The organism is Anabaenopsis sp. FSS-46 (assembly GCF_029891665.1).
In the GTDB taxonomy this organism is placed as follows: domain Bacteria; phylum Cyanobacteriota; class Cyanobacteriia; order Cyanobacteriales; family Nostocaceae; genus Anabaenopsis; species Anabaenopsis arnoldii.
On record NZ_JANQDG010000151.1, the window covers coordinates 1 to 47,876 of the forward strand.

A 47,876-nucleotide genomic window follows, 5' to 3' on the forward strand; every position below is an offset into this window, starting at 1 on the left:
CTGTGGATAATTGATGACCACCCAGGGAAAATATACCATATCCTTCTTGCCAGATAAATTTTTGTGGTAAGTTTGGCAATGAATGATTGTAATAATAAGCGCTACTTCCCTTTAAACTTTTCACACATTCGGCAATAGATAATTTAGGGGGTATAGAAATTACCAAATGAATATGGTCTTCAATTCCACCAATAGCATGAATAATACAACCCAGATGATCAGCTTTACCAATTAAATAACCATATACCTCATTTTCTATCTCATGACTAATTAAAGGCTCACGTTTTTTAGTCGCCCAAACAATATGATAATATAACCGCCATAAAGCCATAATTAAATTGATAAATTTAAGAGGTTGTTTCAAAAGTTTTTTATTGTCATCAATGACAATTGATCCCCCCAACCCCCCTTAAAAAGGGGGGCTAAATTCTTTAAAGTCCTCCTTGAAAAGCGTGATTTAGGGAGATTTGAAAATATTTGATACATCATGAGAGACTTCTAAAACATCCTCTAATCAAAATAACCTCAACCCTCTTCCTAGTCGGTTTTTAACCGACTTGAGCTTTGAGACGGGGAATTCATTCCCCGGCTCCCCCGTGTGGATAATTATCGACTATACCTAATGTGTGGAAACCCATGGACCCGCTGTGGTGTGTGGATAATTATCGACTATACCTAAGGTGTGGAAACCCATGGACTCGCTGTGGTGTATGGATAACGATCGCCCCTGGCTGTGGTGTATGGATAACTATCGCCCCGGGATCCCCTGTCCCTGAATATCCTGATAAACCGCCGCCATTTTAGCGGCGATCCTATCCCATGTATAATTATCCAGGATAAATTCCCTAGCGCGATCGCCCATTTGTCTCATCTTCTGGGGATGACTGAGAATCTGTTCTATGGTGGAGGCGATCGCATTTACATTCAGTTCTGTAACGTAGCCTAGTTGTTGCTGTGTAATCATATCAGCCAAGGCTACCCCAGGAGTAACCAGAGCTGGAATACCCCCAGCTAGGGCTTCTAAAACTGCTACCCCAAAGTTTTCCGAGTGGGAGGTGAGGGTAAATAAATCAGCACCCTGGATTAATAAATCTTTGAAATCACCCTTGACAAAACCAGTAAAATATGATTTGGTTTCTATACCATGGGTAACAACCAGGGATTTTAAGTAATTTTCATATTCTGGAGTACCGCCACCTGCTAACACAAAGGTAAAGCGGTAATCAGATAATTTACCCAAAGCTGGGATGAGGTAATCTAAACCTTTTTTAGGATGTAAGCGGGACAAAAATAAAATAATTGGCTCATCTGCTGGTAAATTAAGGTGTTGCCGCAGATGTTGACGAGCATCGGCAATTTTTGGGGTAATAGAAGTACCCAGGGGTAAAACAAAGCTAGGACAAGTTAACTTTAAATGTGCAGCTTCCTGTTGTTCAGCATTAGTAGTAAAGTGAATTTTGTGGCTATGATTAAGATTAGTTTTTTCAATAATTTTTAGATATAGTTGCTTTTTGAAGGCGCGTTGTTGTAAAGACCATGTACATAGTTGACCTATAGGGCGAATAATATAGGGGACTTTTTGTAAGCGAGCGATCGCCATAGCTGCTGTGGAAGCATAAGAGAAAATAGCATGAATATGTAACAAATCGTAACGTTTAATATTGTGCCATAACCAATTAGTCAAATCTGGGGAAAATGCAAACTCCCGCAAGGAGTTAATAGGGGGAGAAAAGCGAGGGAAAAACCTGACGGGAACCTGTTGGTAATCTACACATTTCCCCAGGGGTACATGGAGTAATTGACTACCATTATCGTTAGTCGTAGCAATTTCTGCCTCAACACCGACATGATTCAATGCTTGCACCATTTTTAACACTGCTTCACTCGGTCCACCGCGCACAAGCGCAACGGAAGGAATCACATGGAGGACTTTCATTTTTTTATCTGCTAAATTCAGTTAATTAAATTCTGACATCCATATTATGAATAAAATAAGCGGGACTTTGAGCCAATTTTGCCTGAACAAATTTTTGATTTCTAATGTATATATTATTTACTGGCTTTAATGAAGCGCTAGGATGACTCAAAATTTCTCTAGTATATGGATTATAGAAAACTTTGATAAATCCCGAATGGGTAAGTTTATCATGCAGGGCGGCCGATACTCCCTCTATAACAATCAACGATAATATTTGATTATTGAGTGTTTCTAATGCTCCTGCAAAAGCATATTCCTCATATCCTTCTACATCAATTTTCATGGCTGAAGGAAAACCATAAGTTTTAGATAATTCATCAATTGTTGTGATATTAACTAACTCTGTATTATTTTTATTAGTTGTGGAATCTGATAAGATTTTATTTTGACAGCCTGCATCCGTGGTTATAACTCCCTGAGAAATTGATGATCCCACAGCATACTGAAGACATTTAACTTGATCATGTAAGTTATTAATGCCGATATTTTCAATTAGCTTATCAAAGGTGTTACTCACTGGTTCTAATGCAATCACAGCAGCATTACTGACACCTCCAGCTAGCAAAGAATAAGATCCAATATTTGCACCAATATCAAAAAACAAATCATCTTTTGATAAGAAATGAAGAATTAGACACATATCCACAAACTCATGAAGACCAACATAAATATTACCTGTAGCACCTGTTTCCCCCCCCCTAATAATAATATTTGTATTTTCCACAAACCGAAAAACAAAAGCGGATAATGATTGGTTAGCTAACCTAGAATGTAATTGCCAATGAATAAGATTGATTAATGCTTTCCATGGTTTTGAAGAAGAAAGCGGATGAGAAAATAAAAATTTTAATGTGTTAGTTAAAAAGAACATTTTGACTAAAATTGTAGATTGTAATTTGTTTGTGGAAGTCGGAAAATATGATCAAAACCAGTCGGTTTTCAACCGACTTAAGCTTTCAGACGGGGAATTCATTCCCCGGCTACCCGTGGGACTGGTTACCCCGTGAATGGGCTACCGTGGGACTACAGCGTAACTGGTTACCCGGTGACTACTTCCCCCAACCAATACCTTAATATCGCTAAACTCCAACGCCGATACCAGGGTTTGAGGCCGATGTTATCCGGTATGTTGAGATTTTGAAAATAATCTCCAAACTCATCATCCATCCAACTCTCAAAAGGAAAATGAAAGCCTTTCTTGGGACGATTTACCACCCAGTCAGGTAGTTGACCCACCCCATCTACTAACAGTTTTTTCCCTGCTTGGAGTCGGATGTGGCTGGGAATTTGTGCTACTGCTTCTATGAGAGCTTGATCTACTAAGGGTACTCGTAATTCTAAACCCCAATTCATACTCATTACATCGCTGTCCCGCAGTAATTGATTACGCATATAACCAGTAATTTCTAAAACACTTACTTGATCCTCCGGGGTAAAATAATCATGAGCTAAATAATTATCTAAATTATTAGCTAAATTATCTAACTGCTCTTGATAATTAAACTTTGTTCCCAGGAGATGCTCAATAATTCTACAAGATTCAGTGTGAGAAAAAATTCCTCGGAAACTGCGATAAGCACTAGCAAAGCTGGGAGTGTGACTCAAAAAGTCTCCTAAGCGTTTGACTTTGGGTGAATTTCCCCAACGTGCTAAACCAACACCTAAGCTTGTGGTCAACAAAGGTAAGGCGTGTAACTTTTTACCCCATGCTACCATCTGGGGGATTTTTTGAAATGATTGGTATCCGCCAAAAATTTCATCTCCACCCAACCCGGATAATACCACCTTCATCCCCTGTTCATGGGCTACTTGAGAAACACAAAAGGTATTAAAACCATCAATACTGGGCTGATCAATGGCTCTGAGAAACTTTGGTAAGATATTTTTGGCAAAGGATGCCGTAACTTGGAATTCTGTATGATTAGCGCCAAAGTGATGGGCAATTTTTTGGGCTAATTCCCCTTCATTGTATGCCGATTCCGCAAAAGCGATGGAATAGGTAGATATTTGTGAGGTTTGGGTTTGGGTAGCTAAAGCCAGGACACTAGTAGAGTCAATACCCCCACTAAGGAAAATCCCCACGGGGACATCACTGATAAAATGATGGTTGATGGAATCTAGTAAAGCTGTATATAGGATTTCTTGGGCTTCCCCTGGGGAAATTTTTTGGGGAGTAAAGTTAAGTTGCCAATACTGTTTTTTAGTGGTGTTCCCCCCTTGCCAATATAGCCAATTACCGGCTGCTAAACAATGGATATCAGTAATTAATGTATATGGTTCCGGCACAGAACCGGTGGTTAAATAACCATATAATCCTGGTAATGATATGTTAACTTGAGGTAAACCAGATGCTAAAACTGCCCTGAGTTCCGATGCAAATACTAAGGTGTAACCAGATTGATAATAATAAAGGGGTTTTATCCCCAAGGGATCACGAGCTAAAAAGCAAGTTTTTTCTACATCATCCCAAATGGCAAAGGCGAACATCCCCCGGAGGTGATGCACACAGTCTACACCTAATTTTTGATAAAGTTTGAGAATTACTTCTGTATCAGTTTGGGAATGGAATGTTTCCCCCTGGGAAATCAGGTTTTTTCGTAATTGCTGAAAGTTATAAATTTCCCCATTAAATGTAATATGATAGCGGTGATCTGGGGTGGACATGGGTTGATGTCCAGCAGCTGTGAGGTCAATAATTGACAGTCGGGTATGAGCTAAAGCGGCTTGTTGAGAAGGTGCAATATAGATACCTGTATCATCGGGTCCGCGGTGTTGCAATGCTGCTTGCATCCGGTTGATTTGGGTTTCTAGGTTTTGATGGTCAGGTTGAAAGTTGAGAATACCAGCAATACCACACATAATATTCAGCTATAAATGAATTAGCCAAGCAGCCAGGGAATAAATTAAAAGTCTAAAAGCGCAAGTTATGAGTTGAAAAGCCAGTGGTTTTGATTCATCAGGGCGATCGCTCTGGAAAAAGTAGCCACATGGGTAGCCAGGGAATGAGTAAGTTATGGGGTTGGTAGCCACACGGGTAGCCAGGGAATAAATTCCCTGTCTAAAAGCGCAAGTCGGTTGAAAACCGACTATTGTTTTGGGGTTTATAATGGTTGATTGTATCAAAATTATTTTGTTTCGCGAGTCCTCTAGGATGATGATTTATCTTTACAAGACTTGATATATAAACTATCAGCAAAATATTTTAAGAAAGGTAATAAAAAACTTATGGTTCTTAAACTTTCAGATGCTAGGACGACTAATTTATATTTCAAGGGTAATAAATCAACATCAGATTTTTGGATACCTAAACCAAAAAATCCATCTATTAAAAGTTCAGATTTCCCAATAGAATTGCCAAAGCAATTTAATAATTCGCCTACTCCCCAGTATCTGACATCAAAATTTTCTCCTTCGGCAAATCCTCGTTTGATTTGATGCTGTAAAGACCTGATTCCTAAACGATTGGGCATTTGGATGAGACTGTTACCATTAGGCTTCAAAACCCGCGAAATTTCCTGAATGGCTAATTGGGCATCTGATTTACTGAAATGTTGAATTACACTGTAAGAAAATACTTGGTCAAATTGACATGAATTAAATGGTAAATAGCGAGCATCTCCCACTACAAATTTAATATCTAACCCTAGCTGATCGGCGGTTCTTTTTCCAGCTAAAACTGCACCCAGTGACGGATCTATCCCAACACACTGATATTTTTTGTACGTACCACTAATACACCATCTACCCCAACTACACCCAATATCTAATAATAACTGTTTTTCAGTTGCAACTGGCAGATTGATATCAGGTATTGGTAGTCTTTTTAAATTACCGATATTTTGACTATAGAGTATTCCATTAGTGGCTCCTATGAGAAATTGAATTATAGGGTCAATTGGAGTATTAATAATTCCTTCTTGGACTTGCAGGGTTGATGTATATTTTTTAACTTGTTTTTTTCATACTCACTAATACCAAGAGTATTAATGAAGTAGGGATCACTATCATTTTTGAGCTTAGAATCAGTCAGAGATGTATTAGCTAAATCAATAGTTTGTGGTACATTATCAATAAGCATTATGGGAATACCATTGACTATGGGATAGGTATTACCTGATTGGGAAACCAGATCATTCCCTAATAAATTTAGTTTTGTATGATCCCGCGGACATCTTAGGTTTTCTAAATACCAATCATCAATTATTGTCATAAACAATCTCCTATGGTGTTACTTTTAAACTCCAAGTTTCTCCAGAGCGATCGCCCTGATGAATCAAAACCAGTCGGTTTTTAACCGACTTTAGCTTTCAGACGGGGAATTCATTCCCCGGCTACCTGTGGGGTTAATTACAGATAAATATTGATTTTGTCTACCCATGGGGTATGGAACTGCTACCCAGCTACTGCAAATACCCAGCCAGGGTTTTCTGAAACCGTTCAAAACCAAAAGTATCAATAGTGGCTTGCCGTAAAGCCAAGGGTTGATACATTAAATCATGGGCATATGTGCGTTGGAGAATTTGAATGATAGTCTGTGCAATGTCATCTATATCATCGGGGTTAACCAGCGCCCCTAGTTTACCATGACACAAGGCATCAATGGCAGCATCTTGATTACCCCCCACTACGGGTTTACCGCAGGCTAAAGCCTCTAGGTAAACTATGCCAAAACCTTCACCTTTACTAGGCATGGCAAACACATCACAAAGATTATAATAATCACACAGTTCGTCGTCGGGAACAAAACCCCCTAAGGTGACATAGTTTTGTAATTGCAATTGGGTGATTAACTGCTCAATTCTGGGTTGATCATCTCCCTTACCCACAATTATGTAATGAACATTGGGAATTACCGAGCGAATTTTCACCATGGCTCGGATCATCTGGTCATAGCCCTTATACTGTTCTGAGGCTGATAATCTCCCCACTGTTAATATTACCGGTTGCTCTGGTGTGAGGTGATGGCGGGTTAATAAATAGGCTGGTTTGGCTGCTGGTTGAAATTGACTAGGGTTAAATGTGTTATGGAGGATAGAGACTTTTTCAGGATTCAGGTTTTGTTCTTTTATTAAACGATCGCCTGTGTAGCGACTCACTGCTAAAATGCGATCGCCATGGTGTAGAGCTTGCTGTAACTTAGGGTTGTCAATATTCCAAGCATCCACACCATGGGCGACAGTCCAATAGGGAATACCGAAAAGGCCTTTGAGTTGATGGGCAACGGGGGTAAAATTTAGATGGGTAGAAATAATTAAATCAGGACGGTTGAATATAGCCCCTACCAGCAACTGGGCAGCAAAAGCCGGCGTTCTCAGGGATAATGGGACTATGCCACTACAGTGGAACTTGGTTTTACCTACAGTGGTAGAATCTGGATGGGGTTTTGTGTCATGTTTGATAAATATCTCATAGTTAGCATCAGGGTAAATATTTTGCAGAGCTTCCAGGAAGAAAGCCGAATAAGTTTGGATACCGCCCTTAAACTCAAATAAATTGGGTATCCACAGATGTATTTTCATCCGTGTTGTCATATTTTCAGTATTAGTGTATCAACTATTGTTTGACCCCACTCTAACCCTCACCTTGTAAGGGGGGGACTGGATTTTATTGTTTTTTGTGTGTTCCCCAATCCTTCTCAATCCTTCCCAATCCCTGTTCCCTAAGATAAAAATTACCTGTTTAATACTTTCCAAACATCCTCTAAACAGGAAATCGCTGCTGGAGTACATCTAAACTCCTGCGGACTAAAAATCTTCTAATTATGATCACCAACACCGACGCAGCAGCAACGGAAGCAGTCACCTCTGCTAATGCACCTCCAGGTTGAAGCAAGCCTAACCCCGGTAAAAACCAGGAAACAAATCCTAACCAATTGCCACAAAATAACTTATGACTTGCTGTAATATCAATGACTCTGATAATTATCCCCAAAACCACAAAGCCCAGGAACACACCTATAGAGCCAAAATTAAGGTAAAGTTCTAGAACTTGCCCCACACCGACACTAGTACCCTGGGCAAATTCTTGTCCTGTATATAAGGACACTATATCACCGCTACCACCAAAAGCAGGTTTACCAGGCCATAAAAGACGAGGGATGGGAGCGATCGCAGCCTGTAAAATGGTTGTACCATAGGCAAAGGTTGTATTTCCCCCATTGATATACTGCACCCCTTTACCTACTAATCCATTTTGATTCAGCCTGCCATCAATGGCTTCTAAATGGGATTGATTAGTAAAGTCAATAATTTCAAAGTTAGTAAAGGTTTCTAGGGTAGTTCCATATCTTGATTCTATACTTTGTCCTCCCCACACAGTGGCTCGAATGTCTCCCCTGTCCCTCATATAGGTGACATACACAGATAACCCCAAAACCAATACTAAAAAACCAATCAGTAAGGTGTGCCAATAGGGGCGGTAAAAACTTGATATAAAAATTAAAATTACTAAAGTGGCGGCGGCACCGTAACCAATAAAGCCTAGAGTAGTGATTGTAATCACTGGAATCATACAACTAACAGCAATCCACAAGAAAAAAGTTTTTCTATCTTGCTGATACCAACCCCGCCAACAAGCCAAACACAGACCCACCACGAATAAGTATACTCCTGATGCAGAAATACCCTGGAAACCGGGAATCCTGCCGATGGTGGGGGAAATCAGAAGGAAGAAGAATAAGCCCAATAGCAGCACCCTGGTTGGTAACTTGATATCAGGATTTTGGGGAACTTCCCGAATCCAACTGGGTTGCCAAAACCGTAGTATCCAATAAGCTAGGATGGTGCTACCCACTGCAAAGCCCATCACACCATAGACACTTTCAATGAAACCCAGAGTAACTTCAGTATAGTTAGTCCCTGATTGCAGTAAATATGCAGCTTGTGGATTATACCAAGGTAAAGCCCAAATCAGCGCCCCGGTAAAATGAATCACTGATAAATTCAGCAGGTAAGTAAGGGGTAACCCCACGCTGGGAATTTTGCGACTCCACTGGTTGCGGAGTACCAAGGCGAATACAACTACCCAAATTACTAGCCAAGTAATTAACTCTGAGCGATTTTCCATCAAGTTAGTTTTCTGCTTGCTGTAAATAATCTCTCACAATTTTAGTAAAATCTTGGGCGACTTCAGTCCAATCTCGCGGTTGAAAATCTTGGTATACTCTGCGTGCCATAGCTGCTAATTCTTCCCGGTGTTCATGACACCATTGCAGTTTTTCCACAAAAGCATCGGGACGGCGAATGGGTACTACCCAACCGGTTTGATTCTCAACTATGATATCTGGGGCGGAACAGTTAGTCGTGGCGATGATGGGTAGCCCAGAGGCATGAGCTTGAGCTAACACGGCTGGGTAACCATCTTCAATGGTAGGAAAAATGAAAACATCCCCCCACGCATAAAACATGGGCAATTTAAAATGGGGTTGTCTATTGATGAACTCCAAGTGACTGTATTTTTGAGCGGTTATTCTAGATAAAAGGTTTTTTGTTTCGTCAGAGATACTACCGATAAATCTAAATTGAAAATTGTTTCCCGCTGCGGAAATAATTTTTTCCAGGTCACTTGCACCTTTACGATAGGAAAATGTGCCTACCATCAAAACTCTTAGTGGTTGATTAGTAATAATACGCTCAACTCGCTCATTAATAACACGTAAGGATTCAGGTCGAAACTTTTCTGTTTGATTTCCAGAAAGCATCAATCGCAATTTGTGATGGTTAAATCCCTGTTCCAGAAAAGATTGGTACGCAAAAGACGAAAGGACAAAAACTAAGTCTGCTAGTTGATATTCTCTTTCTTCTTTAGAGATTATCCATGGACTGGGCTTGTCTATTTTTATGCTAACCCTTTCCTCCTCTTCCTTGAGAATTTGGAATTGAGTTTTGATATGGGATGAACCTCTGGCTAATATTTTTAGGAATGGTTTGTGAGCATTTTTGTGGAAAATTTCCTCAGCGATACCACTAAACACATAAGTTACATCAAATTCTTCTTTTAGCAATTTTTTGGCAGCCCAGTTTGAAAAGATAGCATGGTCAACCTGCTCAAAATCTAAGTCTAGTTTTAATTGACTAAATATAGACCTCAATTTATTGAAAATGCGCGTAATAATTCCGTGTAACACAAATGATCTGACGCTTTTTTTGGGAATGCCAAATTTCTCTACTATATATTTGGGATAGTTAGTGAATAAGGTGACATCATGCCCTTGGTTGATTAACTCTCTGGCTAGATCAAAAGCATGAAAGCGTCCGTGGACAACGATAGCAATTTTTAAGGGGGTAATTTTTCGGTTATTCATACTTGTTAAATAGATAACATGGCTTTTAGGCGATCGCCATAAGTGTTTTGACCTTGAGTAATCAGTAAATGGGCTTGCTGTGCTAATCGTTGCCGTTCTTGGTCATGGTTTAACAGCCAGTGGGTTTTTTCTACCATTTCAGTAACACTCTTAAAATACACCACCGCTTCACCTTCTTGACCAAAAATTTCTCGGTGTTCTGGGGTGTCTTCTGTTAACATACAGGAACCAACAGCAGGAACTTCAAAGGTGCGCATACAGTTACCATCGCGATTTGCCCTCCTGACTAAACACAAAGAGATTTTAGCCGCCTTAATCACCCTTCTCAGGGTAGGAACATCAGCCTGTCCCCTGGTGTAAGCTTTAGTTTGTGGGTATTTTTCCCAATAACTGCCATATAAGCCTAGGTTGATTCCTGATTGGATTAAAGCATACATATAAGGGACGCGATCGCGATCGGCGCCCCCAGCAAATACCACATCCGCAGCTGGGGTACTGGGGTTAAGTGAGTCTGGGGGATAGAATAAATCCTCATCATAACCAAAGGGGAGATATTCTACCCGGGGACAACCCGCCTGGAGTAAGTCCCCGATATTCCCCCGGCGGGGAGAAAAAACAATGTCATAATAGGGTAGTGCCTGAAAAAACCAAGGTGCATAGTGGGCTTGATTCCAAGGGTCATCAGTGAGGAAATTTAATCTTTTAATACCCATAGCGCCAATTTCCCCTAGGGCTTGACTATCAATGGGGGCTATACCGGTGGTTAATAGCCATTGGGGGGAGAAGCTGCGACAATGTTGGATGACTTCCTGGCTAAATCCCCTGAGGTTAGAGGGATATCTACCCCGGAAATGCCAATTAAAGGTTTTTACCCATTTCGGGGCTTGGTAGGCTAAATCTGTGTTGATAAGTTGAGGATCTAAATTCAGGTTTTTGGCAACTTTGAAAAAAGTACCACCCAGGTGAGTTGTACCCGATAAACCAACAATCACTAATCTCATTTTAAGTTGAGCAAACCAAATTATAAGCCTTTGCTATCCCTGCAGCTGCCGCATCCACAGAATAATGACTAACCTGTAGCTGACACTGCTCGCTGAATTTTGGCTCCTGACACAAACATAAGCTGTTCTCTATGGTTTGAGCTAAACTGCTTACATCATCTGTGACGAAGATGTCACCAGTTACCCCGGGTTTAACTAAATCTGGCGCGCATCCCACAGCTTGGGAGACAATACAGGGCAATCCATGATGTAATGCCTCATTCACTACTAGTCCCCAGGTTTCCGAGTAGCGACTAGGTAATATTAGCATATCTGCTGCATGATAATAATTACTCAGTTGCCTTTGATTCTGAAAACCGAGAAAATGCACTTGAGTATGAAGTAAACTGTCAGCCTGTTGTTGCAGTTGTGATTTTAATTCGCCGTCCCCTAAAAACAAGACTACTAGCTGTTTTTGAATTTCTGGGGATAGCTGTTGAATTGCTGGTAAGATTAAATCTACACCTTTTCTATAACTCAGTTTCCCTGAAAATAATAATGCCCTGGCGGTGTCTGTAATATTTAATTGTTTACGGGTAGTATTTCTTAATAATCTGCCAGCGGGTGCTTCTAGTTCAAATGGCTGGGTGTTAATACAGTAAGGGGAAAATACCAGTTTACTGTCTGGAACTCCTAATCTCTGGAAATGTTTTTGGGAATTTTCACCAATATAAAGTAAATGAGAGCAACTCTGATAAATTAAGGATAAAGTGCGATCACGTAACCAAGATTTAATTTTACTTCGTTGAATGGCATGATCTGTTGTTTCTGCGCGCAATAAAATAGAAACTCGCGATTTCCAGGCTTGATAAAAAGCGGCTTGGTATAAACGGTGATTATAACCTGTAGTTAACACAGCCTTTGGCTGTACTTCCCTTAAGGCTACTGCTAAACCTTGAGCAGAAACCTGCTCAAAACACTGCGCTCCTCCGGTTTTGACACTGGATAAAAACTTTGATGAATATCCTGAGAGCAAATCTGTATCCCAGGCAAATTTTGCGCCAAATTCTTGATCTTTATACCCCACTACACTAAAATCCGAACCATAGATTACAGTGATGGGTATGTCCAGTTCTTTGCTTAATTGACGATAAACAGGCGCACGATACTGAATAGGATGTGTTTCTATAACAGCTAACATTTCATTTATTTATTAGTTTTTTTGGTTTTTATGCACCCTGGAAAATTGTTTAATGTCTGCTGTGCAAAAACTTTACAGGTTTCAATCAAAAATGAAGTGCGATTATACTGAGGAATACAGACAGAGAAAAACGGATTTTCTATATATTCATTTCTAATTTCCATGTTTAGTTTTTAATCTCCATGTTTAACTGCTACTAACATATCAAACCCTTGAACTAAAACACAGTCCAAAGGTTTACCCCCCCCCGCAAGATAATCTTTCAGTCTATATATTTTATACCCAAAATCAATTAAAATCCTTTGAGCATCACCAATTTTACCATCAGGTTTCCTAGCTTCTGCCCAATCACAAAATTCAAACAAAATAATAGGTGCATTAGGCGAACTTAACAATTCTTTCGCACCCGCAAATACAGAGGCTTCATATCCTTCTACATCAACCTTGACCAAATCAACTTTATTTATTTGCTCATTTTTGATAATACTGTCTATAGTTTTTGTTTTCACCTGGATAGGATCATTATTAAATTGTGCGCCGAGGGAACCCATACCAAAATGGTCTATGGGGGCTTCATAAAAGTTAATGTTTGATTCGTCTTTTTCATCAGCCGCTAAGTTGAAAGCCTTGACATTAGTTAATAAATTAGCCTCTATGTTATCTTGTAGATACCTAAATATTGTGGGTGATGCTTCAATTGCAATTACTGAAATATTTTGTTTCTCCAATAATTTGGCGGTAGTAATTGAAAAACAACCGATGTTGGCTCCAATATCCAAAAAAACTGCATTTTTGGTTAACTTTTTCAAGCTCAATTCCAAAGAATTCGGTTCATAAACTCCATCTATGAGTAAACTAAAACTTATAGGTTCTCTCGGGCTCGGTAAAAAAAATTGGCAACCATCAGGGGTTTTAATTACTCTATTTTTTACATTTAAAGAATTGCCTAAAATCAATCTCGCTAATCTGTATTTACCCTTAAACCTAGGTAATCGGGCAAATACAGGAGCGATAATATCCAGCCTAATCTTAGTCAAGTAATCCATAATGCTTAAATAAATTGATTAAAGTTGATTCTTACACAAAAATTAAATAACAATTTTTTCTGCTACTAGCAATACTATACCACCTGTACTTGAACAAACTTTCTCATTTGGAAACTTTTCCCAACCATCAAAAAATCCTAAAATTTTTAGTCCATATTTCGGGAGATTGCGCTGAAAAAAATCGCTACAAAAGCCCATAGGATGTACCGCGCCAATTATAGGTAGTACAGAGTTTCCATCGGCAAAGAAATCAAAATTAGGAACTTCTATGACTAATTTACCACCAACTTTTAAATGATCAGAAATATCAACAAATATGCTAGAAAGATCAGTAAAATGTTCCAGTGTGTGAGCAGTATAAATGATGTCAAACTTCCTTGATTTTAATTCAGAAATATGTTTTAACATCCTCACACCTAAATTTTCCTTGCCGAATTCCCTGCGGGTATCACTTATCTCTATACCAGTAGCATTAAAACCCTGCAATTGAGCCTGATAAATAAAATATCCCCAAGAAGAACCAATCTCCAATAAATTAAGACCTTTTGAAAAGGCTACAAGAGACGTTATCCTATTTCCAAAATATTTATCTGAACCTCGAAATTCTTGCTTTATCAGTTCAGACAACTTTTCAGATGTAGGTATATCTGTTGTTAGACCTTGTCCACCTATATAAGCTTTGTTATAGAAATCAGAAATCAACCAGGATTTATAGATAGGACTAGTGAAAAATAATCCACAATCATCGCAATGCTGAATTTTAATAACTCGATACTTTTTAGCAACCGTCTTCAATTTATGTGATTTACAATGTGGACAAAATTCTTGTTGAACAAAAAGGGATTGCATGAAAAATTCTATTTTAGGTATGATTTTATTCATTTATTTTTATTTTCGTGACTTTAAATGGAAAAAGAATAACGCGAATAATCAACAATTAATCAATGCTTAAAGTTGATTTTTCACCACCTGAAACTGAGCCTGATAATTCCACTCATCTAAAATCCGCTGTCTTCCCCGTTCTCCCATCGCCCTCATTTCTGTAGGATGCTCTAAATACCAGCGTAAAGCATCAGCGATACTATCAGCATCTTCAGGATTACAGGCTAACCCATAACCCGGTTCTACATACATCTGTTCCCAGTCGGGTAAATTTGACACCAGCAAGGGTAAGGCACAAGCTAGGTAGTCAAAAGGCTTATTAGAAGCACCTGTCATAGGTTCTCTGGTGGGCTTCATGAATAATGACAACCCAACATCACACTGACTACACCATTGGAGTAACTCAGAGCGCTTAGGTAATGTTCCCACATATTCAATACTGTCACCTATACCAAGATTATGAGCAAATGTTTTTAGTTCTTGAATATAACCCCGATGTCCAATAGTTTCATACCCTGCAAGTTTCAGTTTGACTTTACAGGGGAACGTAGCCAAAGCTTGAACCACTGTAAGAGGAATTTGAGGGGGGACTATTGAGCCATGATACCAAAGCCAAACTTCATCTTGTTTTTTGAGTGGCTGATTATGATATACTTCCTCCTGATAGGGACAATTCCAAACGCAAAAAACCGGTTTATCAGTCCCAGTTTGGCTCACAAACTTCTCTACCCTTGCTTGATTAGGTAAAATCGAGAAATTAGCAGCACTAGCTAACTTAATTCGCCCCTGTGAACACCAACGCATAAACAAACTATCGGGGGTGGTTGTGGGTGAATCATGCTCATGGTAAATCACCTTGACTTGGGGCAAAAAAGTTAATATATAAGCCAGGGGACAAATTAAAATATCTGAAGCATAGACCCATTGGGGTTGCCAACGCAACACCCACATCACCACCCACAGGCAAAACCGGATATAATGTAATTTCTGTCGCCAACCAGGACGACAAAAGGGAACTTGATATACAGTAATCTGAGGGTGGGGGGGGAATTTCAAAGCATTTGCTCCCGCTGCTCCCGTACCCAAAAACAGGACTTCCCAACCATCATTTCCCAAAATCCGCGAACTATGTTCTAAAGGAGGATAGCCTGCGGGGTTGGTGTATTGGATGTATAAAATGCGTTTTAATGGCTGTTTTTTGCTGTAAGTCATCTTATCCGCTAATAGTCTCGATAGATACCGGACTTGTTAAAGAACTCCGGTAACTGGGCGTTTTTTGTACAAGGACGATTAAATCTGCTCCTAAAGCTGATGTGTAAAACCTATTATTAATATACAGAGATTAAGCCAGATGAGTTACATCTAATTCACGTCTTCACGTCGTACAAAATAAATAAGGTGGTTAATCAGCCTTTCTCTTACAGAATATTTCCATATATGGGATATCAGTGGTTTGGAGAAAATTTAAAAAATATCTATAATCCTTATACTCATCTAGCACGAACTGTGATAAGTCAGAAGTGACATAATTGAATACATATCTGTTATCTAAACCATAGATATAAGAAACTGATTGAATAGTCTCCCGGATAAAAGACGGCAAATTAGCTTCAAAACTTATAAGTGGTATTGCTTTTGATAAGCCACTTATAGCCTCTATCTCACAACCTTCTACATCTATTTTGATATAGTCGGGAGAACCAAATTCATATATTAAATCATCAATGGTTACAACATTAACAGTATATGATCCTTTATATAAAGTGTTCTGAATTGCTTCTAATTCTTGTTTATGCTTAACACTAAGTGTATTAAATGCTGAACCTGGAGATGTTACATAGAATTTTTCTATACCTGCTTTACTGCCTATGGCTTTATCAACCAAAGTAAAATTTCTATTTTTTGAGAATCTTCTTTTAAGAATCTTAACGCATCTCTTATCAGGCTCTACAGCAATAACTGAACAGCCAAGTGATAAATAAACATCAGTTTTGTTCCCAACATTAGCACCAATATCGAAAATTAAACTCTGGGAAGGTAATCTCGATTGAGATATATCGAAAAATTGTTTTTGATGTTTGAAAAATAAAGGATTATTAAATTTTGCATATTCAAGATGTACTTTTGAGTATTCCCATGATTCATAAAGTCCAGTTATTGTTAATAATTTCTTAAGTACTGATTTAACTTTTTCCATTACTGACAACATATTCATACTTTTTTTACTTATTTCTGTGCAATTACCCAAACAACGTATGAGTAAGACTTCCTATCATACATGGCCAGTTTATGTAAAGGATGCCAAGGTGCATGGGGAATTGGTTTATGTACAAGTCCTAAACCTCCGAGAATAGGCATCAAAGGATTTCCCCAGCCATCAGCTGAGATGACTTTTGAGAATTTTTGACATAGAAACTGTAGCCCATGAGGTGTATATCGCCAATAATCTTGATCTCCAGAAACTCCAAACTTGGGATCTCCATGAAAAGGAGTCATAAAACAGGTTGTGTGAACCATAATTCCTCCAGGTTTAAGAACTCTATAAGATTCATTAAAGGCTTGATTAGGATAACATTCAATATGTTCTAAGACTTGATCGCTAACCACCGCATCAAATGTCTCATCAGGAAAATTCAGATCACAAATATTATACTCAGGGTAAGCTGCGGAAATAATTTGTTCTTCCCTTGCTCCCACTAATTTACATAGATAATCAGAATGGCTAATGGACAAAACTTTTCCCTGATATTCAAATCCTAGGCTTGCTTTTTGTATGCGGTGATACATTGCATATCTGACAATGTGTTCACCTTTACTCATACCAAATATAGATATATCCCAAAGTGATTGAGCAATTTTAATTAAAGGTTTTGACAAAAACATTTTAATTGTCCTATAACTAATGATTTTGTTATTTAAGATAATAGTTTCTAACTATCCCAATTACAGTTAAGTGTTAGAGCATATAATCCTATATAAGCCCCCACATCTACAAATAAATCACCCACCTTAATATTACCCATAATATGATGCCACACATCAGGCTCATACACCTCTGGAACACCTCTAAATTCCGGTAATACCAAAATGGTATCAGAACCATTTATTTTACGTTTTAACCCATTTTTACCCACCACGGAAATCAAAGTATTATAAATAGGGCGGACAAAATTCCATAACCCGTTATAGTTATTTAACCATCGGCTATGTCGTAACTGAGTGGCTAGTATTTCTAATAAATTCATACTGATATAAGATCCCCGATTGATTAAAAAGCCTTTTGAACCCCTGCCTGGCGATAAATTAACTTCATCCTCTCAGCTACCATCTCCATGGTTGGCGGCGGCGTAATCCCGGACTGGAGTCGATCTAACTGCTCCCTATTCTCACAGAGAAATTGTAATTCCTCACCCCAAGCCTTTATACAACCAGCTTCAACAAGTATACCATTAACATGATGCTCCACTAACTCCTTAATGCCCCCCAAATTGGAACCAATTACCGGAACACCCGCAGCAAAGGCTTCTAACACCACCATTGGCCCTGTTTCCAACCATTGGGAAGGAACAGCGAGTAAGTCGTAATTTTTCATAGTATTTACGACTTGTGCCGCTGATACGGGAGTTTTCCAGTTAATGCGGTGATCATTGCGGGATAAATGTTGAATTTTTGCTTGGTAAGAATCACCAGGGGTAGATTGGCAAATGCCGTAAATATCTAAGGTAGCATTGAGTTGGGGGTAGGCGACAAAAGCTTGAATGAGAATATCAATTCCCTTGGTGGGATCAAGACGACCAAAAAAGACTAGCCGCAAGGGTGGGTTAGATCCCTTATCCCCAGAGGTGGGGGAGGAAAGGGGAGAAAATTCCCTCGGTTCTGGGGGAAGTTCTTGACATAAACCCTGACGAATAACCGTAATTTTTCCTTGGGAAACCTGGTTCAGGATTAAAACATCTTTGACCCAATTACACACAGCGATAATATGATCAACCTCTAACATTAAAGATTGAAAGGCTTGGGTACGACAATTGACTAATTCCCCCATTTGTAATGCAGTCCAAATACCTCCACTCAGATTAATTTGTGTGAGAGTTGCGCCGACTATAGGCGGTAAGTTGCTAATTGTCTGAGCAATGCTTTTACTTATCCCCAAGCTTTGGAGAGTACAAGCAGTACATTGAGATAATTGAATTTGACCATCACACACTTGATTTCCCCACCGTAATAAAGTACCCCGTTGACAGCTAACGGTGGGGGTATGATAAGTGAAAATAACTGGTATTCCCCTGGATTTAGCCAACCTGACTAGGCGTAGAGATACACCACGGGTGAAAGCATGGAGATGAATTAAATCTGGTTGTTCTGCATCCAGGACTTTACTAAACTCCATAGCACCTAATTCATCCCCCTGGCCATAGATTTCTTTGAGATGTTTCACCTGGGGGGATATGGCGAAGCGCCTCACGGGGATTTGGTTATAGATGTAAGATTGATTAGCTGGTGCTGGTGCTGTGATGATGTTGGTAATTCCCTGTTTGGTTAATTCTCTGGCTAATGCTTCGACATAAATTTCTGTCCCTCCCATGGGATCTGGGTGAAAGCAAAAGGGAAGATGAATAATTTTCATTGTTCATTAACTAACAGTTTTATCCTTTATTAACCCCCTAACATTTTGATTATTTAGCTTTTATAAGCATTAACATATAAGCTTTCATGAAGTCTCCACCAATCATCACCATCTATATTGTATGCTTCTTCTAATGCACCATAAGTGGATTCTTCTATACGGTTAAATCCTATCTCTCTCAAATACAATTCTAGCGTTTGATAATCCCATCCAAATTTATGATCTCCTCCCATCCTAAACATTTGGTTAATTATTTCCATTTCTGTCTTCATGGGTTTTACGGTTCCGCCAAGATTAACTAATTTGGCGAAAAAATCTTGATCATTTCTACAATAAGCAGATATATACTTGCCGGCATCAGGTACAATTATTCTGATTGACCCGTTATCTTTGAGTGTTCTATAACACTCGCTTAAAAAATATAGGCTATCATTAAATTCTAAGTGTTCAAGAAAATGCTCACAGTGAATGTGAGCAACTTGACCATCTTCAAAAGGCAGACTATCTCTTAAATCATAATAATAAACATCCCGAAGATGACAAGCAGTATCTATATTAACCCAATTTGGTATTATGTTTTTTCCACATGCAAAATTAACTAATAAATCTTTACCCTCGATTTTTTTTGTTTTTTGGCTATAAAATGTATCTAGGATAATTTTCTGATATATTTTTTGTAGTCGATTACGAATATCCCGCAAATCAGCTATGGTGCTTTGCGTAATTAGATTATTGATAATAAGTTTGATCATATGTTTCATAATTATAAACCTTTTTTCAGAAAATCTTTCAAGTTAAACATCAAGAAATTATCCTTTTGAATTGCCGATAAATTAAAGCGATCGCTGTGATTACCTCACTTTCAATACCTGTTTAGCAACAATTTTTAGTTGTTCATATACTTTTTGACCTACGAGAGTCCCAAACAAATGAATTAAAATATCCGAGTGTAACCCAAAATGGAGTTGATATTGAATTGCTTTTATGTAACAGCGACGTGCATCATCTAGCATTTCAGCACCAAAGTATTGATCAGCTAATGTGAGATAATTAATCCCATAAACCCTTGACTTAGCTTTGCTTTTTTCATCTTGACGTTCAGTTTCACTAAACACTTGTTTTAGCACTTGAAATATAATTGACTCTCCTGTTTTATCAAGAATAATAGATCGGTGATGATTTTGAGGATGAACACGATAATCTGCCAAAACTTGATCGCAGTAATAAAAATCCCATTTTTTAGCAATGCTAGTTGAAAGATACCAATCACAAAAGTCAAATCCAGGTGGCACAGGTAAACCTTCTGCCCATGCCTCTTTTCTAGCGATTGTAGTTGGTGCTGGTAAATAATTTTTTTCTAACAGCGGAATCAATTCATTTCCCGGTGTTGGTAGATTTTGACGCTGTACATTCCCACTAGGAGCAGTGATTTTTCCTTGGGGATCAATCATGGCTATATCACCATATACTAATCCTACTTGAGGATACTTTTGTAAGATAGGAACAACAGTTAATAAGAAATCAGATCGATAGCGATCATCTGAGTCAATTCTTGTCACAAATTGACCTCTAGCTTCTTGAAAACCTCGATTGACGGTTGCAAAAGCTCCTTTATTCTGAGGGTGTCGGATATACCGGAGTCGATAATCAGTATAAGAACGGACTATTTGTTCAGTGCCATCTGTAGAGGCATCATCAACAACTACAACTTCAAAATCATAATTGCCTTGTTGGGTAAATATACTATCAAGGCATTCAGCAATATATTTTTCAGTGTTATATGCTGTTACGGTGAAGCTGACTAAGGGAGTTGATGAAATATGAGTTGACATGACCACTTTCTTCTAGTTTAGAGATAATATCTTGACTGTTTATTAAGATCAACTTCATCAATTGACAAATAGATTCTATCATTCCTGGATTTATTGTTTGACCAGTAGGTAATAAAAATACTCGGTCAGCAACTTTTTCTGTATGGGGTAATAGTAAACCAGCATGAGGAAAATAAGAACGATAAGGTTCCATTCTGTGGCAGCCAGGATGGAAGTAACGCCTAGCCAAAATATTTTCTGCCCATAATATTTCAATAAATTGATCGCGGGTAAATTCTACTATCTCTGTATTTAACTCACAAACAATATATTGATAATTAAATTTCTCAGATTCGTCATAAGCTAAAAAACGCAGAGCGGAAATTGACTCTAGTCCTTGTTTATAAAGATGGTAGTTTCTTTGATTAATTTCTATTGTCTGTGCCATATTTTTTAGAGAAGTTAATCCCATAGCGGCACTGACCTCATTCATTTTGCCATTAGTACCGATATAAATGACATTTTCATAGCCTGAAAAGCCAAAGTTTTTCATCAACCTAATTTTAGATGCTAATTCGTCATCATTGGTAACAATTGCTCCCCCTTCTAAGGTATTAAAAAATTTCGTGGCATGAAAACTAAAAACTTCTGCGTTGCCAAATCCACCTATCATTTGACCACGATAAGAACAAGCAAAAGCATGAGAAGCATCAAATAATAGTTTTAAGTTATGACGTTGAGCGATATCTGTAAGTGCTTCAACATTACAAGGTTGTCCCCAAAGATGAACTGCTAAAATTCCAGTTGTGCGGGGTGTGATCAAAGCCTCTACTTTTTCTGGATCAATTAGATGAGTTTCTGGGTCAATATCACAGAAAACGGGTGTAATTTCTTGCCACTGTAAAGCATGGGGAGTAGCTATAAAGGTAAATGAAGGAACAATTACCTCTCCACTCAGTCCAGAAGCTCTAATGGCAATTTCTAAGGCAACAGTGCCATTACAAGCCGCAATACAATGTTTAACACCTAATACTTGAGCTATTTCTTGTTCTAATTGCTGGACAAAAGGTCCATTATTAGATAGCCAACGGTTATCTAAAATTGTATTGACATATTGAAGAAATAAATCGCGATCGCCAATATTAGGACGACCAACGTGTAGTTTTTCTGCAAAAGTGGGGTCTGCACCAAAGATTGCTAAATCTTCTAATTTGGTTTTTAACATTGATTAATAGTCTCCAAAATAATTTTCCTAGTGATTTTTTGAGAATTTTTGGTGAATAGAAACATGCCTTCGGCACGCTGGTGCGTAGCTTTCTTTTTAAAGAGTACGCTACTACACAAGCAAAATTCCCCTGTGCAGACTAACGGGAAATTAAGATTTACAAACCCATGAATCTGGTGTTTTGTCTGTGTAACCGTGAATTATAATTGCTCAACCTGATATTAATTCAGACTTTACAAATACTCTCTCAGATCATTAAAAACGGTTCTTGCGTAGATTTTATGGTAATCGAGGATTGATAACAACAAAACCCTTACGAGGTAAGGATTATAAACAATTATGCCCAATATTTTCAATGAAATGCCGACACAATAAGGCTTTCAATGATTTTGAACTGGGTTCTCCATAAAAAGTACCGAAGAACCTTAAAAACAAACTTCATGGGTTATTTCTGACGATACAAATTAACACTTATACGAGTTTACTCGAATATAACCTGACCCTAATCTCTGCTCTTTAGAAAGAACAATAAACTTCTCAGGAATTAAACCCACATTTCGGGTAAGAGTATCTATATCATCCAATGAAAATAATAGTCCTTCAAATCCTCTGTTTTTATCAGATAAAGAATTAAAAGACTTCATGGGAGAATAATAGCCTATACGAAATAAAAACTTTGCCAAATTTCCACCTAAGCTATCACTGAATGAAATATATGGATTCCTGTATCGCACATTGAAGCGGAATTGACCATTTGGTTTCAGAATACGATATACCTCCCGAATATAGTTTTGAATTACCTCAATCTCTAAGATATGAATAAAAACACCACTGCAAATAACTAAATCCACTGATTCACTATTAATTTCACTTAAATTATCTCCATCAGTTAGTTTAAGGTGACATCGAGGATTATTACCAACTAACTTTTGCGCTTCCGAAATCATTGCTTCTGAAATATCAAATCCCCATATTTCTGCGTCTTCATATTTGAGCAAAAATCGCTCAACTACAGCACCAATACCACAACCAATTTCAACAATTTTTGGTTTATGAGGTAAATCCAAATCAGACACAAGCCAAGATACCCGTTCATCTAATAATTCATCGAATCTTTGATCTGTACGATCTTCTCCATAAAGGGTATCTACCCGGTTGAATTTTAGCTCTGTAAAGTCATTGACTTCCCAAAACTGTTTTAGGCTACGCAAATAATTTTTTCGATTTACGGACATAGATTTTATACCTTAACTAAAATTGCCAATGTACGGGAACATCAGGAACGGAATCCTGAATTTTTTCGATGATTATTGGATCTAATGCACCCAGTTCCACTGCTTGTAAATTAGTTGTAACTTGACTAGGGTTTCTCATACCGGGAATAACTACCTCAACTTGAGGATGGTGCAAAACATATCTCAATGCTGAAACAGTAATTCCACCAGGTAATTTATCCAAAAAATCTAATTTTCTTGAACTGTTTAATAACCATTGTTGATCGCGTGCAGGTAAATACCTACGCCAATCATTATCAGCAAAATTTGGTTGTTGATGAAGGTATTTATGACTTAAGAATCCTGATGCCAAAGGAACTCTAGCGATAAATTGATATGCAGGATTTAGGTGGTTAAACAAAAACTCCTCGGCTCGGCGATCTAAAATATTAAAAATCGCTTCAATTACATTACCAAAAGAATATTCTACAACTTTTAAAGCCCCTTTTACAGTTTTGGAGCTAACGCCATATTGCTTAATATATCCTTTCTGAATTAATCCTGTGAGTATAGAGACATCATAACCATTCCAGTCGAAGTCATCAGGAGGGCTGTGGAATAGCAAAATATCAATGCAATCTACCTTTAAGCGTTTTAAGCTATTAGTAACAGATTGCTCTAACCATGGTGATGAAAAATCTTGATAACTACAACCTTGATGATCTTGGCGATTTCCAAATTTTGTACAGATTCGCAACTTGTCTTTGGGATAATGCTTAATAGCTTTACCTAAAATTTCTTCTGCTCGTCCCCATCCATAAGCATCAGCAGTATCAAAAAATTGTATTCCTGAATCTATAGCTAATGTCAATCCAGCGGTTGCCAGTTTTTTTACCAGTCTCCTTATCTTCATCCATATCAATTACCCATCCTAAATAATTACTGAGATCAGTATAAAATTCATGGGTAGATAGTTGAAGATTGGCAACAACTAAATGAATAAGTTTATAATCCTCTAAGGCTGATTCAATCGCTTTTTTGGTTGATTCGGGTGTTGTATACTCGATTTTTTTGTAAAAATTCATGGCCAATCAATATTGTACGGATAAATCAATATTTCTAATCACTTTTGCCGGGACTCCGTAGGCTACTACACCAGGGGGGATATCTCGCACTACAACTGCTCCAGCACCAATAATGGAATTTGCACCGATGGTAATGCGATCGCTTACCGTCGCTCCAATTCCTATCCATGCTCCTTGTTTGATGGTTGTTCTACCACCAATATGAACCCCCGGACCAATATGGACACCATCTTCAATCACACATTCATGATCTACACTAGCAGCAGTGTTAATTATGACGTTATTACCAACTTTGGCACCGGGATTAATTACTGCTCCGGCACAAATAACTGTACCCATTCCAATAGAGACATCACTTGCTATGATAGCTTGAGGATGAATAGCAGTTACTAAATTAAAACTATTCTGTTGAATCAATTCGGACAATTCTAGTCTCGCTTGACAGTTACCTATAGCAATTAGAGAGTATTCAATGCCATCTCTATGAAGAGTTTCAAATTGTTCTCTACCGCCTAAAATAGTTGAGCTACAAAAATTTTTGCCATGCAAATATAAGTTTATATCATCCAAAAATCCGACAATTTTGTATTCATTTTTTCGCCTTATAATATCAGCTACTACTAAAGCGTGTCCTGAAGCTCCCCAGATAAAGATTTTTTTTTCATTGTTAGTTTGGCAATATCGCTTTTAGTTAAAAAAAACCAATAATCTTATTGTAATCGTAATCAAAAAGGACTGATCATTATCCTTCGGAAATTTTAGTAAAGTTTTATTACAAACTCTTATTCTAAAATTTCAGAAAATAAAAACCATTTTAGGAAGAGGGTTTGATTATTTTTAATAAAAATTGTGATTAGGAGGCACTCCTGTAAGCAATTGAAATGGCGCAAACTGGTTTCAAAATGAGAGAGAATTGCTCTAGACTTATTTACTGGCTTCAGCAATCAATAAAGAATCTGGGCGAGTTTCCAAATTCATTAGTTCAGGTATATTACTGCTTCCATAATCGAAATATTTGATATGCACGAATCCAGCTTCATTTAAGCGACGAGATAATTCCTCTCTATCGTAGAGCCATCGGTGTCCCCACCAACGAAAAGCAATATTAATCATTTCTCCTCGCGTTTTTATTTGCTGATATTCATCTAGTTGTAACCAAGCCTGATCTCGCCATTCTTCTGAACTATACTTGTGAACAATATTTTCCAGGGAAGGCATTGCTATTCTAACAATACCTCCAGTTTTAAGTATCCGGAAAGATTCAGATAGAAACTTTGATGCTTCTAAAATATCTAAATGTTCTAAAAAATGCTCATTGTAAATTAAATTACAAGAATTATCCTTGATGAAAGGAAATCCTTGAGATGCATCCCATATAATATCTACAAGATCTGGAATGTTCGCTATATCTATATTTATCCAGCCGGGAAATGCAACTTTCCCACAACCAATATTTAATTTATATGGTTCTGAAAATTTATTCAGTGCTTTCCGAGCTTTTAATTCTTGCCAATAATTCAAAAGATTTTTCCGCATAAAAAACAAATATTTTTTTTACTTCTTTAACTATTCTAGCATTTTTATGCTTTTATTGTTAGTTTTTACTCTTAAAAAAGAATATGGTTAATATTTTTGAGGAATATCTACAAATTTAAAATCCCATTGAAAAGAAGGACGCACAGCGCCAATCCAATCTCCATACCAATTAAACGGCCTCTCAATGTCACTTACCTCAAACATTAAGGCTTCATCCATATGAAACAGGATACTAGAAGTATCTTTTACAATTAAAAGTCTAATTGTATACATTCCATTATTCAAAAAATTTCCAGGAATATGGCAAATTGAACAAACTAAACCTACTGGAGCTATTTCAGGCTCTGATATAGCATTAAAAACACAAACATCCTGTTGATTATATAGAAAAAAGCTTATATTTAGCTGTGCATTGGGCAAAAAGTTCCAATATTCAAATGTTATTTGAATTGGGGTAGAAACATTTATTATGTCCAGGCCATTATCTTTTTCTGAAGCTACTTTGACATAATGTAAGCGTATATATTCATTTCCTGGTGCCAATTCAGGATCATCCCAACTCTGGGCTGTTTTATTGGAGAAACTGTTGGAACAATAATTAGAGATAATTTCTTCCGGCATTCCTGTTGCTATTAGCTCCCCACTATTGAGCCAGATAACCCTATTACAAAGACTTTGGATAGCTGTGATATTATGACTAACAAACAAAACTGTTCTCCCTTCTGAACTTGCTACATCCTCCATCTTCCCCAAACACTTCTTTTGAAACTGAGCATCCCCCACCGCCAAAACTTCATCCACAATCAAAATCTCCGGTTCTAAGTGCGCCGCCACCGCAAACGCCAACCGCACATACATCCCCGAAGAATATCGCTTTACAGGCGTATCCAGAAACTTCTCCACCTCAGCAAAGGCCACAATCTCATCAAACTTCCGCTTAATCTCCTCCTTAGCCATCCCCAAAATCGCACCATTGAGAAATATATTCTCCCTACCAGTTAATTCTGGATGAAACCCAGTTCCCACCTCCAATAAACTCGCCACCCTACCCTTAATTTTAATACTGCCAGTAGTAGGTTCAGTAATGCGGCTTAAAACCTTCAATAAAGTTGATTTTCCCGCCCCATTGCGCCCAATAATCCCAACTCGATCGCCTTGTTTAATCTCAAAAGAAACATCCTTTAAAGCCCAAAATTCCTCAAAAGCTGGATTTTCATTTTTAGCTTGAGGATTTAGTAACCTACCAATAGATTTCACCTTATTAGTAATCACATCTCGCAGTGCTGTATAACGTTCCTGCTTCTGATGTCCAATAATGTATTTTTTACCTAGATTTTCAACGCGAATAACTGTATCTGACATTTGCTTTACCATTTAATTATAGTATTCTTAAATTACATCTGCAAACATCCTTTCCATTTTGCGGAAGTACCAGATTCCACTTGCTAATAGTAAAGCTACTAATGCCATAGAAAGAATAAACCCTGGTAAATATAACTGCGATTTACCTCCTAGAATTGCCCAACGGAAACCGTCAATTACCCCTACCATAGGATTTAATGAGTAAAGAAATCGCCATTGCGGTGGAACAACTGTACTACTAAATCCCACAGGAGAAATATATAAACCAAACTGGACAATAAAAGGGACAATAAACCGGAAATCTCGATACTGCACATTTAAAGAAGCTAACCATAACCCCGCACCCATTGAGGCGGCAAAGGCTACAGCAATAAATAACGGTAAAGTCAAAATTCGCCAACTAGGAACGAAATTATACCATGCCATTAAAGCCAATAAAATTATTCCCGAAATCATAAAGTCTACAAAGCTCACCACCACAGCACTGGTTGGTACTACCAGCCGAGGAAAATAGACTTTAGAAAGTAAATTAGCATTGCTAATTAAACTATTGCTGCATTCTGAGAGGGAATTAGCAAAAAACTGCCAAGGTAACATGGCTGAAAATACGAGAATTGGATAAGGCGCACCTTCGGAAGGCAAATTTGCTAACCGTCCAAAAACAATAGTAAACACAACCATTGTTAAAAAGGGACGAATTAAAGCCCAAACAATACCAATAGCAGTTTGTTTGTACCTAACTAATATATCTCGCCAGGCGAGAAAGTAAAATAACTCTCGATACCGCCACAAATCTTGCCAATATTGCTTTTCTGTGCGCCCAGCTTCAATTATTAATTCTTGCTGTCCAACACTTTTTTCATTTCTGTTAGAAAATGCACTAGTTTTTTTCACACTAAACTTACCTCAATTAAAAGTTAGCCGTGAGTTATCCGCACGGGGGGGAGCCGGGGAATGAATTAAGAGGCTCAAAGCTTAAGTCGGTTTTTAACCGAATGGTTTGGCTGTATCTAATAGGGGAGGCGATCGCTACGCAGTGCTGCAAGGCGATCGCGCTAGCGCTGCTGCAAGCAGATCGCACCTATTTTTTTCCTGAGACATGACTTTCAGCTTATTATTATTCCATTTCTTCAGGCAGCCAATTTTCATCTAAAGCTTGCTCAGTAGTAAAAGCTATATCTACAGGAAATATCTTAGGTTCTAGTCCGGTTTTAACAACTGTAATATCTCTAGCATCTTGATAAGCTTCGTCAAATATTTCCAGTAAGTAAGGCTTAAGACTGGGATTCCTTTTGAGCAGTTTTTTAATTTGTTTTCTTTGTTCTATAATTGTCCCTTTCCATCCTCGACTATTATAGTTTCTCTCTTGATGCCAATAAGTTAGTTTTAGTAGATGCTCAAATAATACTATTAAGCGATTTTCTAGTTGATGCTTTTGTTCATTCCCCAAGTCTTCTAACTCTGCCAATAAATTTTCCCAATCTATAAAAGTTAAATCTTGATTACGGATATTTTTAACTGTAGTTTGTATCCACTGATAAAAATCTTGTTTATACAAGTTCTTTAGCTGATTATTGGTTTCTTTGAGTGTCTGACTCATATATGTATGAACACAGAGACAATTATCTTTATACTATAGTATATCCTCAGTCCAGACATTTTAGAGATTTTAGGCGATAGCGCTAGCGCTGCTGCAAGGCGATCGCACTCCCACTGCTGCAAGTTATCCACACGGGGGAGCGGGTGAGTTATCCACACGGGGGGAGCCGGGGAATGAATTCCCCGTCTCAAAGCTTAAGTCGGTTAAAAACCGACTGGTTTGGCTGTACCTAATACGGGAGGCGATAGCGCTAGCGCTGCTGCAAGGCGATCGCACCAACGCTGCTGCAAGGCGATCGCCCAAGCGCCCAATGAATCTAATATTTGCCATCACCTAGACAATCTAGCCGGTTTCAACCGGCTTCAGCTTTCAGACAGGGGTTTTAACCCCTGGCTCTTGGCTGGTTTACCTAGCTGTGCGCCCAACACGGGGGGCGATTGCTACGCAGTGCTTGCAAATCCTTATGCCGATGGTGAACACTATCTTATTGCCAATCTTGGCTAGTATCACAAAGAAAACTATCTGCGATCGCTGCTTCAAACCTGTAGGGACATTTTTCCGGAAAAGTTCTCAAGGGTAAGTTGGTTTCCCGTAGAGCTAAATCCACCCCCGCGGCAAAACCATCCTCTACAGCCTCAGCCATGGAAGACTTTAAGCTAGGATTGCGACGAAAATGGCGGTTGATTGCACGGCGCTGTTCTCTGATAGTCAGAAACCAACTGCGACAACGGTTTTCTGGCTGATATTCCCACTTGAGCAGATGACCTAACAAGACAGTCAGACGACTGACTAATTCTCGGTATTCCTGTCTTCCCAACCCTTCTAATTCAGCTTGTAAATTTTGCCAGTCTAATTCTGATACTTGCCTTTGTGCTAGTGCTTGTACTTGCCACTGAGTCCAGCCATAAAAATCCTCTTCGTATCGTGAAGCCCCTTCAGAATTCATAGTCTTGATATTCAGCTTCAAGGGTAAAACTTTTACTATATATTTTACACCGGAGCCGGGGAATAAGTTAAGAGCCTAATAGCTTAACCCGGTTAAAAACCGACTGGTTTGGCTGGGTGTACCCAACACCAGAGGCGATCGCCTCTGGTGTGCTGCATAATACCCAATTAATCTCATAAATTTTTGATTAACTAATATTTTGTTGTAACCAATTTTCCAGTATGTTTGGTTGACAGAAATCTCTATAAGTTAATTTCCTGTTTTGCTAGTAACTATCTTAATTTAGCTAATTTTACTGATTTATTTCGGATGGGACTCTAACTCTGACTTAATTAGACTCACAAATACACTAATAATTTTTTCTGGTTGATTTATATAATACTCATCTAAATCAACTACTACTAGATTACCAGTTAATTGCAAGAACACCCATTGATTACCATTGGTAACACAACCATAAATATTTTCAATATTATTTCCCTCCGATTGATTTAATTGGGCAGCAGCAATCATTTCTGCAATACATTGAGCGAATCCTTGTTTAAGATTATCATTTTTCGCCTCCACCAAAGCAATCACAGGAGATGTTACATATAACTGTTGAGATGATAACCCAATTAAAAAATCACAAAATCCATTTAAACCCTGCTCAATATTAACATTAAAATCAATTCCTGAAAATAAACTAATTTTATTATTTAATAATCTTCTTACTTCAATCAAAACGGGGACAATAATCATTTCTGATTTAGCTTTTTCTGTACTAATTGCTTGCGCTAAGGGAATATTATTTTGTAAGTATTTGATAAAAAAATCATCAACTGTTAACTGGTCAAAGGTAGTAAAAACATTTGTTCTTTCTTCAATGTTAATGCCAAATATTTTCGTGATTCTTTCTAGAGTAAAGTCACTATAAACCATTTTTTATAACCTTGATTTTTCTTACAAATTAACTGTCTTACTAAAAGCTGCTTGGGCTTTAGGTGTTACTATATATTCGGTAAAATAATTTGTCCGTTTTCATTTATTTAATTACTTGCTTGAAGTTTTTTTGATGCAAGTTTTCAATAAATTTTTGATGATTTGGTGATTGTAAGTTTTTATTTAATTCTCCTAAAACTTCAGCTAAATTAGTTTGAATTAACGATTTAGTTGATAATACTAATCCTGGAAATAATCTACTTTCAATTAAGCCTAAACTATCAGGTTCAAGTCTTCTATACTCACCTTCATGGAGATAAAACCAATCAATTTCTTGATCATACACTCGCCACACAATGTATTCTTTGACTCCATGACGACGATAGACATTTAATTTATCATGTGAATCGTAGGAAACTGTTGAGCCGGAAATTTCTACTATTAATTCGGGCGCACCTTCGATATAATCATCTTCACTAATTCGGGATTGTCCTCCTAATTCTGATTTTATTCTTAATAAAGCATCCGGTTGAGGTTCATTATCTAGATCTAATCTCACTGTGGTATTATCAGCTAACTCTACTCCGGGAGTATGGGCTACATAAGTTGCTAACCAACCCATAATTAAACTATGAGGGAATCCATGACCTTTATATCGTAAAGCTGCTGCCATATATACTACTCCATTAATTAATTCAACTTTTTGGGTTGGAGATATTTTTTCACAGCGTTTTTCAAATTCAAAACGATTTAGGCGATCACCATTTTCTAAAGTTGGCATTATTGGGTTGATCATTGTTAGCTCTCCTAAAGTTAACATTAAGAAAATTGCTACAAAAAAGCCTCAAGTTGTTAGTTGTTGTTTAAATTCGCAAAATCGGCTTTCCAGTTGGGATCAGGGTAAGAACTGTAATTCTACTACTGCTTTTCTGACTATTTTTTCATTTCCTCCCCCTTTCAATATTGGTACGAAAGGTAATAAACTTGATAGCTTATTCTCAAAAACTAAATTAACGTCTATTTCCCATAGATTAATAACATGATAATTTTGATAACTTTTGATTTCCCTAAATTCCGCTTCATAGAAGTTAGGAATTATTTCCCTTTGAGAGTTGGGTAAAATGTTAACTAATACCGGATAAACAGGTAAGTTATAGTTTTCTTTGGCTAGGGCGTTATAGGCATAAATTCTTACAGGCACTTGTTTATTATAACGCAATTGTAACTCATTGAGAATTAAAAATTCTCCGGCTTTGGGACTGGAGACTTTAATTAATACATCATTTTCTCTAGCTACCCATTGAAAATCAGAATTAATAATTTCCTTAACTGTTAGAGGATGTTTGGAAAGTCCCTCATGGTGTATCTAATATTTTTAGATCCCCCTAAATCCCCCTTGAGAAGGGGGACTTTGACTCTAGTTCCCCCCTTTTTAAGCTCACAGGGGTAGGTTTTAATATTATCTGTTGAGGCAGGACTAGGAAGACAAGGAGGTATTGTAGACAAGGAAGATTTTCTACAAAAAATGGTCTGTTGAGCGCAGTTTTTGTTACCAATTTTACATTATTTGTACGTTTTTCCTTCCTTGTCCACTGTCCTTCCTTGTCCCCCAAGTCTTGCCCTGATGACAATGTAAAATACCTACCTTTTTTAAGGGGGGTTAGGGGGGATCAAGAAGTGTCTAAAATCACCTTATAAAACTTATCAAACATCCTCTTAGGTCAGGGTTGTTGGTTAATCAACGTACCCATTGTTCAGGTGCTAAACTAATTAATCTTTTACCACCAATGTCTGCTTTCTTTTTAGTCATTTTTAGTTATATGTTATAAATGTTGACTGTTGACTGTCCTTGTGCATTGGCATTGGTGATACAAAATTTGAGCAACTAATGACTCTATTGACTCTATTCTTAATAGACAATGAAGTTTATCTGGGTAAAACGCAAAAATTGTCAAGTTTTATTGCAGGATTCAACACTTCTGGTTATAAATCTATAGGCGATCGCCCCAGGGCTGCTGCAAGCAGATCGCCCTAATACCCAATTAATTTAATATTTCCCATCACCTAGACAATCTAGCGGGTCTTCCCGGTATCTGATTAAAGATATACTTGGGATAAACAATCTTGGTTTTAGGATGAGGTATTGTGTCCTGCTTTTTTACCGCAATCATTTCTAATAAAACAAGATTTGAGCAAAGCACAGAGGATGATTGTGGCAATCATTGCCTGCGTAAAATCATACCAAGAAGTTTCACCACTGGCGCTCAGATGATATAGTCCGGTATGCCGATCGCTAAACTCAGACAAATTCCCCATACCCTGGGCTGAAATTTGGCTAGTTATCTCGGCGATCGCTCGGCTCCAAGTAGGCGCACCAATTTTATCATTCACTACCCGTAATTCTTCCCGTTCTCGTGCTAGTTTGAAAAACGAGCCAGCTATTAGCAGTTATAATACCAATTTTTCTGCTGGCATTGTGGACACCAAAAAGCTTATAACCACTCTTCCTCTGTAGTCAAGGACACACAAATGTCTTTCAACTTTGATGGAGCGGACATAACTTTATATTTGCGACTGACACTATCTAGTTGACAACTATGGATAGGACAGTAAATAGCTCTACGTTTGGAACGTTTCCGATTGCGCTCACACCTTTTGGGCAATTCGACCCCCTAATATCAAAATCAATAGGAAGGTTACGTTTGGAGAAACTGAGATCAATTAGACCGTCAAAGTCCACTCCTAAAAAATCAGCCTATGCCGAGAGTAACTATTAGTTTTTTAATATAGCATTTCCCATGCTCGTGAGGTACATTTTTTTTTAGTTTGAGGGAACACCGGAACACCGGAATAGGGAATTGGTGTGTACTTCATGAGCCTGAAAAAGGCTATAAACTTGAGATGAAAACTTACGTTAGGAATTATTTCGTTTTTAAATTTATTTTTTTATTACACACATCCATTGTAGCACAAGAGTAAGAGATAATTTCAACAATTTTTACTCTTTTTAATATTCGCTGTTTGTAGTAAAACCTCAAGATACTGTTGGCAAATAATTTGCGGTGTAAAGTGGGATTGTAGATACTCACGACCAGCTTTACCCATCTGTTCTGCTAGTGTTTGGTTATTTTGCAATAAACGGATAAATTCCGCCAGTCCCTGACCATCCCCATGGTCAAATGCCGCCCCACATTCAGCCTCGGTAATTATTTGTCTTAAGCTAGAGTAGGGTGAACAAACTACCGCCAATGGCCTCCCAGCTGATAATGCTGAATACAACTTACTAGGTAATACTAAACTTTCGCTGCTGGGGCTAACACTCACCAAAGACAGGTCACAGGCTGTGAGAGAATAGGCCAAATCTTCCTTATCTTGATAAGGTAAAAATGTAAAATTACTTAGCCCTAGTTCAAAAGCTTTAGCAATCAACTCTTCTCGTTTAGCACCCCCACCAATACAGACAAACTGCACTGACTCATGTTGTAATTCTCTGGCCGCTACTAACAAAGTATCGATGTCGTGACATCGCCCCATATTCCCAGAGTACAGGACAGTGAACTTATTGACTAACTTGTGCTTCCAAGCAAACCAGTTTTCTGATTTGGCAATAGGTACAATTAAATCTGGGTTAGCCCAGCTATGAATTACAGAAACTTTATGGGCGACTTGGGGACAGTACTCTACAACCCGTTGTTTCATCTCCGGACTGAGAACCACAATTCCCCCAGCTTTGAGCCAAACTCGCTGATTTAAACCTTGCCAAAGTTTTGTTACCCAGTGCTGCTTTGATACTACACCCAGTGCGATCGCCACATCTGGATACAAATCATAGACTATACAAACATAGGGCAACTTCCACAGCACATTAGCCAAATAACCCACAATGGGCAAGAATGGTGGCGCTGTCGTGATCAGTAATACATCACTTCCCCGCCAAGGTGCGAGCAGATAAAAAAAAGCACGAATAGTGTATAAAAGTCCATTTACAGCCTTACCGCGAATTCTCCCAGGCCACATTTGCGCAGTCCGAGACCTATGAATCCTAGTTTGCTCACGCAGTTCCACACGGGGAGCCTTACTCACCCTGAACGCATATCCAGGTTGACTGGTAAAGACATTAATCTCTACCCCCTGCTGTTCTAACTGCTGCACAAGTTCCTCAATTAATTGTCCTGTAGCAGCATAGTCTGGGGGAAAAAACTGTGTGACTACAGATAACTTAATTTTTTGCTCTTCAGAACAATTATGACCTTTGTTTGTAGCATCTACCGGCGAAAGTCCTAATGGTTTGTAAGTCTGTTGGAAATTCTTCATACTCTCAGAATGTTGCTAAACTTGGGGCTGTAGGTGAGCGGACTTTTCAATGAAAAGTTACAATAGACAGAAAATAAATTCAAGTTAATATATCACCTAAGATAGACTTTTAATACTAAACGATACAATTCGTCGTCAAGGAAATAAAATTAAGTTAATAGGTATATATCAAGACTGAGTAACTTCAATCCAGACCTAACATCTTTACCCTCCGTTTTTATTTAGTGATATTTCAGTATTAAATATGTCTATCATTCACAACCAAACTGACAAACCCGTAAATCCCGAACAGACGAGAAACTCCATCACACCATTTTTTCCCTATTCCCCTGTTCTGGAAAATCAGCAGCAAGGAGAGGATTGGAATTATAAAGAATTTTTAAGTTTGTTACGGCGTCGAGTTGTGGTTGTTGTGGGAGTGGCCACAGCTGTGCTCACAGGTGTAGGTCTAAATATTTACTTAAATCCCAAAACCCCAGAATATGAAAGCCGGTTTCAGATGCTGGCTGAACCTGTGGGTTATAACAGTAAAGTCTTAAACTTAGATAGTAGGATCAACCCCTCGGCTTTAGACCGTTTCGATTATGAAACTCAAATTATAGTGCTCTTGAGTCCTCAAGTTCTGCAAAACAGCATTAAACAGTTACAAGCTAACTATCCAAACATCAACTATGAATATCTGACTCGGGGTCTGACGATTTCTCGTGTAGGTGAAACCAAAATTATCCAGGTCAGGTATCGTAGCGAAGACCCTGTGGAATCCAAAGATGTATTAGAGCAAATTGCCGAAGATTATTTAGCCTACAGTCAACAACAAAGGCGAATTACCCTCAGTCAAGGTTTAAAATATCTAGATGCGGAACTACCCAATATACAAAAACGCGTCAACCAGGTTCAGGAAGAATTAGAACAGTTCCGACGTAGGTATGACTTTCTCGGTCCAGAAGTCCTAGCTGGTGAAATTGCCGGACAAACCACAGATTTAACTCAAAAACTGGGACAACTGGAACTACAGCTAGCCCAAGCTCGTGCTGATTGGAATTTCTTACAAACTGAAGATGGTGTCAGGTCTGTGCTGGATAACTATCCTGTATATCGGACATTAAATGAAGAATTGCGCCAATTAGATATTCAAATTGCCACACAATCAGCTGTTTTTCAAGATGAAAACCCCACCCTAATTACACTCAAGGAAAAACAGAGCAACCTGAAACCATTAATCGAGCGAGAATCACAACTATATATCCAAACCAGGCGAGCAGAAGCAGATAAATTACTCAAATCCTTAGAACTTAATCAACAAGAACTGGAAAAAAATCGCCGAATTGTAGAACGAGAACGTCAGGAATTACCCACCCTCATCCGAGAATATACAGAAATACAACGCCGTTTAAGTATTGCTAATGAAAGTCTGAATCGTTTTTTATCCGCCCGGGAAGATTTGCTCATTCAATCCTCTCAAACCGAACAAGGTTGGCAATTAATTCAGTTACCTAACCTACCCATAAGTCCCATAGCCTCTTCAACTATTATCCGGGATATTATTCTGGGAATTGCCGCGAGTATCTCCCTAGGGATTGGTGCAGCCTTACTCATAGAAAAGCTAGATCATACTTATCACAATGCTTTGAGCCTCAAAGAAAGAATCAAAGTTCCTGTATTAGGGAATATTCCCTTTAACCAAGAGATGCAGCCGGGTAAATCCCCAACCCTCAAACTCAAAGATGCTTTGATGCAATTCTCGGATGGGCAAATGGAAACCACTACCCAGAGAACCACCGTAGCCAAACGACACTATACCAATTACGCTAATAATTTTATCGAAGCCATCAGGGTGCTCTACACAAATATACAATTATTAAGCTCTGATACTCCCATCAGTTCTATTACCATCACCTCCTCCATGCAAGGTGACGGTAAAAGTACAATTGCCTTTTATCTGGCTCAAGTAAGTGTATCTATGGGGAGAAAAGTATTACTGGTAGATGCAGATTTGCGCCGCCCTAGTATTCATAGGTTGGCAAATTTAAGTAATCTCTGGGGGTTGAGTAGTTTAATTACCACAGATATGTCCATAGAAAATGTAGTCACACCACTACCTGCTATGAATGAATTATCTATCATTACTGCTGGACCTATTCCCCCCGATGCACCTAAGTTACTCTCATCAGGGAAAATGAAAAAACTGATGGCACAGTTTCAAGATACCTTTGATTTAGTGATTTATGATGCTCCTCCCATTGTGGGGCTAGCTGATACTAATTACATCGCTCCCCAAACCGACGGTGTGGTGATGATCGCCAGGATGGATAAAACAGACCGTTCTGTGTTTGAGCAGGCTTTAACTGATCTGAAAAATTCACCGATTAATGTGTTAGGTGTAGTTGCCAATGGACAGCAGCGTCATTCAGACAATTACTACAACTATTATTACTACCAAAGTGAGGATAAATAAGCCTCCCCTCCCGGTGCTATCCATGGGAAACCTAGCTTTTCATACCCCATGGTAGCAGATTACCAAGATTATGGAGTTGGTTTATGACCCAGTTTGATATGAGATAAACACGATTCTAAATATATACAGTCTTCACACTGGAGTTCTTTCCCAGGATTTGCACAGCCACAGGGAGGATTGACGAAACATTCCCCAGTATTTTGCGGTGTGGAATATTTTTTCCATATGTAATACACAGCAGCTTCTTTTAAGCAGAAAATAATATCTTGCACCATAAAAATTACCAATTACAGCATAGGCGACCTTGTACATCTTCCCATTCTATTAACCAATGCCAAATACTGAACCAACAGTTGATTTCAATGAATCCCTAGCATCCCTGAACCCTTGAGCCAAAGGATGCTTGGTTTGCAAAAATACCCGGGCACAATTACGTCCTGGCATTCCCGAAATTGACCCACCAGGATGAGTTCCCGCACCAGTTAAAAATAGATTTTCAATTGGTGTTTTATAGTTTGCTAATTCTGGTAAAGGACGGAAAAACACCATCTGATCTAAGGTCATATCAATATGATAATAATTTCCCTTATAAGCTCCTAATCTTTCTCCCAATTCCGCGGGACTCTCCACCCGACGGGCGATAGTTGCTGCTTTTACATTTGGCGCGTAGTTAGCCAACTTATCAATTACTCTGTCTGCAACTTGGTTTTTGAGTTCATCTGTCCAACCAGTACCTTTTAAACCTATACCTTGCGCACTTGCTATCTGGTAGGGAGCAAAAAACTCAATCCATAAAGTATGTTTACCTGGTGGTGCTAATGTAGGATCAAGGGCGCTTGGCATGACCACATACATAGAGGGGTTGGTATCGGGAATTTCCCCCAAGGTACATTTACTGTGGGCTTGTTCAACATGAGCCATGGAATCTGCAATTAAGATCGACCCAGTCAGATAATCATCTTTGTGGTCATGGTAGGGAAAATGCAGAGGTTCATCTAACGCCAAGTCGATTTTCAGGATGGTTTCGTTATTATTAATGATCCGGCGTTCTAATCTTGGTCGTAAATCCGGGTCAGCATCATCCACCTCATCAGTGTCCATGAGTTGTAAAAATAGACGTTTAGCATCAATGTTGGAAATAATGCCATATTTAGCCCGATATTCTTGACCTCCCCCAACTCGGACACCCACAGCCTTACCATTGTCAATTAATACTTTCTCTACCTGCTGCTCTGTTAAAATCTTACCACCTTTGCTAGTAACTAATTTAACTAATGCCTGGACTAAAGCCCCAGTTCCCCCGCGGGGTCTAGTCATACCGGGATGATGACGCATAGCCATCATCATCACACCAATGGCTAGGTTTTTTTGTGAAGGGGGCGCACCGAGTTCGGAAGCGAGTCGAGACAGTGGGGCTTTTAAGAATTCTTCATCAAACCATTCTTCTAGAATATCCTCAGCACTATTCAACATGGTACGAACAAAATCCAAGCTTTTGGATGGTGAACCGATGACGGAAAATAAATCTTTGAATTTTTGGATGTTATAATTACCAAAAATATCTATAAATGATTTGGGAGGGGCGTTAAACATCGGACCCATGGCACTGATGACCCTTTGCCAGTAGTCTGTAAATTCTGCGTATTTTTTAGCGTCCCGTTCATTATAACGGGCGATTTCTGCACAGGTCTTTTCTACTGATTTGTGAGCTAAAAAATACTTACCATCAGGATGGGGACAAAAAACCACTGGGTCACAATCTAAGTATTGTAAACCATATTTTTCTAGTTCTAATTCTTCGACAACTGGGCCTAAATGAATGAATTCGTGGTCAATTGCACACAAGTTAAATTTAAATCCAGGGGCTTCTTGGGGTAAGCATTCCTCCGTTGTGGCTGCACCACCTGGAACTGAACGCTTTTCTAGCAGCAGAACACTATAACCAGCTTTGAGCAAATACGCTGCACATACTAGTCCGTTATGTCCTGCGCCAATGATAACAACATCATACTCTTGCATATTTGTGCTTGGATAATGTGGTGATAAATTATTATTATTATAATTTGGGTGAGAAAGAATTTTGTTGATAATTCTATTCTACACCTGTGGTTATATGTCATGTAGTTTTACCCTGGTGTGGTTATCTATACCCCTTAATTTAAACTCTGGATATTCAACAATATATCTACAATAAGTTATATACAAATAGCGGGTATTAATAATTAATTATCTTTGGCATCTTTGTCGATCGCCCCGTCGCCCTTGTTGTCATACCATAATAATGGTTGAAATACCAAGGATTTAAAGTTCTTATCCTCACCTTGCGAAAAAGCAATAAATCCTCACCACCTCAAAGATGTAAAATTTCTGTTAAATTCATTAAGCATCTACAGCTTGCCCAGTTTTTATAAGGTACTCAGTATGACATCCACAGCATCTTCCGCCCTGCCAAATTTTTGTGAAGGAATCCAATATTTTGGTGAGGCCTTGCCAAATTTTGCAACTTATGGTAAAATAGCTGCAATAGAACCAGGAAAAAAGGCGATCGCCGATCCCACAGATACCGCCGCCGTATATCAAACCTTACTAGCTGCCGATGCCCTGCGCTATTTAACCCTACAAATCACAGCCAGTAAAGCTTCCGGACATCCTGGGGGTTTCGCCAGTCAAGCAGAAGCCTACGCAGCCTTGGTAATGCTAGGTCATAAAAACATCATGACAGAAGTGGGACACCACGCCCCCGGATTCTATAGCGCCATGTTTTTAGACCGATCCCTAGAAGACATGGGGATTAATACAGTACAGCAACTGCGCGATCGCTTCCGGGAAAAGCACGGACTTTTAGGGCACCTTTCCGGCTACATCCCCGGCATTCTCGCACCCGCCGGACCCCTAGGACAAGGACAACACTTTGCCATGTCAGCCGCACTGCTGCACCCAGATAAGTTATTCCCCTTCACCCTGGGTGACGGCGGACTAGGCGAACCATATATTATGAGTTCCATGGCACATTTTAACACAGCCTATCCCAGTGCCACCAACTTCTTACCCGTCCTGGTGTGGAATGGCTACAGCCAAGAGCATCATAGTATGGTTTCCCTCAAAACCAACGCCGAAATGAAAGCCTACTGGCAAGGAAACGGTTTTGCCGAAGTCATCCTAGTCGATGCCAAAGACTTTGACGACCAACACCAACCAGGGGACTATGTTGATAGTACCGCCTTTTCCTTTGAGCAGCGCCTAGCCTTCACCAAAACCGTACTTTTGGGTATGGATAAAGCCGCCCACTCCGCCCTCAACGGCAAACTTACCGTATTTATCATTAAACAACTTAAAGGCGCAGGGGTTCACGCCCGCGGTTCCAAATCTCATAACCTCTACCCCAAAGACACCCTAAACGCACCCCACATTATCAGCGCCCTGCAAAGCCGCGCCCTCCCCCCAGAAGCTTGGGAAATAGTCAGAACCAACGCCGAACGCGCCGGTGGCGGACCCGCAGCCAAAACAGTAGTCACAGAATTTGAATTACCATTACCAGACCTAGGGAAATTACCCCTAGAAGAATATACAGTCGCAGGTGACCCCCAAGTTTCCACCACCGCCATGGGGCGCTTAGTGGGAATCGTCGGTAAACAAGATAGTAAATTCCTAGTCACCAACGCCGACGGTAACGAAGCATCAGGAATTGCTAACATTAACCAAGCCCTCAAAGTCATTCACCCCACCACCGATGATTTATATAACCAAGCACCCAACGGTCAAGTTTATGAACCATTGAGTGAAGATGCTTGTGCAGGTTTAGCTGCAGGTTTAGCCCTCATGGGTGCGAGAACCCTATGGTGTTCCTATGAATCCTTTGCCATCAACGGGTTACCAATTTGGCAAACAGTCACCCAAGCCATGGCAGAATTACGCCGTCAAACTCCCTCAACCATCACCTTATTTACCGCCGGTGCATTAGAGCAAGGGCGCAACGGTTGGACACACCAACGCCCAGAAATTGAAGCATACTTTGCTTCCCTCATGCGTAATGGTAATGTTTTCCCCCTATTTCCCCCCGACGCTAACAGCATTCAAGTTTGTTATGACTGGGCTTTGAACACCAAAAATAAAGGAATCGTCATCACCGCGAGTAAATCACCCTTACCAATTCGTACCACCTTAGAACAAACTCGCCAAGGTTTAGCAGACGGCGCAATCTTATTACAAGAAGTTCCCGGTGATAAACAAGTTGTATTTGCAGTTATTGGCGATATGACCTTAATTCCCGTCTTTGAAGCCGCCGCTTTCCTAGAAACCGAAGGTATAGGCGTGAAAATTGTTTCCATCATTAACCCCCGCCGTTTGTATCGTCCTCATGACACAGCTTGGGAAACTTGCTCACAACCCGATGGCGGTTTCATGGATGATGCTCAATTTACCCAATTATTCAGCGGTGACGCCTTAATTGGTGTCACTGGTGGCGCAGCGGCCATGCTTGAACCAATCATGTTACGCAGCAACTGCAAACGTGATACTTTCGCCTGGAAACGTGGGGAAACCACCGCCAGCGCTGGGGAATTGATGGCCTTTAACGGGTTAACTGCTGAAGAGTTGACTAAACGCGCCATTGAATTAATCCATTAAATTCGGTTTTCAACTTTCAGTACATACGCAAGTCCTTAAAGCACTTGGGCTTAAAGGACTTGCGTATCTGAGTATCAGTTATATTACCTATATTGAGAATTGACATCTCCCCTGGTTGAAACACAAGCGTAGGGGTTATCACGCTCCCACTACCTTTTGATAGGCATTCTGGGCGGTGCTGTTCTCCTGTTGAGCTTAAGGTCAGGGAGACAATGAAAACAACTCACAAAAAAAACCTTAGATTAGAACCCAGATTCAAGCCCTCTGTTTTTCTACTAATTCTACTGTTCTGCCTTGCTTTAGCCATCCCCCCTGTATTTGCTCAGATTCATACAGATACAGTACAACTGATGCAACAAGGCAGGCAACTTTACAACTCAGGGCAATTTACCAAAGCTATACCAGTTTGGCAACAAGCCATCACAACATTACCCAGTAATTCCCTCAATACAGCCACTGTATGGAGTAACCTTTCTCTCACCCATCAGCAACTCGGAGAATGGGAAGCAGCCAATACAGCCATTCACAAAAGTCTAGAGATTCTAGAATCTGCCAAAACCACCACAGAACAACAGCGCATTTTAGCCCAAACCCTGGATATTCAGGGGCAACTCTTACAAAAAACTGGGCAATCTCAGGAGGCTTTAAATACATGGGCACAAGCCGCTAGACTTTATCCCCAGTCAGCCAATGGTCAACTTCATCTTAATTTGATTAATCAAGCTCAAGCTATGCAAGATTTAGGAATGTATCCGCGAGCTTGTCAAACTTTATTAGAAATATTAGGTTTAAGCAATGCAGAATGTCATATCTCCGAGGCAGAAATAGCAAAACTGCAACAGCAAATACTAGGGAATCCCCAAAATATTTACCCAGCACAAGCTTTAAGAAGTCTCGGTAATGTCATGCGGATTATAGGCGATTTTCCCGCAGCGGAAACAATCCTCCAAGCTAGTTTAGCAATTGCTCAAACCAATAATTTACCGGAAGATGAAAGTAAAGTTTTGCTAAACTTAGGTAATACAGAACTTGCCTTAGCTAACAGAGCCACAGAAGTAGCAAATAGGCGACAAGCGGCAATTTATCGGGCCAAAGCCTTGGAGAAATATCAAGCAGCCTATGAAAAAGCAGTTTCTCTTTCATCTCCGGGTTCAGCTATTTTACAAGTGAAATCTCAACTCAATCAGCTAGAACTATTAATAGCAGAGCAAAAATGGACAGATGCAGAAACTTTGATATCTCCACTCAAATTTTCATTAACTCACCTCCCCCCCAGTAGAGAAACCATTTATACTCGGGTTAGTTACACTAAAAACTCTCTTTGTTTACAGCAAAAACAGTCGAGTTGCCTCAGCCCCATTACTCCAAATTTATCATCGGTTGGTGAGGTATCTTTCCAGGAGGCAATTCAAACCTTAAACAGTGTTGCACAAGATGCTGCCCAACTTGACGATCAACGGACAAAATCCTATATACTGGGGCTTATAGGAAGATTGTATGAGAGTCGCCAAGACTGGAATACAGCTAGTAAGTACACTCAAAAGGCATTACAGTACTCTTGGCAGGCTCAGGCAACAGAGTTAACTTATCAATGGCAATGGCAACAAGGACGACTGCTCAAAGCTCAAGGAAAAACTGAAGCAGCCCTGACTGCTTACGCCCAATCATTGGCAAATCTCCGATCCTTACGCAGAGATTTAGTTGCTATCAATACAGAAAATCAGTTTAATTTTAGAGAAAGTACTGAACCTGTTTATCGTGAATATGTCAGTTTACTGTTGCAGCGTCAAGATAACGCCGACATACCCCAAAAAAACTTAGAGCTAGCCCGTGAAACCATAGATTCTCTACAATTAGCTGAGTTAGAAAACTTCCTGCGCTTGGTTTGTCTGGATGCGAAGCCGGTGGTAATTGACGACATAACGGATCAACAAGACCCTACAGCAGCCTTGATTTATCCCATTGTTTTACAAGACCGTCTTGAGATTATTGTTAAGTTACCAGAAAATAAACACCTACTTCATTACACCACAAAGATTGAGAAAAATATAGTTGAGGAAATCCTGGCGGAACTGACCCAGGAGTTGAGTTTAACTACTGCAGATAATATTAGAATTGATCCCCGAGTCTATGAACGAGTAATCCTGACCAATGCACAGATACTATACAAATGGCTGTTAGCCCCTGCTGAAAAAGATTTAGCCCAAAGTCAGACTAAAACTTTGGTTTTTGTCTTGGATAGTGCTTTACAGAATATTCCTATGTCTGTACTGCACAACGGTGAAAAGTATGTGATCGAACAGTACAACATTGCCCGTGCTCCTGGCTTACAACTTACCGACTTTCAAACTTATCGGGACAAAAAACCTCGGACTCTCATCGGCGCATTGAGTGAAACCCCCAAAGGGCGGGAGCAAGAATTTTCTCCATTACCCTTTGTTGTCAAAGAAGTACAAGAAATTAAATCACAAGTTCCTAGTAGCACTGAGTTACTTAATCCCTCTTTTACCAATGCAGGCTTGAAAAATCGCCTGAATTCACTCCCTTTTTCTGTTGTTCACCTAGCCACCCACGGACAGTTTAGCTCCCAACGTGATGATACTTTTATCCTGACTTGGGACGATCGCCTGAATCTCAACCAGTTAAATAGTTTACTGCGTTCTAGAGATCAGCAGCCTATTGAATTACTAGTATTGAGTGCTTGCGAAACCGTAAAGGGAGACAGGAGAGCCGCCCTAGGGTTGGCTGGCGTTGCTGTCCGAGCGGGGACTCGCAGCACATTAGCTACCCTTTGGCAAGTAAATGATCAATCAACGGCTCTGTTCATGAGTCAATTTTATCAGGCTTTGATGGGTAACAATATGAGTAAAGCCGCTGCTGTACGCCAAGCCCAATTAGCTCTTTTAAACAACCCAGAATACAAGAGTCCCTATTATTGGGGGGCTTACGTTCTCTTAGGTAAGTGGTTTTGAGACTCCCCAGATGAAATACCAGCACCCAACCTCTGGGTTGGGATAAATCCACAAGCTGACAGTATAGGGTAGAACATGGTAATAAAGCGGAGTCCAGGGTATGAAAATTCAGGGGTTAATCAAACATCCCACTTGTAAGTTAGTCCTTCAGATGCTCATCGGCTTAATTACTACTGCAAATATGCAGGTAGTTAACGCCCAACTCACGCCAGACAATAGCCTAAATTCCACAGTCAGGAATGATACGGTAAATACCCGTGACATCATTGAAGGGGGAGCCATCCGTGGGAGTAACTTATTTCACAGTTTCACTGATTTTAATGTCGGCGCTGACAGAGGGGTTTATTTTAGTAACCCCGATAGTATTGGCAATATTTTAACCAGGGTGACGGGAAGTAATCCTTCTAGTATTTTGGGAACCTTAGGAGTATTGGGCAATGCTAACCTGTTTTTAATTAATCCCCATGGTATTAGTTTTGGTGACAATGCTCGGTTAGATGTCAAAGGTTCCTTTGTGGCTGCTAGTGCCGATAGTATCATCTTTGATAATTATGAGTTTAGTAGCACAGATACTACAATAGACCCGTTATTAACTGTGAATATTCCCAGAGGGTTAAGATTTCGGGATGATCCAGGAAATATTACCCTGACTAATTCTAGTCTGACTGTTCCAGAGGGTAAAACCTTAGCTTTGATTGGGGGTAATGTCAGCCTAAATAACACTCAAATCATATCACCGGGAAGTACAGTAGAGTTGGGTGGTTTAACTCAAGCCGGAAGGGTTGATATAGATGAAAAGCGTTTGACCTTTCCCCAGCCCTTATATAGCGCCGCCACAAATATCACTAAAGGAAATGTCAGCATCAGTAATGGTGCGGTGGTAGATGTTGCTGCTGGTGGTGGTGGGAGCATAACAATAAATTCCCAAAATTTAGAGATAACTGGAAATAGTCAGCTGCGTGCTGGGATAGGATCAGGGATGGGTTCACCAGATGCCCAAGGGGGAAATATTCAGATTAATAATACTGATAAAATCACTCTGGATAACTCCTTCATATTTAATGAAGTATTCGGCCAAGGAAATGCTGGAAATATCCACATCAATACTTCTAGTTTAACTGTGAAAGACGGTGGTCGTATTAATGCAAGTATCTCTGGTAAAGGTAATACAGGAGCGATCGCAATTACAGCCGCTGATGGGGTGACTATCCGCGGGGAATCTAGTCTGGGGATTATCAGTTTAGTAGTTAGTGTAGTAGGATCAACAGGAGAAGGGAATAGTGGGGGTATTACTATTGATACTTCTACTTTAACTCTGGAAAATGGTGGTGGTATTAATGCTAGTACCATTGGTAAAGGCAATGCGGGAGCAATAACCATTACAGCCGCTGATGGGGTGACTATCCGCGGGGAATCTAGTCAAGGCGTTATTAGTTCAGTAATTAGTGCAGTAGCACCAACAGCACAAGGAAATAGCGGGAATATTACCATTGATACTTCTACTTTAACTCTGGAAAATGGTGGTACTATTAATGCTAGTACCTTTGGTCAGGGTAATGCCGGGGCGATTGTGATTAGAGCCGCTGATGGGGTGACTATCCGGGGAGAATCTAGTCGAGGATTTAGCACTTCTGTAATTAGTGCAGTAGCACCAACAGCACAAGGAAATAGCGCGAGTATTACCATTGATACTTCTACTTTAACCGTGGAAAATGGTGGTAATATTAACGCTAGTACCTTTAGTAAGGGTAATGGCGGGGCGATTGTGATTAGAGCCGCTGATGGGGTGACTATCCGGGGGGAATCTAGTCGAGGATTTCTTAGTTTAGTAGTTAGTGCAGTAGGACAAGAAACCGCAAAAGGAAATAGCGGGGATATTACCATTGATACTTCTACTTTGACTGTAGAAAATGGTACTAGTATTAATGCTACTACCTTTGGTCAGGGTAATGCCGGGGCGATTGTGATTAGAGCCGCCGATGGGGTGACTATCCGGGGGAAATCTAGTGCAGGCTTTACTAGTTCTGTATCTAGTACAGTAGCACCAACAGCAAAAGGAAATAGCGGGGATATTACCATTGATACTTCTACTTTGACTGTGGAAAATGGTAGTACTATTAATACTAGTACCAGTGGTCAGGGTAATGCCGGTGCGATTAACATTCGAGCTACAGAGCAAGTAGGGATTTCAGGTACTTATTTTGACAGAATATTAAACAGAGATTTTGGCGGCATTTTAGGCGTCACCCTCACAGATAAAAATGCCGGTAACATCACCATCAACACCCCCAGATTCCAAATCGCCGACGGAGCCGGAGTAGAAGCCTTTACCCAAGGCGCAGGTAACGCCGGTAATGTTACCATCACCGCACCTCAAATCGTCGATATTGGGGACAACAGTAAAATCATCGTGGAAACCTCCAGCGACGGGCGACCGGGTAACATTAACATTAATACAGACACCCTGAACATAAGTCAAGATGCTCAACTGAGTGCCACCGCCACCGCCACCGCCACTAATACCCAAGGCAGCGGTAGTATCACCCTTAACATTTCTAACTTAAACATCTCCGGCAAACTCGGTATATTTGCCGAAACCCAAGGACAAGCCCCCGCCGGTAACCTTACTTTACAACCCTATAACAATCAGCACAACCTGAATATCAACTTTACCGACAAGGGTTTTATTTCTGCCTCCACCACCGCCGCTGGAGCCGGGGGAAATATCATCCTCACCGCCCCCCAACAGATTAACATTCAGGGTAATGGTAAAATCTCTGTGGAAACATCAGG

General features: G+C 39.5%; 42 protein-coding genes. 6 read left to right on the forward strand and 36 right to left on the reverse strand.

From position 1 onward, the window contains the following. From tnpA to NWP21_RS18215, 29 genes are all read right to left on the reverse strand, one after another. A partial coding sequence (gene tnpA, locus NWP21_RS18075; protein ID WP_280793748.1) for an IS200/IS605 family transposase occupies window positions 1-331 on the reverse strand: 331 nt, incomplete at its 3' end. A gap of 417 nt (window positions 332-748) precedes the next feature. Continuing rightward, entirely contained in the window at window positions 749-1,936 is a 1,188-nt protein-coding gene (locus tag NWP21_RS18080; protein ID WP_280793749.1) for a glycosyltransferase, read from the reverse strand. A gap of 25 nt (window positions 1,937-1,961) precedes the next feature. Further along, entirely contained in the window at window positions 1,962-2,849 is an 888-nt protein-coding gene (locus tag NWP21_RS18085; protein ID WP_280793750.1) for an FkbM family methyltransferase, read from the reverse strand. 167 nt (window positions 2,850-3,016) lie between these two features. After that, the gene (gene asnB / locus NWP21_RS18090; protein ID WP_280793751.1) at window positions 3,017-4,837 is read right to left on the reverse strand and encodes an asparagine synthase (glutamine-hydrolyzing); all 1,821 of its coding nucleotides are present in this window, start codon (window positions 4,835-4,837) and stop codon (window positions 3,017-3,019) included. Between the two features lie 9 nt (window positions 4,838-4,846). Next, window positions 4,847-5,101: a hypothetical protein gene (locus NWP21_RS18095; RefSeq protein WP_280793752.1), complete on the reverse strand. Its 255-nt coding sequence runs from the start codon at window positions 5,099-5,101 to the stop codon at window positions 4,847-4,849. Window positions 5,102-5,124: 23 nt separating this feature from the next. Next, on the reverse strand, window positions 5,125-5,907 hold the full coding sequence (locus NWP21_RS18100; protein WP_348519786.1) for a class I SAM-dependent methyltransferase: 783 nt from the start codon (window positions 5,905-5,907) through the stop codon (window positions 5,125-5,127). Next, window positions 5,862-6,188 (reverse strand): hypothetical protein, encoded by a 327-nt coding sequence (locus tag NWP21_RS18105; RefSeq protein ID WP_280793753.1) that lies wholly within the window; start codon window positions 6,186-6,188, stop codon window positions 5,862-5,864. The genes NWP21_RS18100 and NWP21_RS18105 overlap by 46 nt, the downstream gene beginning before the upstream one ends. A 190-nt stretch (window positions 6,189-6,378) precedes the next feature. Beyond that, window positions 6,379-7,509 carry a glycosyltransferase gene (locus NWP21_RS18110; protein WP_280793754.1) on the reverse strand — a complete coding sequence of 377 codons (1,131 nt, stop codon included), beginning with the start codon at window positions 7,507-7,509 and terminating at the stop codon, window positions 6,379-6,381. Between the two features lie 169 nt (window positions 7,510-7,678). Continuing rightward, window positions 7,679-9,043, reverse strand: coding sequence for a hypothetical protein (locus tag NWP21_RS18115; protein WP_280793755.1), 1,365 nt, complete (start codon window positions 9,041-9,043; stop codon window positions 7,679-7,681). A gap of 4 nt (window positions 9,044-9,047) precedes the next feature. Next, on the reverse strand, window positions 9,048-10,280 hold the full coding sequence (locus NWP21_RS18120; protein WP_280793756.1) for a glycosyltransferase family 4 protein: 1,233 nt from the start codon (window positions 10,278-10,280) through the stop codon (window positions 9,048-9,050). 5 nt (window positions 10,281-10,285) lie between these two features. Next, a complete protein-coding gene (locus tag NWP21_RS18125; protein ID WP_280793757.1) occupies window positions 10,286-11,281 on the reverse strand; it encodes a glycosyltransferase in 996 nt (331 codons plus the stop codon). Window position 11,282: 1 nt separating this feature from the next. Next, complete coding sequence (locus tag NWP21_RS18130) at window positions 11,283-12,461, reverse strand: glycosyltransferase family 4 protein (protein ID WP_280793758.1); 1,179 nt, start codon at window positions 12,459-12,461, stop codon at window positions 11,283-11,285. Between the two features lie 173 nt (window positions 12,462-12,634). Further along, window positions 12,635-13,507, reverse strand: a complete 873-nt coding sequence (locus NWP21_RS18135; RefSeq protein ID WP_280793759.1) for an FkbM family methyltransferase — start codon at window positions 13,505-13,507, stop codon at window positions 12,635-12,637. A 42-nt stretch (window positions 13,508-13,549) separates the two neighbouring features. Next, entirely contained in the window at window positions 13,550-14,389 is an 840-nt protein-coding gene (locus NWP21_RS18140) for a methyltransferase domain-containing protein (RefSeq protein WP_280793760.1), read from the reverse strand. Between the two features lie 66 nt (window positions 14,390-14,455). Beyond that, window positions 14,456-15,601, reverse strand: a complete 1,146-nt coding sequence (locus NWP21_RS18145) for a glycosyltransferase (RefSeq protein WP_280793761.1) — start codon at window positions 15,599-15,601, stop codon at window positions 14,456-14,458. A 190-nt stretch (window positions 15,602-15,791) separates the two neighbouring features. After that, window positions 15,792-16,586, reverse strand: coding sequence for an FkbM family methyltransferase (locus NWP21_RS18150; RefSeq protein WP_280793762.1), 795 nt, complete (start codon window positions 16,584-16,586; stop codon window positions 15,792-15,794). 29 nt (window positions 16,587-16,615) lie between these two features. After that, the gene (locus NWP21_RS18155) at window positions 16,616-17,266 is read right to left on the reverse strand and encodes a class I SAM-dependent methyltransferase (RefSeq protein WP_280793763.1); all 651 of its coding nucleotides are present in this window, start codon (window positions 17,264-17,266) and stop codon (window positions 16,616-16,618) included. Between the two features lie 53 nt (window positions 17,267-17,319). After that, the gene (locus tag NWP21_RS18160) at window positions 17,320-17,634 is read right to left on the reverse strand and encodes a hypothetical protein (RefSeq protein WP_280793765.1); all 315 of its coding nucleotides are present in this window, start codon (window positions 17,632-17,634) and stop codon (window positions 17,320-17,322) included. A 23-nt stretch (window positions 17,635-17,657) separates the two neighbouring features. Then, window positions 17,658-19,016, reverse strand: coding sequence for a glycosyltransferase (locus NWP21_RS18165; RefSeq protein ID WP_280793766.1), 1,359 nt, complete (start codon window positions 19,014-19,016; stop codon window positions 17,658-17,660). A 53-nt stretch (window positions 19,017-19,069) separates the two neighbouring features. Next, the gene (locus NWP21_RS18170) at window positions 19,070-19,777 is read right to left on the reverse strand and encodes a methyltransferase domain-containing protein (RefSeq protein WP_280793767.1); all 708 of its coding nucleotides are present in this window, start codon (window positions 19,775-19,777) and stop codon (window positions 19,070-19,072) included. Between the two features lie 90 nt (window positions 19,778-19,867). Then, window positions 19,868-20,848 carry a glycosyltransferase gene (locus tag NWP21_RS18175; protein WP_280793768.1) on the reverse strand — a complete coding sequence of 327 codons (981 nt, stop codon included), beginning with the start codon at window positions 20,846-20,848 and terminating at the stop codon, window positions 19,868-19,870. Then, the gene (locus NWP21_RS18180; protein ID WP_280793769.1) at window positions 20,793-22,052 is read right to left on the reverse strand and encodes an aminotransferase class I/II-fold pyridoxal phosphate-dependent enzyme; all 1,260 of its coding nucleotides are present in this window, start codon (window positions 22,050-22,052) and stop codon (window positions 20,793-20,795) included. Before NWP21_RS18180 ends, NWP21_RS18175 begins: the two co-directional genes overlap by 56 nt. Window positions 22,053-22,516: 464 nt before the next feature. Next, complete coding sequence (locus NWP21_RS18185) at window positions 22,517-23,287, reverse strand: class I SAM-dependent methyltransferase (RefSeq protein ID WP_280793770.1); 771 nt, start codon at window positions 23,285-23,287, stop codon at window positions 22,517-22,519. 16 nt (window positions 23,288-23,303) lie between these two features. Next, window positions 23,304-24,179 (reverse strand): aldo/keto reductase, encoded by an 876-nt coding sequence (locus NWP21_RS18190; protein ID WP_280793787.1) that lies wholly within the window; start codon window positions 24,177-24,179, stop codon window positions 23,304-23,306. Between the two features lie 178 nt (window positions 24,180-24,357). Beyond that, on the reverse strand, window positions 24,358-25,005 hold the full coding sequence (locus NWP21_RS18195) for an acetyltransferase (protein ID WP_348519787.1): 648 nt from the start codon (window positions 25,003-25,005) through the stop codon (window positions 24,358-24,360). Between the two features lie 270 nt (window positions 25,006-25,275). Then, window positions 25,276-25,872: a methyltransferase domain-containing protein gene (locus NWP21_RS18200; RefSeq protein WP_280793771.1), complete on the reverse strand. Its 597-nt coding sequence runs from the start codon at window positions 25,870-25,872 to the stop codon at window positions 25,276-25,278. 102 nt (window positions 25,873-25,974) lie between these two features. Continuing rightward, on the reverse strand, window positions 25,975-27,249 hold the full coding sequence (locus tag NWP21_RS18205; RefSeq protein ID WP_280793772.1) for an ABC transporter ATP-binding protein: 1,275 nt from the start codon (window positions 27,247-27,249) through the stop codon (window positions 25,975-25,977). A 27-nt stretch (window positions 27,250-27,276) separates the two neighbouring features. Next, window positions 27,277-28,143 (reverse strand): ABC transporter permease, encoded by an 867-nt coding sequence (locus NWP21_RS18210; RefSeq protein WP_280793773.1) that lies wholly within the window; start codon window positions 28,141-28,143, stop codon window positions 27,277-27,279. A 223-nt stretch (window positions 28,144-28,366) separates the two neighbouring features. Further along, the gene (locus NWP21_RS18215; RefSeq protein ID WP_200987244.1) at window positions 28,367-28,849 is read right to left on the reverse strand and encodes a DUF29 domain-containing protein; all 483 of its coding nucleotides are present in this window, start codon (window positions 28,847-28,849) and stop codon (window positions 28,367-28,369) included. A 219-nt stretch (window positions 28,850-29,068) separates the two neighbouring features. Here NWP21_RS18215 and NWP21_RS18220 point away from each other — a divergent pair, with 219 nt between their 5' ends. Continuing rightward, complete coding sequence (locus NWP21_RS18220; RefSeq protein WP_280793774.1) at window positions 29,069-29,353, forward strand: hypothetical protein; 285 nt, start codon at window positions 29,069-29,071, stop codon at window positions 29,351-29,353. Here the strand turns inward: NWP21_RS18220 and NWP21_RS18225 are convergent. The 4 genes from NWP21_RS18225 to NWP21_RS18240 form a co-directional block, all read right to left on the reverse strand. Then, window positions 29,334-29,795 carry a DUF29 domain-containing protein gene (locus tag NWP21_RS18225; RefSeq protein WP_271762514.1) on the reverse strand — a complete coding sequence of 154 codons (462 nt, stop codon included), beginning with the start codon at window positions 29,793-29,795 and terminating at the stop codon, window positions 29,334-29,336. The genes NWP21_RS18220 and NWP21_RS18225 overlap by 20 nt on opposite strands. Before the next feature lie 300 nt (window positions 29,796-30,095). Further along, window positions 30,096-30,716 carry a hypothetical protein gene (locus tag NWP21_RS18230; protein WP_280793775.1) on the reverse strand — a complete coding sequence of 207 codons (621 nt, stop codon included), beginning with the start codon at window positions 30,714-30,716 and terminating at the stop codon, window positions 30,096-30,098. Between the two features lie 103 nt (window positions 30,717-30,819). Then, on the reverse strand, window positions 30,820-31,512 hold the full coding sequence (locus tag NWP21_RS18235; RefSeq protein WP_280793776.1) for a Uma2 family endonuclease: 693 nt from the start codon (window positions 31,510-31,512) through the stop codon (window positions 30,820-30,822). 99 nt (window positions 31,513-31,611) lie between these two features. Then, the gene (locus NWP21_RS18240; RefSeq protein WP_280793777.1) at window positions 31,612-31,917 is read right to left on the reverse strand and encodes a hypothetical protein; all 306 of its coding nucleotides are present in this window, start codon (window positions 31,915-31,917) and stop codon (window positions 31,612-31,614) included. Between the two features lie 687 nt (window positions 31,918-32,604). On the opposite strand from NWP21_RS18240, the gene NWP21_RS18245 reads away from it, so the two are divergent. Further along, entirely contained in the window at window positions 32,605-32,751 is a 147-nt protein-coding gene (locus NWP21_RS18245; protein ID WP_280793778.1) for a hypothetical protein, read from the forward strand. 95 nt (window positions 32,752-32,846) lie between these two features. On the opposite strand, the gene NWP21_RS18250 is transcribed toward NWP21_RS18245, so the two are convergent. Together NWP21_RS18250 and NWP21_RS18255 are read right to left on the reverse strand one after the other, a co-directional pair. Next, complete coding sequence (locus NWP21_RS18250; RefSeq protein ID WP_348519788.1) at window positions 32,847-33,164, reverse strand: sugar nucleotide-binding protein; 318 nt, start codon at window positions 33,162-33,164, stop codon at window positions 32,847-32,849. Between the two features lie 540 nt (window positions 33,165-33,704). Next, window positions 33,705-35,030, reverse strand: a complete 1,326-nt coding sequence (locus NWP21_RS18255; protein WP_280793779.1) for a glycosyltransferase family 4 protein — start codon at window positions 35,028-35,030, stop codon at window positions 33,705-33,707. Between the two features lie 244 nt (window positions 35,031-35,274). Here NWP21_RS18255 and NWP21_RS18260 point away from each other — a divergent pair, with 244 nt between their 5' ends. Beyond that, window positions 35,275-37,485 carry a polysaccharide biosynthesis tyrosine autokinase gene (locus NWP21_RS18260; protein ID WP_280793780.1) on the forward strand — a complete coding sequence of 737 codons (2,211 nt, stop codon included), beginning with the start codon at window positions 35,275-35,277 and terminating at the stop codon, window positions 37,483-37,485. A 324-nt stretch (window positions 37,486-37,809) separates the two neighbouring features. On the opposite strand, the gene crtO is transcribed toward NWP21_RS18260, so the two are convergent. Then, window positions 37,810-39,504 carry a beta-carotene ketolase CrtO gene (gene crtO, locus NWP21_RS18270; RefSeq protein ID WP_280793782.1) on the reverse strand — a complete coding sequence of 565 codons (1,695 nt, stop codon included), beginning with the start codon at window positions 39,502-39,504 and terminating at the stop codon, window positions 37,810-37,812. Window positions 39,505-39,906: 402 nt separating this feature from the next. On the opposite strand from crtO, the gene NWP21_RS18275 reads away from it, so the two are divergent. From NWP21_RS18275 to NWP21_RS18285, 3 genes are all read left to right on the forward strand, one after another. Next, a complete protein-coding gene (locus tag NWP21_RS18275; RefSeq protein ID WP_280793783.1) occupies window positions 39,907-42,111 on the forward strand; it encodes a phosphoketolase in 2,205 nt (734 codons plus the stop codon). A gap of 212 nt (window positions 42,112-42,323) precedes the next feature. Then, entirely contained in the window at window positions 42,324-45,083 is a 2,760-nt protein-coding gene (locus NWP21_RS18280; RefSeq protein ID WP_280793784.1) for a CHAT domain-containing protein, read from the forward strand. A 100-nt stretch (window positions 45,084-45,183) separates the two neighbouring features. Then, a partial coding sequence (locus tag NWP21_RS18285) for a filamentous hemagglutinin N-terminal domain-containing protein (RefSeq protein ID WP_280793785.1) occupies window positions 45,184-47,876 on the forward strand: 2,693 nt, incomplete at its 3' end.

Bases quoted from the DNA above. Each gene is read 5' to 3' on its own strand.
- NWP21_RS18080 (WP_280793749.1), bottom strand. From the start codon at position 1,936: ATGAAAGTCCTCCATGTGATTCCTTCCGTTGCGCTTGTGCGCGGTGGA.
- NWP21_RS18085 (WP_280793750.1), bottom strand. From the start codon at position 2,849: ATGTTCTTTTTAACTAACACATTAAAATTTTTATTTTCTCATCCGCTT.
- asnB (WP_280793751.1), bottom strand. From the start codon at position 4,837: ATGTGTGGTATTGCTGGTATTCTCAACTTTCAACCTGACCATCAAAAC.
- NWP21_RS18105 (WP_280793753.1), bottom strand. From the start codon at position 6,188: ATGACAATAATTGATGATTGGTATTTAGAAAACCTAAGATGTCCGCGG.
- NWP21_RS18110 (WP_280793754.1), bottom strand. From the start codon at position 7,509: ATGACAACACGGATGAAAATACATCTGTGGATACCCAATTTATTTGAG.
- NWP21_RS18115 (WP_280793755.1), bottom strand. From the start codon at position 9,043: ATGGAAAATCGCTCAGAGTTAATTACTTGGCTAGTAATTTGGGTAGTT.
- NWP21_RS18120 (WP_280793756.1), bottom strand. From the start codon at position 10,280: ATGAATAACCGAAAAATTACCCCCTTAAAAATTGCTATCGTTGTCCAC.
- NWP21_RS18125 (WP_280793757.1), bottom strand. From the start codon at position 11,281: ATGAGATTAGTGATTGTTGGTTTATCGGGTACAACTCACCTGGGTGGT.
- NWP21_RS18130 (WP_280793758.1), bottom strand. From the start codon at position 12,461: ATGTTAGCTGTTATAGAAACACATCCTATTCAGTATCGTGCGCCTGTT.
- NWP21_RS18135 (WP_280793759.1), bottom strand. From the start codon at position 13,507: ATGGATTACTTGACTAAGATTAGGCTGGATATTATCGCTCCTGTATTT.
- NWP21_RS18140 (WP_280793760.1), bottom strand. From the start codon at position 14,389: ATGAATAAAATCATACCTAAAATAGAATTTTTCATGCAATCCCTTTTT.
- NWP21_RS18145 (WP_280793761.1), bottom strand. From the start codon at position 15,601: ATGACTTACAGCAAAAAACAGCCATTAAAACGCATTTTATACATCCAA.
- NWP21_RS18150 (WP_280793762.1), bottom strand. From the start codon at position 16,586: ATGGAAAAAGTTAAATCAGTACTTAAGAAATTATTAACAATAACTGGA.
- NWP21_RS18160 (WP_280793765.1), bottom strand. From the start codon at position 17,634: ATGAATTTATTAGAAATACTAGCCACTCAGTTACGACATAGCCGATGG.
- NWP21_RS18165 (WP_280793766.1), bottom strand. From the start codon at position 19,016: ATGAAAATTATTCATCTTCCCTTTTGCTTTCACCCAGATCCCATGGGA.
- NWP21_RS18170 (WP_280793767.1), bottom strand. From the start codon at position 19,777: ATGAAACATATGATCAAACTTATTATCAATAATCTAATTACGCAAAGC.
- NWP21_RS18175 (WP_280793768.1), bottom strand. From the start codon at position 20,848: ATGTCAACTCATATTTCATCAACTCCCTTAGTCAGCTTCACCGTAACA.
- NWP21_RS18180 (WP_280793769.1), bottom strand. From the start codon at position 22,052: ATGTTAAAAACCAAATTAGAAGATTTAGCAATCTTTGGTGCAGACCCC.
- NWP21_RS18185 (WP_280793770.1), bottom strand. From the start codon at position 23,287: ATGTCCGTAAATCGAAAAAATTATTTGCGTAGCCTAAAACAGTTTTGG.
- NWP21_RS18190 (WP_280793787.1), bottom strand. From the start codon at position 24,179: ATGAAGATAAGGAGACTGGTAAAAAAACTGGCAACCGCTGGATTGACA.
- NWP21_RS18205 (WP_280793772.1), bottom strand. From the start codon at position 27,249: ATGTCAGATACAGTTATTCGCGTTGAAAATCTAGGTAAAAAATACATT.
- NWP21_RS18215 (WP_200987244.1), bottom strand. From the start codon at position 28,849: ATGAGTCAGACACTCAAAGAAACCAATAATCAGCTAAAGAACTTGTAT.
- NWP21_RS18225 (WP_271762514.1), bottom strand. From the start codon at position 29,795: ATGAATTCTGAAGGGGCTTCACGATACGAAGAGGATTTTTATGGCTGG.
- NWP21_RS18230 (WP_280793775.1), bottom strand. From the start codon at position 30,716: ATGGTTTATAGTGACTTTACTCTAGAAAGAATCACGAAAATATTTGGC.
- NWP21_RS18235 (WP_280793776.1), bottom strand. From the start codon at position 31,512: ATGATCAACCCAATAATGCCAACTTTAGAAAATGGTGATCGCCTAAAT.
- NWP21_RS18245 (WP_280793778.1), top strand. From the start codon at position 32,605: ATGACTCTATTGACTCTATTCTTAATAGACAATGAAGTTTATCTGGGT.
- NWP21_RS18255 (WP_280793779.1), bottom strand. From the start codon at position 35,030: ATGAAGAATTTCCAACAGACTTACAAACCATTAGGACTTTCGCCGGTA.
- NWP21_RS18260 (WP_280793780.1), top strand. From the start codon at position 35,275: ATGTCTATCATTCACAACCAAACTGACAAACCCGTAAATCCCGAACAG.
- crtO (WP_280793782.1), bottom strand. From the start codon at position 39,504: ATGCAAGAGTATGATGTTGTTATCATTGGCGCAGGACATAACGGACTA.
- NWP21_RS18275 (WP_280793783.1), top strand. From the start codon at position 39,907: ATGACATCCACAGCATCTTCCGCCCTGCCAAATTTTTGTGAAGGAATC.
- NWP21_RS18280 (WP_280793784.1), top strand. From the start codon at position 42,324: ATGAAAACAACTCACAAAAAAAACCTTAGATTAGAACCCAGATTCAAG.